Below are 50,335 nucleotides of genomic sequence, written 5' to 3'. Positions count from 1 at the left end.
CCACAACGGGCCCCACCCCCTCCGCGCTGTGCCGTGGTGGCTACTCCTCGTCGAGCGCGTCCAGGTCGTCGTCGTAGACCTCACTGACGTCGAAGCGGCAGATCAGCAGCTGCGGGTCAGCCCCGTCGAAGGGCTCCGGCAGCCACTCCCCCGGGTCGGACGGCTCGGTGGCCGCGACCCAGAGCGTCGAGTCGCCCTCCTCCAGGCCGAACTCCTCGCAGCGGGCCGCGATCTCGTCCGGCTCGTACTCGCCGAACAGCACGCCGATCGCGGCGTTCACCGCGCCACCCGCCGGGTCGCCGCCCGGGGTCAGCGAGTCGTCCACCTGCTCGGCCTGCTCGCGCAGCCGCTTCGGGTCCGTCACCAGGTAGTCGCGGCGGATCAGCACGCTGATCGCCTCGGGCTGCTCCGGGCCCGAGTACCCGCCCGTGCCCTCGTCGCCGGGCACCTCGAACGGGGTGACCTCGTCATAGACCTCGTACAGGATCTGGTCGTAGGCGATAGCCGCCGCAGCGAGCTCCTCGTAGGCGCCGGCCACGGCGGGATCGTCCGCTGTGGTGGGACCGGAGACCGCGGCCAGGTGGCGGTCGATGGCGGACTTGACCGCCTCGGCGGCGGCCCGTACGTCGATGATGGAGTGCTGCGCGGCATCAGACATGGTGCTGACGCTATCTCCCCCCGGGCACAACACGCACAGGGGTTGCCGTCTACTTCCGGGAATTCACCGCAACTTCCGCCCGGATGTCCGGTCCGGGCGGATCTGTACCGCGCCCGGACCGGCTCGTCCGCCTCCCCCAGCGGGCGCGTCGCAGCTGCCGTGGCGGGGTATCTCGTCAGTGGTACGAAAACTGATTGACTGTCAGCCGCGCCCACCTCAGGCTCGGCAGACGTGGCAGGCAGGCCCGGTGGGCCGAGCAAGCCCTGGTTGTCGCAGGCAGGTCGTACCCTTGCCTGCACGCGTCCTGCAGGAGGAGAGTCTTGACCCCACCCAAGCTGGTTCGGCAGCCGGAGTACGAGTACCAGTCGCTCAGCATCCCGCGCGGCACCAGCCGCAACGCGGCCAGGCAGCTGCTCACCGAGCACGCCGAGTACGGGCACTGGGAGCTGGACAGGCTCAAACTCTTCCCGGACGGTCGGCGGACGGTCCGGCTGCGCCGCCGCATCATCCGGCAGGTCCGCAGCACCTGGTGACCTGCGGGGGCGAGCCAGGCCCGCCCCCGCGCCATGACCGGGACTCTCAGACGCCGACCCGCGAGCGGCGGTAGAGCACGCCGCCGCCGAGCAGCAGGGCCGCACCGGCGACGGTGATCAGCTGCAACCCCTCCGAACCGGTCTGCGCCAGCTGCGCCCGGCTCACCCCGACGGGCGCAGCGGCCGGCGCCGGCGGCGGGGTCTCGGTGTACGAGGCGGGCTGGGCCACGGCCGCCGCCGGGGTGCCGATCTCCTCGGCGCCGGGCAGGCCGCCACGGCCGGCGCCGTGGCCGGCGCCGCCGGTCTCGCCGGCCGGCGGGGTGGTGCCGGGCGGCTGGGTGCTCGCGGGTGGCGGCGGGTTGTGCGTGCCGGGCGGGCAGTCCTCGTCCTGGGCGGGCGGCGGCGGGGTGGCGATGTTGCCGCAGTCGTTCCCGAAGGCGGGGTTGCCGATGCCGACCACGTTGACCGAGTCGCCACAGGCGTTGATCGGCACCGAGACGGGGGCGTGGATGTTGTTGCCGGAGGCGACGCCCGGCGAGTTGGTGGCGCTGCCGTGCGCCTCGGCGCCCCGGGTCTCGGCGCCCTTCCCATGGCCCGAGCTGTTGGCGCAGTCGTTGCCCATCGCGGGATTGAGCAGGCCGACAACGCTCACCGTGTTGCCACAGGCGTTGACCGGGATGTCCACCGGCGCCTGGATGTTGTTGCCGGACCCGACGCCGGGCGAGTTGGTGGCGGCCCCCTGCGCGTCCGAGCTCGCGTAGGCGTAGCCCGACGCCGAGGCCAGCACGCTGCCGGTGGCGACTGCGGTGAGGATGCCCCTCTTTGCGACCTGACGCATGTACTCCCCTGATGAGTTGTGATTGTCGGAATTCCTGACACGGTCTTCCCCTGTACACCGAACAACGAGCTGACGGGTTCTCCGGTTGAGCCGAACGCGCCCTTTCACTCCATCGAGTGACGCCCCCGACCCCTTCCGCCCCCGGACATGCCGACGGACCCCTGGCTGCCGCCAGGGGTCCGTCGGTGTCACACGCTCAGCGGTCGATCCGGCCGGAACGGCCGGTGACTGCTCAGAAGTTGGCGCAGTTGTTGCCGAACGCCGGGTTCAGCAGGCCGATCACGCTGACGGTGTTGCCGCACAGGTTCACCGGCACGTGCACCGGAACCTGGACGTTGTTACCGGACAGCACACCGGGCGAGTTGGTCGCGAAACCGTTCGCGGCCGCGCCACCGTGAGCGGCGGCGGCGCCCGCACCCGCGAGCACCAGACCACCGGTGGCGGCGGCGACTGCGACGATCTTCTTGACCTTCATGGGTATTCCTCCTGGTCGATTCCTGTGTCCCACAGGCCGTTGTTCCGGCCTGCATATGGGTGAACGACGCTGGGCCGAACGGGGTACGGAGTGGATCACCCATTCACTCTCAACGGTGACAACTCGTACACACAGTCGGCCAGTTGACTAACGGAGGAATCCTTTCTGCACCCGGCGTTTCACCGTTCCGCTCGTCATTAGCTCCGACAAGCGGACGGCCCACCTCCGGGAACCCCGGGGGCGGGCCGTCCTGCCGACCACGACTCAGCAGGCGTCGATGAACCGGTCCAGCACCCGGACGCCGAACTTCAGGCCGTCCACCGGCACCCGCTCGTCCACGCCGTGGAACATCCCGGCGAAGTCCAGCTCCGGCGGGAGCTGCAGCGGCGCGAAGCCGAAGCAGCGGATCCCCAGGTCCTGGAAGGACTTCGCGTCCGTGCCGCCGGACAGGCAGTACGGCACCGCCCGGGCGATCGGGTCCTCGGCCTGCAGGGCCGACTGCATCGCCTCCACCAGCGCACCGTCGAAGTCGGTCTCCAGTGCCTTGTCGTAGTGCAGGCTCTCCCGCTTCACCCGGGGCCCGAGGACACTGTCCAGCTCGGCCAGGAACTCCTCCTCGTGGCCGGGCAGGAAGCGCCCGTCCACGTGCGCGGTGGCCTGGCCGGGGATCACGTTCACCTTGTACCCGGCACCGAGCATGGTCGGCTGGGCGGTGTTGCGCAGCGTGGTGCCGATCATCTTGGCGATGCCGCCGAGCACCCGGAGCGTCTCGTCCATGTCGTTCGGGTCGAGCTTCACGCCCAGCGCGTCCGACAGTTCGTCCAGGAAGGCCTGCACCGTCTTGGTGATCCGGAGCGGGAAGGTGTGCTTCCCCAGCCGGGCCACCGCCTCGCACAGCTCGGTGATCGCGTTGTCGTCGTTCGCCATCGAGCCGTGCCCGGCCCGGCCCTCGACGGTGAGCCGCATCCAGTGCATGCCCTTCTGCGCCGTCTCCACCAGGTACAGCCGCACCTGGTCGTTGACGGTGAAGGAGAAGCCGCCGACCTCACCGATCCCCTCGGTCACGCCCTCGAACAGGTCCGGGTGCTTGTCCACCAGGTAGCGGGCGCCGTACGTGCCGCCCGCCTCCTCGTCCGCCACGAAGGCCAGCACCAGGTCGCGCGGGGGCTTGCGCCCGGTCCGCAGCCGGTCGCGGACGACGGCCAGCGTCATCGCGTCCATGTCCTTCATGTCCACCGCGCCACGGCCCCAGACGCAACCGTCCGCGATCTCGCCACCGAACGGGTCGTACGTCCAGTCCGCCGCGTTGGCCGGCACCACATCGGTGTGGCCGTGGATCAACAGCCCTGGCCGCGAACGGTCCTCGCCCTCGATCCGCACCACGGTCGAGGCCCGGCCCTTGGCCGACTCGTAGATCTTCGGCTCCAGACCGAACTCCGCCAGCTGCTCCGCAACGTACTCCGCCGCCTTGCGCTCCCCGGGACCCGAACCGTCACCGTAGTTACTGGTGTCGATCCGGATCAGGTCGCGACAGATCTCGGCGACCTCCGACTCAGCCGTCACCTTCGCCTCGCTCACGGTCACTCCTCGTCGTCTCGCCCACCCGGCGCACCTCCACGCCACCCCGGCACCCAACACCGGGGCCCTGCGGGCACGGTTCCGCCATCCTCCCCCAGGACCCGCCCCACCCCAAGGCCATTCCCCCGGATCCAAGCCGCAGGGCCCCTGCCAGGGACGGTTTTGGGTCCTGGTGCCGTTCCTTGCTACAGTTACACATGTCGACGCGGGCAACGGGCCGCGAAGACAACACCCGGTCCGGGTGGCGGAATGGCAGACGCGCTAGCTTGAGGTGCTAGTGCCCTTTATCGGGCGTGGGGGTTCAAGTCCCCCCTCGGACACCAGGCAAGACCCCACTTCACGTGGGGTTTTCTTGTTTTGCGGGCTCCGTGCAGCGGTCGCGTGACCCACCGCGTGACCCACAGGAATGATCTTGCTATAGATCAGGGCAGCACCACCCATGCGCCGCGCACTATCAGCGGGCCAGCTTCACAGCCCCAGCCTTGCTCCGATGCCCGTACTTCGTCATCGTGCAGCCGGGCGAGTGGTGCTGCACGTTCGCCGACACCTCCACCGGATTCCCCCCCCGCGTCCAGATCGCTGCTGATCCGGCTGTGCCGCCAGTCGTGAATCCGGAAGTCCCTGGTGAGCCTGCGCAGCCGGAAGGTGCTGCCCTCCTCCCCCACCCATTCCAACTCGATGGCACCCCGGTCCCAGCGGAGGACCATGGTGGCAGGGACCGCACTTGCTGCTGCCATACGGAGGCGACGAACCGTGACGTGTCGGTGTCGTCCACCCGCTCGGCCTCCGACGGCCGCATGGACGGCTCAGTCACACGTAAACGACATCCTTCACAAATAATCCGTGTACATCGCCAACACGCTGGACCTTGGATTCACTTTCTCTTGCCGTGTACGGTGGCGCTATGAAGGAGGACACTCGCCCTGCCACCGATCCGCTGATCACCGGAGCCGAGATCGCTCGACTGGCCGGCGTGACCAGGGCCGCGGTCTCCAATTGGCGGCGGCGCTACGAGGACTTCCCCGCGCCAGCCGGGGGCGGGGCAACCAGCCCACTGTTCGACCTCGCCGAGGTGCGGACCTGGCTCGCCAGACAGCACAAAGGGCAGGACGTGTCCGACGACGTCAGGCTGTGGCAATCCCTTCGGGGGACTTACGGGGACGACATAGTCAGCGGTCTCGTGGCGGTGGGTCGACTCCTCGCACACGGCGCGCCGCCAACGGGCCTCGCATCCGAAATCGTCGGTCAAGCTCTGGAGATCGTAGACCGGACCTCGAAGGCCGAGCTGATCACCGCTCTCACCGAGCGCTTTCTCGACGCCACCCGCCGCACCGGATCCGACCAGGTCTCCTCCCCTGCAGTCATCCGTGCAGTGCGGCATTTCGCGGGCTCCGTCCCCACGTCGGCGCGCATCCTGGACCCTGCCTGCGGAATTGGCGCCCTACTTCTCTCCATCGGCCCCACTGCCGGGCCAACCCGGCACGGCCAAGAGGTCGATGCGTCGATGGCGGAGTTCGCCCGGCTCCGCGCCGGTCTTACCAACCGCGTGCCCACCGACATCCGGAACGGCGACTCGCTCCGCGACGACCAGTGGAGCGACTTCAAAGCTGATCTGGTCATCTGCGACCCGCCCGTTGCCTCGCCCGACTGGGGGCGCGAGGACCTCCTCCTCGATGCGCGCTGGGAGCTCGGGACCCCATCGCGCGCGGAGGGCGAGCTGGCCTGGCTCCAGCACGCGTACTCGCATACGGCGCCCGGAGGCAGGGCCATCATGGTGATGCCAGCCTCCGTCGCCTACCGGAAGGCCGGTCGCCGCATCCGTGCGGAGCTCGTCCGGCGAGGCATCCTCGCCCAGGTCATCGCCCTTCCGGCCGGAACCGCCACCGCCCACGCGCTGCCGGTACACCTGTGGGTGCTCCAGCGTCCCGACGGTGCCGCGCCGACGGCAGTCCGTATGGTCGATCTCACCGCGAACGCTCCGGACGCGCCCCTCGACCCCGAACCCGGCCAGGTCGTCGATGTCCCGCTCATCAACCTCCTCGACGACACCGTCGACCTCACCCCCGGCACTCATGTCGGTGCCGCACGGCGCGACTACATCAGCGACTACGTGGCGCTGCGCCGACAGGTGCAGGAGCAACTTCGGGCGCTCAACGACCTGTTGCCCCTCCTACTTCCCGGCAACAGCCTCGGCACGCTCGACACCGCGTCCGTCAGCATCGCCGACCTCGCCCGGGCCGGGCTCGTCGAGTACTCCGAGAGCGGGCCCCTCTCCGTCAGCGACCAGCTCGACACCGACTATCTGAAGGGTTTTCTGGTCGGCCCCGCCAATCGGCGCCGCTCCACCAGTGCCAGCGGCACCTACCGTCTCGACGCGCGCGGTTCCCGCATTCCGCAGATGGGCATCGAGGAGCAACGTCGTTACGGGACCGCGTTCCGCGCGCTTGAGGAGTTCGAGGACTGCACCAGGCAGCTCGCCGCACTCAGCGAACAAGCCGCCACACTCGCCCGTGAAGGGCTCACCAACGGCGGCCTGTACCCGAGGAGCAACGGCGACTGACCCCTCCGGTCACCCTCGCGCGGGCAGGAATCCGCTCGGCGCTCCGCTCCAGGAGACGGCGAGTGCCTCCCGAGCCCGCGTGCAGGCCACGAACAGCAGGCACCGCTCGCGCAGCAGGTCCGTCTCGTACTGGAGCCTGTCCACCTCGACCGGAGTGATCTCGCGGGCGAAGGGCATCGCACTGGCCGTCGCCCCGAGGACTGCCACCGCCCGGAACTCCAGACCCTTCATGGCGTGCATGGTCGCAAGCCGCACGCCGTCTGTGTGGGGAGCGGGGTTGTCCCGGACCCGTACTGCCGGCACACCGGCGGCGGACAGCCTGTCGTGGACCTTGTCGAGAAGCAGATTGAAGCGCGCGCAGACCCCGATCTCGGCCGGGCGGATACCCTGGGCGATCCAGCCCTGCACCCGTTCCACAAGGGCGGCGACCTCGGCCTGCTCGGAGCCGTGACCGTCGACGTGCGGCCTACGACCGTGCAGCAGCGACCGGTAGCCGGCGAGGCTGTCGTTCCCGTCGCCGCCGAGGTCCTCGACCGGGGCCGGGCCGAGAATGCCGGTGGACCAGCCGAGGATCTCCTCCGTGCTGCGGTAGTTGATGCGCAGACGGCTGCTGCGGCCCTTGACGGTAATCCCGAGCGATCCCAGCGACACCCGGGAGTCGTAGATGCGCTGGTGCGGGTCACCGGCGATGAACAGGTCGTCCGGGCCGGACGCGGCAGCCGCCCGCAACACCCTCCACTGCGCGGGGTGGAGGTCCTGCGCCTCGTCGACCACCACGTGGTCGTGGCGCGCCCCGGCCTCGTCGAGCAGTCGGGCCGCCTCTGCGCACACCTGAAGATGTGTCACGCCGCCATGTGCGTTCAGCTCCGTGCCGAAGAGCTCCACGGCCGACCAGAGCAGCTTCCGCCGCAGTGGCATCAGCGGCGTTCCCCGCCCGCGCCGGTCGGCGGCGAGATAGTCCTCCAGGGTCCGCAGGTCGTGGGCGAGCACCACGTTCCGGTACTCCTGAGCGAGGAACTGCTCGGTCCACGGCAGGTCGAGGCGCTTCCTGACGCGCTGCCAGATTTGCCGCTCCTCCTGGTCGCCGATCGGGGCGGGCACCCGGCCACCAAGCTCGGTGGCGATCCGGTGCGCGTAGGCGTTGACCGTCGTCACGTCGACCCGGGCAAGCTGCCTGTCGTCACCATCGAGGAGCTGCGCCAGATTCTCGCGCAGGGTCGCGGCGAGCGCATTGGTGTAGGTGGTGAGCAGGACGCGGGTGTCGGGCGCGCGGGACAACAGGTGTTTGACGCGGTGCAGTGCCACGACGGTCTTACCGGTACCCGGCCCGCCGGTGACCTGGACAGGCCCGGCGTAGGAGGCTCGGTAGGCGACCCGCCGCTGCGAGGGGTGCAGGAAGACCCGCCAGGCGGCGAAGGGCTTGTCCAGGATGTCGGTCAGCTCGTCGGGCCCCGAGACGAGGGTGATCCGGCTGCTGGTATTGGCGATGGCCGCTGCCAAGTCCTCGGTCGGCTCCGGGCGGACGTCGGCGGGCCGCCGTTCGAGGACGACGTCCCGGTAGACGTCCTCCGGGCTGAAATCGTCGGCCAGGAACTGCAGGACCTCGAACTGGTCTTCAGGCAGCAGCGTCCCAAAGGCCTCCAGCTGCGGCTTGTCGACGACGGTCCGCACGGCCCGCAACACCTGGTCGTCGATGCCGAGCTCACGCAACACCGTGTCGGAGTGCTTGGCGAACAGCAACGCCGGAGCAGCCTCCGCGGCCTTCTCCAGCGCTGGTGTCAACTGCTCGATGGCGATTACGTTGCGGACTTCCAGGGCCCGCGTCGCCGTGTTGACGGTATAGAGCCGTTTGGCCGCCCAGGTGTAGGCGTCGTCGTGCGGCACCACGTTGATCAGGAGGAAGACGTCACTGCCGTCGTCTGGGGCGAGGACGACGCCGCGCCAGAAGTCGTTGATCCTGATGGTGCGCATCCGCGGATCGCGCGCCTTCTCCACCGACTCCAGGTGCAGGCCCTTGTCGGCATGCAGCTCAGGCACGGTGAGTTGCTGGAACTTCGCCATCGCCTTGCGCACGCCAGATTTCACCGGCCTCTCCAGGATGTCGTAGCTCTCCCAGAAGCTGTTCGCGAACGCGAGCTGCGGCACCTGCGGACTCCCTACCCCCTGGCGGACGTTCCGATCGTGATCATACCGTCCCGTCAGGCGCCATCTGCCGTGCCAATGAACGAACTTCGCCCAGCAGCTCGGTCGGCGGCCGGTCGAGGTCCAGCGCATGTTGGTGGATGACGATGCCCGCGTGCCGGACCCGGTGAGCCGCGTGCGGGGCGTTCCCCTTCGCGTACACGAGGTGCCCCTCCGGCAAACCGAGGGCAGTGCAGTAGGCGAGCATCTGGTAGAGGTCGCTGTCCGGGTAGCCGTCGGATTTCTGGGCCTTGTACTTGGCGTCGGCCACCGCCTGCGGACTGCCCTCCACCCCGTACAGCACGAAGTCAGGCCTCATCCGAATCCGGGCCGCTTCGTCGAGATGGTGCGGGTCCTGAAGGCGGCAGGCACGGCCCGAGCCCCGGTACGCCTCGCGCAGGGCGACCGTCACGAAGTCCTCGAAGAGCTTGTTCATATTGAACAGGAAGCCGTCGATGCGCAGTTGACCGGCGAGGTGCTCGGGTGAGGAGCCATCCAGCACGACGCGGGCTAGGCGGAGCGCATGGTGGTATCGGGAGTTGAGCCGCGTGGGGTGCCAGGCCGGGAGCAGCTGGCCGCGTACGAGCGGAGTGATGTCGGCGAGGCGGGCGCGCTGGTGCAGCAGGCGGCGGCGTACGTCGCGCGGCACGCCGGGGAGGCGGAGCAGCCGGTCGACGGCGGCCCGCAGGATGCGGTTCTCTGCGATGTCGATGGTGAACTCGTCGTAGGCGATCTCGACCGGCAGGGTCGCGCCGAACCGGCGGCGGATCTGCTCCGCCTCCCGGATGCGGCCCCGGACGACGAGTGAACTGTCCTCGACGGCGCGGTAGCCCTGTAGGAGCCCCTGACGCAGCGCCATATCGACCTGGCGCTCCACCGCGTGGGCGAGCGCCGGCAGGAGGTCGTCGTGTTCACCGACCTCTATCTGGCCGTCCCGCCAGCCATGCGGGTTGAGGCTGTAGCCGATCAGGAAGAAGAGCCGAGCGATGGGCACCTTGGGGGTAATCCGTACGGTCACATGGGCACCGCCCGACACGTCCAGGGCCACCGCGCCGACCTTGCTGCCCGCGCGGAGCATCCAGCGACCCGTGACGTACGGGTCAGGGGCGGCTTCGACGATGCGGGAGGCGGCAAGGGCCCGGCCGACGGCGTCCGAGAGCGGACGGCTGACGGCCGGGGCGTGCTCGACCAGGTCGACGACGACGGCGTCCGTCACGCGAGGGAATCCCGGAGGGTGGCAAGGCCGTACCGCTGCTCGACGTCCATGCCCTCCCCGTAGTGGTACTCCTCCAGCAGCGGGAGGATCTTCGTCCGCCAGGTGCGCTCCAAGCCGCCCTCCCGGTAGACGCCCGGCTTCATCAGGTAGGAGGGCCCGATCCGGAAGTCGTGGTCGTCGATCCGGGAGTTGAGCGCGTCCAGCAGGTCGGCCGGCTCGGCATCGTGGCCCTTGGCGGCGAGCCAGCGCCGCAGCAGGCCGCTGGTCGGCTCGATGCGCGGCGACAGTTCGACGAACGCGAACCGGCGCCGCATCGCCGCGTCGACCAGGGCGATCGAGCGGTCGGCGGTGTTCATGGTGCCGATCACGAACAGGTTCGGCGGAAGCGCGAAGTCGTCGCCCGAGTAGGTGAGCCGCACCGACTTGTTGCGGTACTCCAGCAGGAAGTACAGCTCACCGAAGACCTTCGCCAGGTTGGCCCGGTTGATCTCGTCGATGATCAGAAAGTGCGGGACGTGCCGGTTCCCTTCGCGGGAGGCGAGATCGGCCAACTCCCGCAATGGTCCGGCGGTCAGCCGGAAGGCGACCTCGCGCGTCTTCGGGTCTTCCTTGGGGCGGAAGCCCTCGAAGAAGTCCTCGTAGGCGTAGGAGGGATGGAACTGCACAAGCTTGACCCGCTCGGGCCCGCCACCGAGGAACTCCGCAAGCTTCAGGGCAAGGTGCGTCTTGCCGGTGCCCGGCGGCCCATAGAGCACCAACTGGCGGTCGTCCCAGAGGAGATCACGCACCTCCTGCAGCCAGCTCAGATCGTGGACGAGCAGGTCGTCGGCGAGCTCAGCGGTCGGCGCGGGGAGCTCCACCTCGCGGCGGGCCGCGATGGCCGGGATCTCCACGGACGGGTCGCGCTCGGTCACCTCGGCCGTCTCGGTGAGGTCCTCGTCGCTCAACCCGAGCCCGGCCAGCAAGGCCTGCACTGCCGTCAGATCGACGACATCGTGCTGCACGGACAGCTTCTGCTGCAGCTCCTCGGGCAGCTCCTCGTACGCGTACCCGGAGCTCTGCCACTCGACCGGCCGACGCAGGTTGGCTCGCCCGTCCTCAGAGACCGTCTGCTCCACGGGCCCGGTCACCTCGCCCACGTACAGCTGCCCTGCCGAGATGGTGCACACGGTGTCCCCGGGCTTCATTCGGGACAGGAAGGCGTGCAACTCCTCCAGCAGCTCTTGCTTCTGACTGTACGTCGCCGTGGACTCGTAGTCCTCATGGACGAAAGTGCGCAGCTCGTCCTTGCTCGTCCCCTGCTCGACCCCCTGCCGCAACCGGGACGCGGAGAGGGTGACCCGGTTCTCGGGAAGCCAGAGCCGCTGGACGAGATCGAGCCCGGAGACATTGGAGCCACGGACGAGCCAGGCGCGATTGGGGCCGGACCAGACTCCCGCCATGAAGTCCGACAGCGGCGCCCCGTCTTCGGTCTTCCACCACACCCAACCATTGCGGGGAGCACCCACCAGGAGCTCCGCAGCGAACGAGGGTGACCCGCACTCAACGTCCTCGGACAGCTCCAGCCACCCCGGCCAGCGATCGGAGGGGCGCAGCACACCGGTGGCCTGGAGCTCCTCCCGCCGCCGGAAAGTGCCACTGAAGTGCTTCTTGAACGAGGGCATCACATGGTTGCGAGCCGGCGAGCCGGCGCGGAGTAGGAACTTACGGCTCCCGTTCGTCCCCACCTCATCCAACAGGACGCCACGCGCCCGGTCGATGTCGTCGCCGTTCGGCAACCGCAGCTGGAACTCCTGGTGCTCATCGGACACCGGTCTCTGCTCCCGTCACTTGCGTTCAAAGACACTGTGGGCACCCGTAGCGCCCCGAACTGACGGCACCTCACCTCGGTGGGCCCCCATCCATTTGACATGGGTATAGCGGTCAGCTGTCGCTCCCAGCGGCAGGCTTGGCCTCGTGGCGGGGTCCCTGGCCCGGGGGTGGGGTGAGGGCGGAGTCGAAGTTCTCGCCATCCATGAGCGAGACGGCGAGGGTGACCCCGGCAGTGGCCATACGGTCGTAGGCGGCGAGGACCAAGTTCTTCGTTCGGTAGGTGCCGTACTTGGCGATCTCGTTGTTCTTGAGACCACCGCCCGAGTCGGATTGGAAGGTTTCCAGGATGTAATCGGCATCGTCGCGGCTAATGCCGTAGAGGTGGAAGAAGTACGCGTCCAGCTCGGCGCGGATCTGGGCGCGGCGGGTCTCGTCCCAGCGGAAGGGAGCGCCCGTGTCGCCGAGGTCGCGGGCGAGGGGGGTCATGTCGTGAGCGGTGTAGACGAGTTCGAGGACGCGCGAAGTGATGAACGGCGCGTGTGGGGTGAGGGCTTCGGGTGTGGGGACGGGGAGCTGCTTCCAGATGAAGAGCTTCATATGGGCATCGCTGATCTTCTGCCGGCTCACGAAGTCGAAGACCAGCGAGCTCTGGGCCGCGACGAGAGCCACGGCGAGAGCCGGAGAGACGCGGGGGAGCATGAGGGGATAGGTATGCCCAACTGCTGCGCGTGGGAGGAGCGCCGGGATGGCCGTGCGCTCATCCGTGGTGCGACACACATCCCGCCAGCCGCAGAGCCATCCCCTGTCCCAACCCACGTCCCTCAGGCGTAGCGTGATGCCAGGGACCTTGACCGCTTTGCCATTCCTCACTGTCGGAATCCATCCGTCCTCCGCGATCCAGTAACGGGGGTCGGCAGCTGCCTCAGCGTCCTGCTTCTCAGCAAGACCTAGCCGGCGGCGCTCCTCATTGCCTGTGCCGTGATAGGAATTCCAACGATGGTCGAAGTGATGGGCCATCTTGCCCTCGTACAGTGGAAGCATCCGCTCCTCATCCCGAGCGAAGACGTTACCGTAGAGCTCCCAGCCCTCAGCCTCCAACTCCTCCCGCGTACGGAAGAGGTCGGAGTCGTCGGTCATGTCGAAGAGGCGCTTGAAGCTTGCGCCCCAGGGGTTACCGTTTTTCTCACTCTCGTTCCACAGGACCGGGATATGGCGATAGATCGCCGCCGTGAGGTCGGCGTCGCGGCGGGTTCGGAAGATCGGCAGCGTACCGCTATTTGGGTTGATGAAGACAATCTCGTCAGGGCTCAGCGAAAAAACGCGATCGGTATCGTCAAGGTCGATAGTGTCTTCGAGGAAGAAGGCAAACTTCGCTACGGGTTCATGCAGACTCCGACCGGTCAAGGAGAAGAGGCAGAACTTATAGCTAGAGTGCACCCCAACGAAGAGCGGCTTGCGATTCTCAAAGTCGTACAGGGAGGTGATAACACCGCGCCTGGTGAAGTCGCTGAAGAGATGTTGCGCACCCGCGCCGGTCGCAATGGCGGTGGGGACGATGCATCCGAGCCGGCCCTCAGACGCCGCAATGGAGGCGAAACGCTCGACAAAGAGCTGGTCGGTCTGGAGCGAATTGACGCCCTTGACCGTGAGGCCTTTACCACACAGCGGAAATGCGCCGGACCCGCCCGCGAAGAGGAAAGTGGACTTCACCTTTCTCCGCTCGGCGCGGTAGTGCTCACCAGCCTCGGGGTCCTCCGTCTCCCACTCGGAGATGCGATTGCGTCGCGCCGTGCCGGCGATCGCGGCGATCGACGGCTCCACAACGCTGAAGTACTTTTTGTCCTCGAAGTCGACCTTGTCCCATGGGGGGTTGCCGACTACACAGGAGAAGCCGCCTGCCCAGCCAGTCACCCGGTCCACGTCATCTCCAGTACCGTTGCCATCTTCCGGAACGCTGAAGACCTCGGGGAACTCCAGGTGCCAGTGGAAGAAGCGGTACTCAGCACTAAGCCGCACGATCTCGTCGTGAGTCGCCGTTGAGGCAGCGGTCGCCTGCGGGTCCTCAAGAGCGCGGAACAGGTCGTGAGTGATGGCAGGCGGCGCATCCTTTGTCTTGTGCCACATGAACGCGGCGCACCAGGCGTCCGCCACGTGCAGCGCCTGCACGTACGCCGACGAGGTCTCCCAATCGCGATACGCAGACGCCTGACGATGGACATCCGATAGCGTGTCAGCCCGGGCATCCGTAATCCGGCGCAGGTCGGACGCGAAAACCGTGTTTGCCACCTTCGTCTCGACCGCCAGGTCGAAGAGCCCGCCCTGCCCCTTGCGCTCCTCGGTGTTCTGCTTCTCTAGGAACGTGGCGTACTTGGGGTCGTCCCCCTCCACCGCCTTGAACGCCTTGCTCGGAATGCCATCCCGCATCAGAGCGGGCGTCGCCCCGATCAGCCCGTTGCCGAGCTTGACGTGCGCGTCGAGGAAGCCCAGCGGCTTGCCCGGCTCCAGGGCCTCCAACCACAGTGAGACCTTTGCAAGTTCGACAGCCATGGGGTTGAGGTCCACACCGTAGATGCACCGCGCGATGACCTCGTGCAGAGCGTGCCGGACCGCGACCGGCGTCGGCTCTGGATTGCTCTCCCGCACAGCCGCGACCCGCTTGGCGATCCGGCGGGCGGCTGAGACGAGGAAGTGGCCGGAGCCGCAGGCCGGGTCACAGACCGTCAGGGACAGCAACTCGCCGACGATCACCTCGGAGGCATCCGACTGTCCGGCCGCTGCGGCCCGTTGCTCGCCGCGCTTCTGTGCGTCGTCGATGACCGGGTCGAGTGTTGAGTCGAGCAGGGTCTCGATGAGCGAGCGGGGGGTGTAGTACGAGCCGGTCTTCTTGCGGTCGTTGCCCAGCCGGTTGACCAGCTCGAAGGTGCTCTCGGTGGCGCTGTGCTTGGGGACGAGCTCCAGCAGCGACTCGTAGATGGAACCGAGCTCCTCGGAGCCCATGTTGCGGTAGTCGACCGGGCGCCAGCGGGCGGAGTTCGTGTCCCGTACGCGCGAGAGGTGACGCACTGCCTCCAGCAGGTACGTGTTGGAGAGCGACAGGCCCCGGAGCGGGCTGTCCGCGTCAGTGTCGTCAAACAGGCCACCCAAGCCCGGCAAGCCGAGCTCCGGACGCCCGTTCTCGTCACCGAGGGCATCGAGCACAAGTTTCAGGGACTGGTAGAGGTCGGCGTGCGCCGTACCGCGGCGGCGGCCGGCCTGACGTCGCAACCGGCCGGAGGAGAAGTAGGTGGCATAGCGTCGCCGGGCTTCCTCAGCGGCCGTGGGCGGGTGCAGAGCATCCCTGTCCTCGGCCACGAACAGGAAAATCAACCGGTAGGCGAGGCGCAGCAGCGCAGCGTGGAGAGCCTTGACATCGAGATCCTTGCGCAGGGCCGCGTTGTCCCGATGCTTGAGGAAGCCGGTTCCAAGGGTCGTGATGGCCCGCTGGACACCGTCACGGTGGTGGTCCAGAGCTCGCGTCCCCGACACGATGGCCTCGGTGCGCCACTTCTCCAGCCAGCACCCGGACGGCGCCGCACCCTCCCCCACTTCGAAGCGGGAGACGTGCAGCAGCCGGTACAGCAGCACGAACTCGCTGAACAGCTCGCCGTCGAAGATGGCCTCAAGGTCGAATTCCACGTACGAGGCCGTGGCCAGCGCACTGGAGTCCCGGAGCAACCGGAGCTGCCGACCATTCGTCAGAACCGCCCACAGGTGGGCCTCGGCACGGTTCAGGCACTCCTGGACCATCGACTGCGGCGGCACGGTGCCGGCACCGCCCGGGCGCTTGTCGAGGTCGGCGTTCCAGGCCGTCAGATGGACGAGCGCGTTCTGCCAGCGGTGGCTGATCGGGAAGAGCTTCCCGGGGTCGCTGTCGGCCGGGAGGCCGGCCGCGCCGACGGCAGTGAGGCGGCCGAACCCCAGCTCGGCGAAGAGCGGCTCCAGCCACTGGGCACCGGCGAGGCCGGTCGGGTCGGCGGCCGGGGCGCCCGTCTCCTCGTTCTCGGGGAGACGGACGCGCAGCTCACGCCAGATGGCCTTGAGGTAGTCCCAGTGGCGTTCGGCGTCGTCGCGCACCGAGCGGGAACCGATGACGCCGTAGTCGGCGGGCTTGGAGCCGGAGACGTCCTTGCCCTCGGAGATCCGCAGCAGTATGTCGACCGGTAGCAGGGCACCGACGGTGTGGACGGCGGAGAAGACCTGGTTGCGGGTGGTGGCGGACATCAGGCGGCTTCTCCGGTCGGCGTGGTCGCGGGCAGATAGACGTAGGCGCCGAGGACGTCGGCCGGCTTCTGTGCACTCACGCGCAGGCCTCGGACGATCTCGCCGGAAGCAGAGCGGACCCGCCGGTGGGATTCGTCGAGATCAACCGCAAGCTGATCACCGAACTCCTCCAAGTGACCTACCACATCGCTGAGTTGACCGAGGATGCGGGTCATCGTGCGCTCGCCGAAGTGCGAATCGGTGTTGCTGGAGGCCTCGGCGTCGAGCAGACCGATCGCCTCCTCCTGGGGCAGCCAGACGGCGTTCTTCGGGGCCCCCTGGAAGGCCAGCAGTCGGGCGTCCTCGGCGACGAGCTGCTTGTCCCCGGTACGGGAGGGGAGCGTCAGATGGAAGCGGTAGCGCACCAGCAGCAGCGTCGTCCGGACCTGGACGGCGTCGGTGGTGATGACACCACAACGGCGGGCCGGGCGGTTGCCGTCCGCCTGAAGGTCGAGCGCCGCGTCGAGGACGTGTCCGGCCAGCGCACCGACGACCGGGTCGGTGCGGACCAGGGCGGCTTCGCCGCGTGCCACCGCCGGGTCGGTGCGGAACGAGATCGGCTTGCCGATCTCGACGGCGTCACCGCCGACGACCGGTGCGAGAGCGTCGCGCAGGCCGGCTGGGGTGCCGCTCACCTCTGCGGTGAAGTCACCGTCCGAGGAGTCGCGCAGCACCCCGCCGAGCGCGTTCAGTGAGTCCCGTACGAAAGTGCGGATCTCGCCGGCGCTGCCCAAGGCGTCCCGGATGGCGCCGACTTCGCGTGCCACCTCCTGCGGATGGACGGATCGCTGGGCGAACCGGGAGCGGGACTCCTTCTCGCGTTCAGCTGCGGAGTTCCAGTCGTTCTCCAGCTGGGCGGCCTTGGCGTCGACGATGTCGTCGACCGCGAACAGGCCCTCCTGCTGGCTTTCCCTCCCCCGCATCAGGAGCCACTCGACGATTGCGTCCGTCACACCTGCTGACATCTCGTCAGGGATCGAGACCGAGACCCCGAGGTCCTTGCGAATCTGACGGTGCTTCTTGATCAGGACTTCGAGGACCTTGCCGTCGATGCCGTTGTCCGCGCCGTACAGGGTGATGACCCGGACTTCGTCCTTCTTCTGACCGTAGCGGTCGACCCGGCCCTCGCGCTGGTCATGGCGGGTCGGGTTCCAAGCGAGGTCGTAGTGGACGACGGCATCGAAATGGTGCTGGAGGTTGACGCCCTCCGACAGGCAATCGGTGGCGATCAGGACCCGGCGAGCGGCCTGGTCGACCCCGGCCTCCTCTGCGAGCCTCTCGATTCGCTCGATCCGCTGCTGCGGGGAGATGGTGCCGGTGACGGCGGCGATCTTCGTCTTGGCACCGAGCTTGCCCTCCAGCTGCTCGGCGATGTACTCCGCGGTCGGGATGTAGCGGCAGAAGACGATCGGACTGTATCCGTCGGCGAGGAGTCCCTTGAGGTGCTTGGTGAGGTCCTTTAGCTTGAGGTCACCTGCCGGTCCCTCAAGCGCTGTGGCACGCTCGGCGAGTGCGGCCAGCCGAGCACCCGCGCCGTCCGTCTCCGCTCCGGGGACCACGTCCATGCCCTCCAGGGTGTCGCTGTCGGCCGCGTCGCTGTTGAGCGGCGCGCCGAGCCGGTCGGCCTCCTCCGCGCTCGCGGCGACCGCAGCGGCCGAACGGGTCGTCAGCGTCTGGGCGGCGGCCCGCGGTGAGGAGACCAAGGAGCGCAGCAGGGCGATCGCGGACCACCAGGCGATCCTGGCCTCGCGCTTGCCCTGGGTGCCCGCGGCCTCGACGCGGTCGCTCGCGTAGGCGATGGCGTCGTCGAGCAGCGCGCGGTAGGCCGGGGAGAGCTTGTAGGTCTCGTCCTTGAAGTAGCGGTCCGAGGGGAACGCGGTCTTCTCCGTGAGGCTGTCGTCGCTGAGACCGTCCTCCTTGGTGAGGTACTGCCGCACGTCGGCCCGCTTGCGCTGTACGAAATGCTGGGCGAGCAGCTTCCGGCCGCTCTCCGCGTCGAGGTTGACGGTGGCCAGCTCGGGCTTGACCAGGCCGAGGAGGTTGCGGAAGGCGGACTCCTTGCCGCTGTGCGGGGTCGCGGTCACCAGCAGCAGGTGCCGGTCCGCGTCCTTGGCAACGCGGCGCAGCAGCTCGTACCGCAGCTGGCTCTGCGAGGACGTACTGGTGTCGTCGGCCGCGACACAGGTGTGCGCCTCGTCGACGATGACCAGGTCGGGGCAGTGACGGACGAAGTCGTCACGGTGGCGCGGGGACTTGATGAAGTCGGTGGAGACGATGACGTTCGGGTACTTGTCGAAGATCGACTGGCCGAGGTCGAGGCCGCGCTCCAGACGCGAGACGGTGGAGGAGAGGACGAGTTCGGCGTCGAGGCCGAACTTGGTGCGCAACTCCTCCTGCCACTGCTCGGCGAGCGCGGGCGAGCAGAGCACCGCAAGGCCGGTCGCCTCGCCCTGGGCGAGGAGTTCGCTCGCAATCAGGCCGGCCTCGATGGTCTTGCCGATGCCGACGTCGTCGGAGATCAGCAGCCGGACGATCTTCTGGCGCAGCGCCATCATCAACGGCACGAACTGGTAGGCGCGCGGCTCGACCGCGATTCCGGCCAGGGAGCGGAACGGACCGGCACCGGAACGGAACCCGATCCGCAGGGCCGAGCGGAGCAGACCCGCGGCGCGCTGGTCGCCCAGATCGGTCGGCGAGGGAGGCGCGAACTCGGCGCCCTTGACCTCCTCGAAGGCGGGGAAGACTGCAGCGATGTCGTCATCGGAACCGCCGAGGGGACGCAGCACAAGCATGTCCGCGGCGCTCTCGGGCAGTACGACCCATTCACGGCCGCGAGCGGTGACCAGGGAACCGGCGGAGTAGGTGAGTGTCATCAGGTGGGTCCTCGTCGAGTGGTTCGTCGGTTCCGTCGGTCAGCTGGTCGGGTGAGCGGTGCCGAAGTACCGGGAGTGGCCGGCCACGACTGCATCCCAGTCGCCACCGTACGGGAAGCGGATCACGTCCCAGGTGGCATCGAGCAAGCGCTCCTCGGCGTCCTCGTCCCGCAGGGCGGAAACCTCGTTGTCGGCGTCGTCGACGAAGACGGCAAGCTTCACGCCGGGCATGCGGTACACGAAGTCGGGCATGGCGTTCGCCTCGGTGACCAAGGTCCGCGTCTCGTCGGGGAGCCGGAGGCCACGGTCCTTGAGCCAGGTCAGCAGGTCATGCTCCCGCGAGGGCTCCTCCTGATCAGCCGACCTGGCCGGTCCGGCCTGCGTGGGCTCCGGCGGCTGCCCGGCGAGCAGCCGCCGGAACTGCTCGGTGCGGGACTCGCCGCGCGCATCCCGCACCGCCTCCGCCGACGTGAGCCGGAGCAGCAGGGCGCGGATGGTGCGACGGTCGATCAGCGCGTGGTTGAGCTGGTTGCCGTACGTCAGCAGGCACTCGTAGCAGCCCCGCTCGCACTGGCGGTCCGGGTGCGGCCCGCCCAGGTCGACGCCGTGCTCGTCGAAATGACAGATCGCCAGTGCCTGGCGGGCGGCCTTGGCGAGCGCGTCCGGCTCGGACTGGAGGCGGCGGAGCACACCCGCCCCGCCTTCGGCCGCCTCCGTGAAGAGGATGCGGTTGCGCGGGCCGTCGTTCGGCGGGAGGAGCTCGCTGCTGAGCTCGGAGTCCTCCAGTTCGAACGCGGCCTCGACACCGCGTTCCAGGGCGTACATCAGTGAGAGGGCGATCGGTTCGGGCAGCGGCTCATCGAGGGTGACGACGAGGATGTTGCGACTGTCCTGCACGTAGGGGATGACGCGCTTCTTGCGACGCTTCTCGTTACCGTCGGAGTCGACCACGGGCAGCTCGCCGGAGTCGCCGGAGGCATCGGAGGCATCGCGGTCGTTCATCCAGCGGCCGTCGGCGACGTCGAGCCAGTAGCCGGCCGGGTCGTCCTTCTTCGCCCGCAGTCGGCCGACGTTGGTGATCCGGACAGTCGCCGAGTCACCGTACGCCAGCAGTGCGAGCGGACCGGAGTCGTCGGAGAGCCTGGCATCCTGGCGGCCCTTGCGAGTGCCGTGGTCCTGGAAGGCGTACGAGGTCTCCAGCTTGAAGCCGGCCCTGCGCCGCTCCTCCTCGTCGGAGGAGATCCGCTCTCGGCGCTGGGTGTAGACGGTGTGCAGCTGGAGCAGGCCGTAGGTGGCCGAACCGAGCCGTTCGCCGCACATCTCACAGCGGTCGGCCCGCTCACGCGGGTCGTGGTGGTACCCGCAGTGATCGCAGCGGCGGGCCTCACTGGTCGTCACATCACCGGCGGTGTCCGGCGGCAGCTGGATGCGTGTGACCTGATAGCGGGCGCCCTCGTGGTAGATCAGCGCGCCCGGGCCGAACTCGCGGATAGCGAGGAAGCGAGGGCGCTGCAGGTAGTCGCCCTCGCCCTGGCGACGGCCGGTCGTCGGGATGTAGGCGGCGAGCGGCAGCCGGGGGAAGGAGTAGCCGGGCAGGAAGCCCTCGGAGGCGAGGTAGCGGTACGGGTTGAAGTCGGAGAGGACGGACCTGTTCTCCACACTCTCGTTCTTGAGCAGATTGAGCTGGGTCTCGGCCTCCCGGCGGCGGCCCACCGCACGCTTGTGGTCGCCGTCGGTGAGGCTGTGGTCCAGGACGCGCTTGTTCTGGACGTACTGGTCGTCGAGAGCCGCGCGGAAGAGGTCGCGCCAGCGGTCGAAGGCTTCGTTGAACCGCACGGGGGCGGTCCGCACCCGGTCCTCGATCCACCGCTCGTCCCACCAGGTGGTGCCGGCGAAGTCGGACAGCAGCGGACCGAGGACCTGGTAGGCGGCTGCGATCGTCCGGGTCTGCGCATCGGCGTCCCACGAGGCGGCATGGATGCCGGGGTGCAGCTCCAGGGCCGGCTTGGGGCGGTCGCCGGTCGCCGGATACGAGACGTCGAGGACCTCGGTGACCGCCCGGCCGAGCTTGAGCCCGGCCTCGGCCAGCCAGATGCCCTGGAGGTGGGAGAGGACCAGGTCCTCGTTGGCGAGGTCGAGACGGGGCGGGGCGACCGCTCCTGCGACCATCCGCTCGGAGCGGCGGAAGTAGTACTGGTCATGACTGTTGCCGGTGGCGCAGTACGTGGTGACGAGAGCGGGCTGGCCGCTGCGGCCCGCTCGGCCGGAGCGCTGCGCGTAGTTGGCGGGCGTCGGCGGGACGTTGCGCATCATGACGGCGTTGAGCGAGGAGATGTCGACGCCGAGCTCCATCGTCGGCGAGCAGTACAGCAGCTTCAACTCGGCCTTGCGGAAGGCCTCTTCACGCTTCTCCCGCTCCTTCGGATCCACCTGGGCGGTGTGCTCGCGGGCGAACAACCCAGCGAGCGCTCCGGCCGCGTTCTGATAGAGGTCACGGAAGAAGGTGTTCACACGGGGACCGTCGCCGCTGGCGTAGGTGCGGGTGAGCGGGTCGTGGGCACCGCGCTCGCCCTTGCCCGCACGCCAGATCAGGGACTGGGCAGCCACCCGGTAGCCGGTGACGGCCGGCCCGGAGGGACCGCGGAAGCGGCCGGAGCGCTGCGGCGCCGCCGAGACCTCCTTGACCAGGCCCGCCTTGCTGAGCACCTTCAGGAGCTCCTCGATGACCAGCTGCAGATCTGTCTTGTCCAGCTCCTGGAACACCCGGTCGGTACGCCGCAGGTACTTGCCGAACTTGCCCGCAGCGGACAGGAACAGGCCGGACCGGTCAAGACCGGGGCGCGACGGCTGAGGGTATGCGGTGCCGACCTTGGGGCTGTCGGTCTTCGTCAGCACCCACGGGTCGATGAGGCGTTCCTCACTGGCCCGTTGCAACGAGTCGAAGTCGTCGCGGAAGTACTGGACATCGATGGCAAGAGAGCGGCGCATCTCGTCGAGGAGCGCCTTCATGATCTCGGCGCGCAGCGCCGGGTCGGCGTCGCGCAGCGCCTGGTGGGTGCGGTCCCAACGCTCCTGACGCTCCGCCACCCAGACGAGGTCCGCGTAGTCGATCTCCAGCAGGCCCGTCTGCTCCAGGTTGGGCATCGTGATGCGCCAGCCCCGCTCCAGGTCGAGATAGAGCCGGAAGGCAATCACGTCGCGCAGTGTCTTGGCCGCGTTCCGGGCCAGCGCCGGCGGCAGGTCCACCGCATCGCCGGCGTACTCGGTCGGATCCAACGCGAGCGCGTTCGCGACCGCGGAGGCCAGCTGCTCGTGGTTGACACCGTCCTCGCCAGCTTCGGAGGCCGCCCTGAAGAGGGCTCCGCGCAGCTGGGTGATCTGCACGAAGTCATTGAAGTGACCGGCCTGGAGAGAGGCGTCCTGACGGTTGTCGACAAACGTGAGGAGCTTGCGCGCCTCCTTCTCCAAGACCTCCTCGGGCACCGACTTCAGCGAACGGACCACCGAAGCCGAGATCAGCGAGGTCGCCGATGACCGGCCCTCCTGATCAAGGGTCGCCAGCTTGGCGAAGTCCTTGCCGCGCGTCTGCTCGTAGGCGACGCCACAGTGCAGGCAGAACAGGAACGGGGACGGGATGAAGGCCGCCTGCAACTCGCCATAGCCCTCGGTCCCGTACGGGTCGACCGTGACGGCACGCGGCACCCGGTCACGGTGCGACTTCCTGACGACCTCTTGCCCCTTGTCGTCGATCTCCAGCCAGGACTCCGGAAGTCGACGGTCCGCGATCGCCACCTCGGGGCTGAACGGCCAGGGACGGTCATGATCCACGTAGAGGTAGCCATCGCCCTGGCGACCGCCGGTGGCCGCGGTGTCACGGCGCGCCTCGTAGCGGACCTCGCCGTCCTTCTCCGTCCGCCATACCGTCAGATACTCCTGCCCGCACTCACGGCAGAACGCGAGCGGCATCAGCAACTTGCCACCGGATCCGGGCTGTTCGAGCTGGTAGGCCCGAGTACGGTGCCGGGAGGCCTTGTCCTCCAGGGTGACGTACACGGTGTCGCCCTTGGAGAGGAACTGATGCAGCCGAAACGCGAACAACGGCCGCTCGGTGACGGGATGAAGAGCCCGCGAGCCGGCCTCCAAGGTGGCCCGGATCGCGGCTGCACATTGCTCGGCGGGGACTCCGCTCTGCTCGGCCAGGTCGGCGGCGGCTTCCTCGATCTTGGCGGGCCGCTGACGGACCAGCCGACCGGTGGCCTCGTCGGTGGCCAGACCGAAGCGGGTCTCGACCCAACGTGCGAGCGGGTCGCCGGTGAGCTCGGTGTACGCGCGCGGAGCCGCCGGGGCCGTCAGCCGCTCGGGGGCGACCGTCTCCGGAGCCTCACCGGTGGCCCGGACCAGGGTCTCGCCGATGACGTGCGCCGGATCGACCCTGATACCGAAGAGGGTGGAAGCGACATGCGCGACGACCTTCTTCTGATCCTCCGACGTGCCTTCGGTAGACATGGTCGCGGAGGTGCCCACACACTGCAGCCGGTCGGCCTGGCAGGCCTCGCGGACGCGGCGGATGAGCAGCGCGACATCAGCACCCTGACGCCCGCGGTAGGTGTGCAGCTCATCGAAGACCAGAAACTCCAGGCCCTTGGCCATCGCGACCAGGCTCTTGCGGTCGTCGGGCCGCGTGAGCATCAGCTCCAGCATCACGTAGTTGGTCAGCAGGATGTCCGGCGGATTGTCCCGAATCTCCTTGCGGCGGGCATCGTCCTCCTGCCCGGTGTAGCGAGCGAAGGTGACAGGCTCGCGGCCCTCGCCGTAGCCGTCCCGCAGATACTTCTCCAGTTCCTTGAGCTGACTGTTGGCGAGGGCGTTCATCGGATAGACGATGATCGCCCGCACCCGCTTGGCGACGCCCCGCCCCTCGACCTGACGGTCCTTCAGGACCTTGTCGACGATCGGCACGATGTACCCGAGCGACTTGCCGGAGCCGGTGCCGGTGGTCAGCACGTACGAGGCCCCGGCCTGGGCCGCATCCACTGCTTCACGCTGGTGCTGATGCAGCGTCAACGGGCGGCCATCGCAGACCGTACCGCCCTCGGTCTTCCGTGCCTGGAAGATCCGCGCGCATTCCTCGTGCAGCACTCCCTGGCCGGCGAGCTCCAGGACGGTGCCTCCACCGGCGAAGAACGGGTTCAGCGAGAGCCACGGGTCAGGCCACTGCGACTTGGCGTTCAGGTCCTCCTCGACGAACTCGGCGATCCGATCGTCGCGAATGACCGTCCCCCCTTCGGTGAAGGAGCGATAATCCTCGATGAGCTTGCGGTGGACACCGAACACGTCCATTCCGCCGGTGACGGCAGGCCTGCTGCCTTCGTCGCGGGCGGGCGACCCGACGGGACCGACAGGTCCGGCGGACTGGGCGGTGCGCAGCACGCGGACGGGGTCGAACGCACTCCAGGAGAGCAGCTGCGAGATTTCGCCTTCCGAACCGACCAGCGGCAGGAGAGCGTCACGGACATCGATAGCATCGGCAGGACGGTCGACCGGCTGCTTGGCGAGCAGGCGCTCGACAAGTCGCGCCAGCTCGGTGGGGACGTCCTGCCGGATCAGCCGTACCGGGGTCGGCGCATCCTCGATGTGCTTGCGCATCAGCTCGTACGCAGCCTCGCCGACGAACGGCGCGACACCGGTGAGCATCTCGAAGAGCAGGCAGCCCAGGGCGTAGAGGTCGGCGGCCTGGGTGACCTGCTCGGCCTTGAACTGCTCGGGGGCCATGTAGCGGGCGGTGCCGACGGCGACGCCCGTGCTGGTCAGCCGGGCGTCCTCGGGGTCGTCGACGATACGGCCCATGCCGAAGTCCAGGACCTTGACGACACCGCCCCTGGTCAGCATGACGTTGGCGGGCTTCAGATCCCGGTGGACGACGCCGGCCGCGTGGGCGGCGGACAGCCCGTCGGCGATCTGGGCACCGATCGCGGCCACCCAGGCGACCGGCAGCCGGCGCTCCTCCTCGATGAGGTCCCGGAGGACCTCACCGTCCAGGAGCTCCATCGCAAGATAGGGCAGGCCACCGTGGGAGTCGTCCACACCGCCATCGATCAGGCGGGACAGGTGCGGGTGGTCCAGGCGGCGCATGATGCGCACTTCCCGGGCGAAACGCTCGACAGCCTTCAGGTCGCCACGCGTGTCGACGGCGACACCGGAACGGCGGCGAAGGATCGTCTTGACGGCGACCACACGTTCCGGGGCTCCCTCGGTGAACCGAAGGTCCTCGGCTCTGTGCACTTCCCCCATGTTGCCGGAGCCGATCACCCCTACCAGGCGAAACCGGCCGCCGATCAACTCCACGTCCACTGCCGCTCCTCCGTACGTATGCCCACCGGATCCACGCCGCACCGCTCGCCGCACACCCGCGGCGGCCGGAGAGCACTCACGGCGGGACGGCGACACGACGAACCGTACACGAGCATGGGGTGCGCACACCAGGAGTTCAATCCGTTGACGCCGTCAACGGATAATGAGTAGGGTTCCCGTGTACTCCTTGAGGACAATGTCCCTGGATGCACTTGACCTACCGGGCCGCCGGCCTGGGCCGCCGCCGTGCGAGAGGCAGAAGAATGGATCGCCAGGTCCCGAGCCTGAAGGCTGCCCTCGGCCGGCTGTACGTCGATCTTCAGGCGAAGCAGGTGGGCGGGGCCGTGCCGTACCAGGTCTTCCGCGACGAGACCGAGAAGCTCGGCCTGAGCCAGGAAGAGCGCGCCCGTCTGGCTACCGCGCTCACCGGAATGAACCTCCGGATCAGTGAGCCGCCCAGGCCCGTCAGTCCTCCCGCACCCGCCCGGGAGCAGGCTTCGTCGTCCCGCCTCGACACCGCGCGCCGCCTGCTCGGCCGCTATGCCGACGGCCAAGGGCAGGCGTCCGCCCGGGCAGTTGAAGGCGTCGCCAGGTTGGCTGGGCTCTCCGCACAGGAGGCCGCCGAGCTGCAAGCCGGAGGGCCTGCCACCCGGCCGTCCGGGGGGCCTGCCTTGTCTCGGCCCACGCGTGAGATGCCGGCAGTGGCGCCGGCCGCGACCGTACCGCTCGCACCCGGTAACCTCCGGGCCGCCGTGGACGCCGCTCGGGCCGTGCTCACGGACGACCAGTTCACCCGTCGCCCGGCGAAGCGCATCCTCACCGCAGCGGAGGAGATCGGGCTGAGCGTGCTGCTGCGTGGCGGAACGAAGCAGGCCGACCGGGAACCGACGGACGCGGAGTTGGCCGAGCTCCGGCCGACGGACGAGCGCCGACGGGCACGCGACTGCCTGATCACGCACAACCAGGGCCTCGTCCATTCGATGGCACGACAGTTCCCTGACCAGGGCCTCGACTACGAGGACGTCGTCCAGCACGGGATGCTCGGTCTGCTACGCGCAGCACGGAAATTCGACCCACTCATGGGCTACAAGTTCTCCACCTATGCCACCCAGTGGGTCCGCCAGATGATCAGCCGAGGTGTCGCCGACGAGGGCAGCATCATCCGCATCCCCGTACATATGCACGAGTTGATGCAGAAGGTAGCTCGCACGGAGCGTACTCGTCTCTCCAGTGGGCTCTCGGTACGAGCCGCCGACGTGGCGGTGGCCTGCGATCTCAGCATCGCGAAGGTGGAGCAGATCCGGCGGCTCAGCCGCCGCACGGACTCACTGGACCGGATCGTCGGCGACGGCGTGCACCTCGGTGATCTCATCGAGGCCCGTACCGCGATTCCGAGCGTTGAACACACGGTCATCGACGCGCTGAGCAACGGAGAGATGCGCGAGGCCGTCGCCGCACTGCCCGAGCGCTACGCCCACATCATGACCAGGCGCTACGGCCTGGACGGCCAGGACCCCGCCACGTTGGACGAGATCGGGAAGGACTTCGAGGTCACCCGGGAGCGGGTCCGCCAACTGGAGCTGCGGCTCAAGCCCTTACTGCAGATCGCATTCGCGGACCCGACCGGCGATCCGTACCGAACGCTCCGGACGATGCTGACAGACCGGCGGCTCGATGCCGCCGGTTCCAACCCGGTGCACGCCATCTCGAAGGACCTCGCAGCCAAGGACTGGAGCGCCGGCCTGGGTGCGCTGCAGGCATTCCGCCGACGCGAGGGCGCATGCCTCCCGCCACCCGATCACGTGGAAGCAACGGTCCGGCTCGGTGAGTGGATCGAGCAGCAGCGCCGGGTCGGTGGCATCGACGGTGCCGAGCTGCTCACCCATCGCCGGGTCCTCCTCGAGTCGCTGGGTCTGTGCTGGGAGCACGGGCCGCAGGCCGCGCGGCCCTCCCCCCGTCGGCGCTCGCTGCGCCGAGTCATCCATCCGCAGCCCGTGACGCCACCTTCGCTGCCAACCGTGATCCCCTCACCCAGACCTCCGGGCCCGGCACCTGCGGTGGGCGCCGTGGTCACGGCGCGAGCGGTGGTCGACACCCAGCTCAGCCTCTGGTAGCAGCGCACCTGACCAAAACCCTCCGGCAATCGAGAACGGACAGCAGCGTGGAACCCAGAGACGAACTCGTCGACTACCTCCGGCGCCAGCTCGTCGGCCCTGCCCACGGGCCGGACGAGGTCCTCGACGCACCGCCCGACCGCCAGTACCTCATGGGCACGCTCTACGCTCAGGATGCCGATCTCCACCGGCAGTTGACCGTCTCCGCCGAGGAGACGGACGGCCCCGGCGCGGAGTCCGCCGGCACGGACACGAACCCGGCCACCGATCCGGTACCCGAGTCGAACGCCTGGCTGCCCTCCTCGCTCGGCCTGAGCTTCTACACCGACGCCTCGGTCATCGAGGTCAGCTGCGTCGGCGCCCGCTACGTGACCCAGCAGGGCGAACGGGGCCGGCGCTGGCAGCGGGTGGCGCTGCCGGACGAGTCGCACCTGCTCGGGCCGGACCGCGACCAGATCACCGTCCTCGACGGCCGGGCCGAGATCCGGCTGCGCCGGCGCGCCTTCGGTTCCGGGCAGTTGGTGACCGTCGCCCTGCTGAACACGGCCCGCACCGAGCAGGCGCTCGGCCGCGCGGCGCAGTGGGACCGGATGCTCTTCCAGGTCGGGCTGCACGCCAAGCCGCTGGACGGCTCGGTACTGCAGTACCCGAGTGTGCGCCTCGCCAGTCGGGACCTGGAGGAGCAGGAGCTCCGCCTCCAGTACCGCCACGTGCGCACCTACGCGGTCGGTCACGGCTGTGCGGTCGACGAGGAGTCGGACGGGAGCGGGCTGATCACCGGACTGCGGGCTGCGGTGATGCCGGAGGCAGACGTACCGGCCACCCGGGCGGCCGGTCTGACGGAGACACCGGTCCTGAACGTCCTGCATCTCGCGGACCCCCAGCTGCCCGCAGAGCACCTGCGGACCGAACTCACCGCGTTCACCGCGGACTACCGCTCGTGGTACGAGCAACAGTGCCGCACCAGTCTCCCCGGCTGGGGGCGCGAGGCAGCGGACCGCATCCTGAACCGCATCGGTGCGGCAGTCTCCCGGATGGAAGCCGGGGTGCGAACCCTCTGCGATCCGTCCCGCCCCGAGCTGCTCCACGCGTTCCGGACCGCCAACCGCGCGATGGCCCTCCAGATGCGCCACTCCGCCAGGGACCTGGCCGGGGAGCGCCGCAGCCGCCGCGACTCCGTGCCTCTCGATCCGGAGCCGGCGAAGGAGACCTCCTGGCGCCCCTTCCAGCTGGCGTTCTTCCTGCTGTCGCTGGACGGCGTCGCCGACCCCCGGCACCCCGACCGGCGGATCACCGACCTGATCTGGTTTCCCACCGGTGGTGGAAAGACGGAGGCCTACCTCCTCCTCGCCGCGTTCACGATGGTGCTGCGCCGCCGCGAACCCGACGGGGGCGGCACCGCGGTGCTGAGCCGGTACACGCTGAGCCTCCTGACGACCCAACAGTTCCAACGCGCGGCCACCACCGTGTGCGCCCTGGAGTCGCTGCGCCGAACCGCCCCGGACGTCTACGGTCGGGAGCCGTTCTCCGTCGGGCTGTGGGTCGGTGAGGCCACCTCGCCGAACTCGTACGAGGCCGCGTGCAGCGCCTTCGACGACGTGCGCGGCTCCGCCCGCCCGGAGGACGTGTTCATCCTGGACCGCTGCCCCTGGTGCGGCACGCGCATCCTGCCGTCCCACCGGTCGCCGGACAACGGCGACTACGGTGTGCGGGCCGCCCCCGACTCCTTCGCCTTCTACTGCCCCCGAGACGAGTGCACCTTCCACGACGAGCTGCCGATCGCCGTGGTGGACCAGCAACTGTACGACCACCCTCCGACGTTCGTACTCGGCACCGTCGACAAGTTCGCGCGCCTTGCCTGGGAGTCCCGCGCCGGCCGGCTCTTCGGCGCGGGCAGCCGGTGTCAGCCGCCCTCGCTGGTCATCCAGGACGAGCTGCACCTGCTCACCGGGCCGCTCGGCACGACGGTGGGACTGTACGAGTCGGCCGTGCTCGGCCTGTGCACCGACGCCGACGGCATCGGTCCCAAGGTGGTCGCATCCACCGCGACCATCCGCCGCTCGGGCGAACAGGTCCGCGCCCTGTACGGGGGCGAGGTCCAACTCTTCCCCCCGGCCGGACTCGATGCCCGCCACTCCTACTTCGCCGAGCCCGACACCTCCCGCCCCGGCCGCCGGTACGTCGGCGTGATGGCCCAGGGGCACACCGCCGGCCGGGCAGCCGTGACCACCGCCGCCGCCATGCTCCAAGGCGCGTGGGAGCTTCCTGACGAGCACCGGGACGAGTACTGGACGCTCGTCGCCTACCACCACAGCCTTCGCGAGCTGGGTCGTACGGTCACCGCGGCGGCCGACGACATCCCTGCTCAGCTCGCCGGACTCGATGCCGGCTTCGGCACCCGAAAGCTGACTGATCATCAGGTACAGGAGCTGACCAGCAACCTGCCACGCGCCGAGCAACCCGTCCTGCTCGACCGGCTGGAGAAGCCCTGGGACGACCCGCAGGCGGTTTCCTTCCTACCGTGCACCAACATGCTGTCGGTCGGCGTGGACGTGAAGCGACTCTCGCTGATGCTCATGCAGGGGCAGCCCAAGACGACAGCCGAGTACATCCAGGCCACCAGTCGCGTCGGGCGACACGCAGTGCCCGGTCTGGTCGTCGCCTTCTTCAACGCGACCCGGCCCCGCGACCGGTCGCACTACGAGACCTTCGACGTCTACCACCGTTCCCTGTACCGGCACGTCGAGCCGACCAGCGTCACACCGTGGTCCGTCCCTTCACGGCGACGTGCCCTGCACGCCGCGCTGGTGATTCTCGTACGCCATCAGCTCGGTCTCTCCGCCGAGAACCAGGCCGGACGCATCCTGGACGTGTTGCCGGCGACAGAGACGCTCACCGAGGCGCTGGTGGCACGGGCCGCCGCGTGCGATCCGCGCGCAGCGGACGGCATCCGCGAAGAGCTCGCCCGCCTGCTCGCCGAATGGGAACAGGCGGCGCACACGGCACGGGCGGACGGCAGAGAGCTGTACTACAGCAGTCAGGGCAAGGGCCAGACGAATCTGCTGAAGAGCTTCGAACAGTACGGCGGTCTGTGGGAGACCCCGAACTCCATGCGCAGTGTCGACCGGGAGTGCCAGGTGACAGTGAAGGGAACCGACCAGTGAGCAGGCGTCTGAGGGTCCGTCAGTCACAGACAGTGCTGCCGTTCGGGGTCGGCGCGGTCCTGGACGTCCAGGGCGAGTCGTTCGTCGCCGCCGGGATCGGCGACTGGCCCAGACAGCGCCAGAACGTCGAGTCGCCCCGGCTCGCCGCCCGGCTCGGCGTGACCGGCTTCTACGCGGCCCCACCCACGCTGAACGACCGCTACGACCGACCGGACGCACCCGGGGCGCCGTACATCCGCTTCCCCACCTGGCTGTTCTGCGGCTCGTGCCGGCGCATGGTGCGCTGGCGCATCGCCAACGAGAAAGCCGGCACCCCACCGCGCTGTCCCGCGTGCTCACCGGTACGTCAGCTGGTTCCCATGCGCTTCGTGCAGATCTGCGCGGGAGGGCACCTCGGGGATGTGGACTGGTGGTTCTGGGCGCACTCGCGCCGCACCCCGACCGAGCGTCAGACCTGCACCTCCCGCGAGCAGTTGCGGTTCCGGGTGTCCGAGCGGGCGGCCGGACTGGAGGCACTGTCCGTCGAGTGCACGGCGAAGGGATGTGACGGCGCCTCGCAGGACCTGCTGGACATCCTGGGGACCCATGGGATGCGCTGCTCAGGACGCAACCCGTGGCAGCGGGTCGGCGAGGCGGTGCCGTGCGTCCAACCGGTGCAGATCGTGCAGCGCACGGCGGGCAACCTCTACTACCCGGTGGTGCATTCCGCCCTCGACATCCCGGAGACCGACACCTCCGCCACCACGGACCAGAGCCTCGCCACCCGCGTACGCGACAACGACCTGTGGATCCCCCTGTGCCGTGCATCGCAGGGCCCCCGGTCCGGCACCTACCGCGACATCATCAAGGAGGAGACGGGAGCCGACGACGCGCTCCTGGACGCGCTCCTCGCCGAGGAGACGGGAAGTGTGCCGACGCCCGCCGACCAGGTCGCGGCCCCGGCCACCCGCCCCGATCTCAGCCGCGAGGAGTGGGAGGCATTCACCTCCCCCGCCCCACCGGTCACCCGGGACTTCGCGATCCGGGACACCACGCTCGGTCTGGCCCACGAGAACGCCGAGCCCTGGTCCGGGCTGCACCGCCGGATCGGCCGGATCGTGCTCGCCGACCGGCTGCGTGAGGTCCGGGCGCTCTCTGGCTTCAGCCGTGTGTCGCCGGACGCTGCCTTCGTACCGGCCGACACCGCGCGGCGACTCAAGTGGCTGCCTGCCGTGGAGGTGTTCGGGGAAGGCCTCTTCCTCACCCTGGACAAGGTCCAGCTCAACGGCTGGGAAGGCAACGACCACGTGCGTCGACGGGTCGCCGGGATGCGCGACGACCTGCACGGGTCGTTCCAGCAGGACCGGTTGGCGAGCCTGACCGGCAACGAACTCTCGCCCCGGTTCATCCTGCTCCACACCCTGGCCCATCTCCTCATCCGCCAGCTCGCGTTTGAGTCGGGATACACGACCGCCAGCCTGCGCGAGCGAGTCTACGCACGACCCGAGCACGACCAGTACGGGATCCTCGTCTACACCGCTGCAGGCGACGCCGAGGGCACTCTCGGCGGACTCGTCCAGCAAGGGGAGCCTCCCCGTCTGGCCGAGACCCTCCTGCGGACGATCGAGGCCGCCGCCTGGTGCTCCGCCGACCCGCTCTGCGCCGAACACACCGGTCAGGGCTTCGGCAACCTCAACCGAGCCGCCTGCCATGCCTGTGCCCTCCTGCCGGAGACCAGCTGCGAGACCGGCAACACTCTCCTGGACCGGGTACTCGTCGTCGGCGGCGAGCACGTACCCGGCTACTTCGAATCCGTCATCTCCGCCGCCCGCGTCGCGGCGGCCGCCACCTTGGAGTGACCGCCGTCATGACCATCACGTACCTCGACCTCACCAGCACCCAGCGCGCTTCACTGGACTCCCTTCCCTTCCACGGCAACCACCTGCTCAGCGGCCCGCCCGGCAGCGGCAAGAGCCTGCTGGCAGTCCAACGCGCGGTCATGCTCGCCCTCAACGGCGCGAAGCCCGTCCTCCTCACCCGCTCCAACCTGCTGCGCCAGTCCCTCGCGCCGACCGTCTCCGCGCTGGGCCCGAAGGATGAGGGAGTGGAGGTCTCAACTACGCACTCGTGGTTGGCCCAGTGGTACGGCTCAGACGCACCGCGCGCGGAGAACGGCTGGTACGACTGGCCGGCCTTCTACGAACGGGCCGCGCTCACTCCACCGGATGAAGCTCTCGCCTTCGTCGTGGACGAGGGTCAGGACATGCCTCCCGGCTTCTACCGACTGTGCCGCGTCCTGGGCATCCCCACGACGGTCTACGCCGACGAATGCCAGCGGCTCACCACGACTCACTCCACGCTCGCCGAAATCGGCAGCGGACTCGGAGACTGCACACGCCACGAGCTCGGCGGCAACCACCGCAACACCCGCCAGATCGCGGAGCTCGCCTCGGTCTTCCATACCGGCGCCCACCCGCCCCCACTCCCCGACCGCGAAGGGCCCCTCCCGCGCTTGCACCACCTCACCCGTCCCGGCAGCCTCACGGATCTGCTCGTCACCCTCGCCGAACGCCACCCCCGGCACAGCATCGGTGTCATCCTCGACTCCACTCAGGCCCAGTTCGACCTGCTGACCCGACTGGAGCGCCGGGCTCCCAGCCTGAAGCCCCAGCTCTACACTTCCCGGGCCACCGGCGGCCGCTACCGCACCCTCGACCTCACCCGACCCGGCATCGTCATCATCAACCGCGCCAGCGCAAAGGGCCTCGGCTTCGACACCGTCGTCATCCCCGACATCCACACCGACGCCGCCGTCGACACCACCTCCGCAGCGCTCAGGATGACCTACTACGTTCTGGCCACGCGAGCTCGGGAGGAGCTGCACTTCGGCTATGAGGGTGCCGCCGAAACGCCGTTGTTCGCGGGCGTGTCCCCGGGCAAGCTGCTCCGCCCATAGGACCTCAGGCGTACTGGGTCAGGTCGATCGCGTGGATGCTCAGCCGGTGACCGGTGACCGGGTCGGTGGTCTCGTGGTCGAGCTCCATGCCGAGCTTGCGCATCACGTTCTCGGAGGCGTCGTTGCCGACCCGGGCGATGCTGATCACCCGGTCCAGGCCGCGGTCCTCGAGGGCGAACTCCAGTGCGGCGTGGGCTGCTTCGGAGGCGTAGCCCTGGCCCCAGAACTGCCGGCCGAACCGCCAGCCGATCTCCACGGCGGGGAGCACCTCGGGCAGGAAGTACGGCACCGAGAGGCCGGCGAAGCCCGCCAGCTCGCCCGAGCTGAGCAGCTCGACGGCGAACAGGCCGAAGCCCTCGTCGTCCCAGCCGTCCTCCCAGCGCTCGATCGCCTCCGCCGTCTGCTCCAGGTCCAGCACGGAGCCGTCACCGATCCACTCCATGACCACCGGGTCCGCGTTGATCTCGGCCATCGGCGCGAGGTCGTACTCGGTCCAGCGGCGGAGCAGGAGTCGGGGGGTGCGAATCTCGGTCATACCCCCATCCTGTCGAACCCGGAGCCGATGCGGTAATCGGTGGTGGTTCAGCCGGCCGCCACGGGCTGGACCCGGCAGACCGAGCAGCGCTCCCGGCCGTCCCAGGCGGCCCAGCCGAAGACCGCCGGGGTGAGCGCCCTGCCCTCCAACTCCGCCCGGACCGCGACCCGGTACGCCCAGACCGCCTCGATGTACGGGTGGTAGGCGTCGTGGAAGGCCGCCGAGGACTGCGGCGCACCAGTGGCCACCACCCGGCGCAGCGCACGCAGTTGCTCGAACATCCGCTGGCCCGCACCGGCCACGGGTTCACTGGCGTCGATGTACAGCCGCTCGCGGACGTCGTAGATCCCGGAGTCCACCAGTACGGCCCGGCTGGCCGTCTCGGCCCGGCCGGCCGGCGCGGGGTCGGCCGAGTCCTGGGCGAGCTGGACCAGCTGCGCGTGTGCGGTGCCCGCGGCGGCGATGAAGGCGGTGTACACCTCCCGGCGGCGGGCGCCGAGACCACGGTCGTCCTCGTGCCGATTGCGCAGCCGGTCGGCCAGCACCGTGCCGGATATCGCGATCACGGCGCCGCCCAGCGTCGCGACCACGTACTCCCCCTGCCTGCCGACGGAGCTGGCACCGTAGCACCCGGGCACTGACGGATCGTCACCACGCCTTGGTCCGGCCGATGCGCAGTTGATACCTGCAGATACCCGCCGGACTCTTTCGTAGTCAGTGTGATGTGTGCCATTTTACATGTCACACATCAAGCGGTCGCGCCCCCCAAGCACGCGGCCACTACCCGGCCCGGAGGCCCCCACCGTGCGACCCTCCCGGATACCGATGGCCCACCTGGGCCGTCTGCTCACCCTCGCGTTCGCGTTCCTGCTCACGCTCGGCTTCTTCGCCCCGCAGAGCCGTGCGGCGAGCAACGCCCCGGCCGCCCCCGCCGGCCAGCCCTCGTCCCGGGCCATCCCGGTGCCCAAGTCCGCCGAGGTACCGAAGGACGGGCGCCCGACCCCGGGCGCCGCGACCGACGCCGCCGACGCCCCGAAGGCCGCCGCCACCCTGCCCGCCGTCGCGGCGAAGCAGTCCAAGCAGCTGCGCTCCGCGCCGGCCGCCGACGCGGTCGCCGCCGCCTGCAACTTCACCACCAGCACCGGCAGCGCACTGGTCCAGCAGGTCAAGGCCGCGAGCCTGGACTGTGTGAACTCGCTGTTCAACCTCACCGGCACCGACGCCCAGAGCACCTTCCGCGAGTCGCAGATGGTGACCGTGGCCAACGCCCTGCGGGACAGCGCCGCTTCGTACAACGGCACCAACTCCGGCTCGGCCGGCCAGCTGGTGCTCTTCCTGCGTGCGGGCTACTACGTGCAGTGGAAGTACCCGGACGCCGTCGGCACCTACAACTCCCCGCTGCAGACCGCGATCCGCGGCGGTCTGGACGCGTTCTTCGCCGCCCCGCGCTCCAAGGACGTCACCCAGGCCAACGGTGAGACGCTGGCCGAGGCCGTCACCCTGATCGACAGCGCCCAGGAGAACGCCCGCTACACCGGCGTGGTCAAGGGCCTGCTGAACAGCTACAACGGCAGCTACACCGGCGCCATGTACGACGCGGTGGCCAACACCAAGACGGTGATCGAGCGCGGCACCGAGCTGCCCGCCTTCGTCGCCGCCCTGCAGGCCGACGCCGGCTTCGCCGGTGCGATGTCCGGCTTCGTCACCCGCAACAGCTCGATGATCAACGGCGGCGACCTGGCCACCGACATCGGCATCCAGCTCGGCGGCCTGCTCGCCGTCCCGGAGCTCAAGGCGCAGGCCAGGCCGCTGGTCAAGGATCTGGTCAACCGCTACCCGCTGGTCGGCGCGACCGGGCCGCTCACCATGAACCTGGCCTGGTTCGCCGAGAAGCGCGACACCGGCAACTGCTCCTACTACGGCCTCTGTGACCTGCCCACCCGGCTGGTCCCGCTGGTCCTGACGATCAACCACACCTGCAGCCCGAGCCTGCGGATCCGCGCGCAGCAGATGACCGCCACCGAGCTGGTCGACACCTGCACCAGCCTGGCCAACCAGGACGCGTTCTTCCACCAGCTGGTCAAGGACAACGGCCCGGTCGCGGGCGACGTGAACACCGCCCTGGAGGTGGTGGTCTTCGACGCCTACTACGACTACAGCCTCTACGCCTGGTCGATCTACGACATCGAGGTCGACAACGGCGGCATGTACCTGGAGGGCGACCCGTCGAAGGTCGGCAACCAGGCCCGCTTCATCGCCCACGAGGCCAGCTGGCTGCGTCCGGCCTTCTCGATCTGGAACCTCAACCACGAGTACACCCACTACCTCGACGGCCGCTACAACATGCTCGGCGACTTCGACGCAGGTGTCGCCACCCCGACCATCATGTGGGTCGAGGGTGTCGCCGAGTACGTCTCCTACAGCTACCGCAACGTCCGCTACGACGACGCGATCGCCCAGGCCGCCCAGGGCACGTACAAGCTGAGCCAGCTGTTCGACACCACCTACGACAACGCGGACTCCACCCGGATCTACAACTGGGGCTACCTGGCAGTCCGTTACATGCTCCAGTCGCACCCGCAGGACGTCACCACGCTGCTCGGCCACTACCGCACCGGCAACTGGGCGGCCGCCCGCACCCTGCTCCTACCGCACCGGCAACTGGGCGGCCGCCCGCACCCTGCTCACCTCCACCATCGGCACCCGCTACGACGCCGACTTCACCACCTGGCTGACCGCCTGCGGCGCCGGCAACTGCGGCACCCTGCCGCCGGTCCAGGCCCCGCTGTGTACCAACGCCGACGCCCGCCAGTTCGACAAGAACTGCCGCCGCGACAACGCGACCGCCGCCACCGGGAACTACAGCTACAGCTTCCTGTACCTGCCCGCCGGGGTGCAGAGCCTGACCATCACCACCGCCGGTGGCACCGGCAACGCCGACCTCTACTACAACGGCGGCAGCTGGGCCACCACCGGCTCGTACCTGCAGAGGTCCACCAACAGCGGCAACGGCGAGACGCTGACCATCAGCAACCCGCCGGCCGGCTGGGTCTACTTCAGCCTGTACGCCCAGCAGGGCTTCTCCGGCACCACGGTCACCACGCGGTACTAGACCGGTAGTTCACGCTTCACGCAGACAGCAGAGCCCCGCAGGCCGGTCACCGGCCTGCGGGGCTCCCCGCTTGCTACTCCCCGGCGCGGGCCGTCGCCGGGCTGCCCAGGGTGCCGGTGGGGTTCAGGTCGACGCCCAACTCGCTGATCAGGAAGCCCGCGTGCAGCCTGCTGCGGGCGCCGAGCTTGTCCATGATGTCGGAGACGTGGCGCTGGCAGGTGCGCAGCGACATCCCCATCCGGCGGGCGATCGCCCGGTCCTCCAGACCCTGGACCAGCATCCGGACGATGGACAGCTTCATGTCCTCGGAGATCGCCAGCACCCGCTCCTGGCTGTAGTTCTCCGGGAAGGGCGTGGCGCTGGTCCAGGCGCGCTCGAAGGCGCCGATGGCGAAGTCGACCAGGCTCGGGTCGCGGAGCAGCAGGCAGCCCGCGTCGCTGTCGCGCAGCGCGATCACGGCGGCCGACTGGTCGAAGGCCAGCATCCGCATGAACCCGTCGCCGAGGGTGCGGATCTCGGCACCGATCCGGGACACGTGGTCGACGTACTCCACCGTCACCGTGCTGAACTGGGCGGTGTGTTGGTACAGCGTGCGCATCCGGACGCCTCGCCGCAGCACCCGCTCGGTCTTCTCCAGCGACTCCTTGAGCACGTCGTCCTTGCGGGCGCCGCCCGGCTGCGAGGTGAGGATCTCGTGCTCGGCCCGGGCGGCCAGCTCGGTGATGGTGGCCCGGACGACATCCAGGTCGGTCAGCCGCTGTACGCCGCCGGAGTCACCCGGGGTGAACCTGGCCTGCTCGTAGACGGCCTGAAAGACCGTCAGCCGCTCCCTGGTCGCCTCGACCTCGCGGCGGCGCTCCTCGATCTCCTGCAGGGCCGGGGCCAACAGCTCGCTCGCCGCCGCCTCCGGCAGCCCGGCCACCACCATGCCGGGCCGGGTGGCCGAGCGTTTGAGCAGCCTGAGCTCCAGCAGCCGGTCGACCCGCGCCGGGCCGGCCGGACCGGCCCGCAGCTCGTCGCCGTCCACCTGCTGCCGCTCGACCACGTACTGGAACAACTCCAGTTCCTCCTGGCCGAGTTGGCCAACTAACGAGGAGATACCAGGTGCTACGGAGGCCAAGATCACAGTCCCATCCCGGTCGAATGTGCATGCGAGGAAAGCGTCCGCAATCGTAACGTGCGCCGGGTGCACGAGCACCCGATGAACCCTCGATTCCTTCACTGCGCAAGCACATCGGGACCACTCTGTCCGACTATGTCAGGTATGGACCCCTCGTGTCTGCGTCATGGCGTACTCACGACCCCTTGAGGGGCCTTACCGGCCATTCCCCCGGGCGGCAGACTCCAGGTGTCGGGATAACCCGGAGAGCACCCGGATTCTGGAGGGGAAACCATGGACCGCAAGATTCTCACCACGGCCGCCGTATTCGTCGCCGCGACTGTCGCCGCCCTTGCCGCCACCTTGACGGTGGGCTCGGCCGCCGCCGACTCGGTCGCCGGCGGCGACACCCAGACCCCGGTCGTCACCGTGCTGCCTTCGCCCAGCCCGACCGCCGCTGACCTGGGCTGGGGCTGACCCGTCCGCCGGAGTCGGACCACACCGGACGGCCACCCGACCCGGGCGGCCCCGGCGGCGGAGGACGGCTCGGGACACCCCACCCGAGCGGCGGCAGGGGTCCACCCCTAGTACCCCACTATTACCGCCGGACCCGCAGGACACAATCATTCCGGACAGAGAGACGTGGTGAACGGAAACCGTGGACGAAACGATGATTTCCGTCCGATTCTCCGGGCTGCTCCGGGAATTCCGCAGGAACTCCGGACTGACCCAGCAGGAACTGGCCGACCTCTCCGCGCTGAGCGTGCGCGCGGTACGGGACCTGGAGTCCGGCCGGGTGCACCGGCCGCGCCGGGAGACCGTCCGGCTGCTGGTCACCACCCTGCGCCTGGAGGGCGCCCGCCGGGCCGCCTTCGAGGAGGCCGCGGCGGCCGAGCCCGCCGAACCCGCCCCTCTCAACAGCCCGTTCACCATGCTCGGCCGGGCCGACGAGGTCCGCACGCTGCTGGAACTGCTGCGCTCCGGCGGGCAGCGGCTGATCTCGCTCACCGGACTCCCCGGCGTCGGCAAGACCCGGCTCGCCACCGAGGTGGCCGAGCGACTGCGGGCGAGCGGCTGGCAGATCTGCTGGAGCCCGGGCAGCCGGCCCCCCGTCGGCGATGCCCTGCTGGTGCTCGACGGTGCACCGCCGAGCGACCCCGGAATCGGTGAACTCCTGCGCAGGCACCCGGGTTTGCGCGTACTGGCGACCGCCACCGGGCCGCTCAGGCTGCCGGGGGAACGCGTGATGCCGCTGGCCCCGCTGGCCGCTCCCCGGCCGGCGCCCGGTGCGGACCCGGCGACGCTGCTCCGGCAGGACGCCGTTCAGCTCTTCCTCTCGCACGTCCGCCGGGTCCGGCCCGGCTACCGGTTCGCCGCCGGTGAGGTGGCTGTGGTGGCCGAGCTCTGCAGGCGGCTCGACGGGCTGCCGGCCGCGATCGAGCACGCCGCCGACTGGTGCCTGATCCACTCGCCGCACCGGCTGCTCACCTGGGCCAGGGAGGACCCGCTCGCGGTGGCCTGCTCTCCGGTCGCCGACGGCACCGGGCCCGACCTGCGTACCGCCGTCCGCGCGGCGGCCGAGGAACTCGGCTCAGGACCCGGTCAGTTGCTCCGTCTGCTGGCCGTCAGCGGTCGTCCCCGTACCTTCGAGGAGATCGTCGGGTACGTCGGCCGGCCGGCCGCCGAGGTGGCCAAGGGCGTACACGCGCTGCTGCTGCGCGGGCTGGTCCGCAGCACCCCCGGGGGCGGCGCCGAGTGCTTCACCGTGCCGCGCCTGGTCCGTCGCGCGCTCGCCGAACTCCCGCTGCCGGGTGTCCGGTTGCTCGCCGCGGTCTGAGCCCCGCCGCGCTCTGAGTCTCGGCCCGAGCTGCTGCCCGAGCTGCTGGCCGACCTCCTGCCCGAGCGGCAGAGTCCGAACCGCCGCTCTGCTGCCGGTCCCAACTGCCTGGCCCGCCCCGCTCCGCTGCCTAGCGTCTGCTACCGGCGCCACCACCGGAGCGCCTCCGCCGACCAGGCCGGTGCCCTGCGCCCCGCATCCTGCACCCCGCCGCTCGGCGAGCCCACCATCACCCCTGTGAGAGTCGATCATGGAGCTGGACAATCACCCCTGCCCACCCGCCCTCGGGCCGGGCGCCCAAGGCCTGGACGTCGTGGTCACCAGCGTGGCCTCCGACGCGCACACCTGGAACCTGATCTACCTTCAGCTGCTGCTGGAGGAGCTCGGCCACCGGGTGACCAACCTCGGCTCCTGCGTGCCGGACCAGCTGATGGTCGACGAGTGCCGGACCCGCCGCCCCGACCTGATCGTCCTCTCCACCGTCAACGGCCACGGCCTGAACGACGGGCGCCGGGTGATCGGGCAGCTCAGGGACTGCGCCGAGCTGCGCACCACCCCGATCGTGATCGGCGGCAAGCTCGGCATCTCCGGCGCCGAACAGGGGTCGCACGTCGGTGAGTTGGTGAACGCCGGCTTCGACGCGGTGTTCGAGGACAGCGCGGGCATCGTCGGCTTCCACGAATTCGTCCGGGCACTGCCGGCCGCCCGCCGGGCCCTGCCCGCCGGGGGTCTCCGATGACCCCGCCCGTGCTGCCCGCAGGATCGTTCGGCGGCTTCGTGCAGGCCGCCCGCCGCTCCGGCCACCTGGTGGTGCAGCCCCGGATGGGGATGAGCGACCCGTACCTGATGCGCGAGGGCCTGCTGGCCACCCGGCGGGCCGACGCCAGCACCGTCGGCACCATCACGCTGGACAGCTACACCCGGGTCGGCGACCACGAGGCGGCCCGCCGAGCGCTGGCCGAGGGCGTACCCCTGAACGGCTACCCGATCGTGGCGTACAGCACCGCCACCACCCGGGCCGTCACCGACGGGATCGCCGGTACCGGCTTCCCGGTCCAGGTCCGGCACGGCTCGGCCGCGCCGCAGGACATCCTGGAGGCGGTGGTGGCCGCCGGTCTGACGGCCAGTGAGGGCGGGCCGATCTCCTACTGCCTGCCCTACAGCCGGACCCCGATCGAGCAGTCGGTGGCCAACTGGGAGGCCAGCTGCGCCATCCTGGCCCGGCTGCGCGAGCACGGCGCCGAGCCGCACCTGGAGACCTTCGGCGGCTGCATGATGGGCCAACTCGCCCCGCCCGGGCTGCTGGTGGCGATCAGCGTGCTGGAAGCGCTGTTCTTCCGTCAGCACGGGCTGCGCAGCGTCTCGCTCAGCTACGCCCAGCAGACCCACCCGGAGCAGGACGAGGAGGCGGTCACCGCCCTCGGCCGGATCGCCGCCGCCCTGCTCGGCGACCTGGACTGGCACCTCGTCATCTACGCCTACATGGGCGTCTACCCGCGCACCCCGGGCGGCGCCCGGCTGCTGCTCCAGGAGGCGGCCAGGCTCGCGGTGCGCACCGGCGCGGCCCGGCTGATCGTGAAGACCTCCGCCGAGGCGCACCGGATTCCCACCATCGCCGAGAACGTCACCGCCCTGGAGGCCGCCGCCCGCGCCTCCGAGCAGGTCCGGCCCACCGCGAGCGTCCAGGACACCGGCATCCACCAGGAGGCCCTGGGCCTGGTGCAGGCCGTGCTCGACCTGGACCAGGATCTCGGCCGGGCGCTCACCAAGGCGTTCGCGCTCGGGGTGCTGGACGTCCCGTACTGCCTGCACCCCGACAACGCCGGCCAGGCCCGCAGCTATCTCGACTCGGCCGGGCGGCTGCACTGGTCCGACACCGGCGCGATGCCGGTGCGCGGCACCGGGCGCGGCGTCGGCCGGATGACCTCGGCCGGCCTGCTCGGCTCGCTCTCCTACGTCCAGCAGCGGTTCGACCGGCTCGCGGTCGAGACCGCGGGCCTTCGCCAACTCACCTCCCCCGCCCCGCAGAAGGAGTACGCCCGATGACCACCACCGCCGACGCCCCGACCACCCGGGGGCTGCTGCTCCCGCCGGCCGACCCCCGGCAGCACCTCACCTCGCCGACCACCCGCACCGTGCTCCGGCTCCAGCAGCACATGCTGGCGGCGGCCCGCGAGTACCTGACCGGCGCCGGGTTCGCCGAGATGCTGCCGCCGATCATCGGCCCGGTCACCGACCCGGGCGGGCGCGGCTCCAAGCAGGTGGACGTCGACTTCTACGGCCACAAGTACAAGCTGATGACCAGTGCGATCCTCTACAAGCAGGCTTCGCTGCTGGCCTTCCCGAAGATCTTCTGCATCGCCCCGAACGTCCGCCTGGAGCCGCTGGAGACCGCCAACACCAGCCGCCACCTGGCCGAGTTCCACCAGATCGACGTGGAGATGGCCGGGGCCTCCCGGGACCAGATCACCGCTGTGCTGGAGGAGTTGGTCCGGCACATCGTCTCCCGGGTGGTCACCGACCTGCCCGAGGAGTTCGCGGCGCTGGGCCGGGACACCTCGGTCTTCACCGCCCTGCTGAACCAGGCCTTCGGCCGCCGTACCCATGCCGAGGCGGTGGCCGAGCTGATCGGCCTCGGCCACCCGCAGAACCCGGACGCCGAGATCGACTGGGAGGGCGAGGCGCTGCTCTCCGGCCGGGCCGCCCAGCCGTTCTTCGTCACCGACTACCCGAAGGGCTCGCGCGGCTTCTACGACCGGGAGAGCGCCCAGGACCCGGGCGTGCTGCGGAACTTCGACCTGCTGGCGCCCGAGGGCTACGGCGAGCTGTGCAGCGGCAGCGAGCGCGAGTACGACTACGCCCGGATCGTCACCCGGATGCGGGAGACCGGCGAGAACCCGGCCAAGTACGGCTGGTACCTCAAGCTGGTCCGCGAGGGCATCCCGGCCAGCGCGGGCTTCGGCATCGGGGTCGAGCGGTTCACCCGCTACCTGGCCGGTCTGGACTCTGCCTGGCAGGCCAATGCCTTCCCCAAGCTGCCCGGGGTGGTGTCGCCGTGACCGGCCTGAGCAGCAGAGGCTTCCCGGAGCGGGCGGTCCGCGAGCGGGCCAGGCTCGGGGCGGCCGCCGCCTTCCCGGCCGATGCCCACTACGGCCACACCCTGTTCGGCGCCGATCCCACCCACTCGGACGACCCGTTGGACCAACTGCGGATCACCCCACCGGTGTTCATGCCGCAGCGGTTGGAGAAGCTGATCGAGCTGGGCCGCGAGCCGCTGCACACCGACGTCGCGCTGGAGACCGTGATCGGTGGCCTGCGGTCCACCCTGCCGCTCTACCTCTCCGCCTTCGGCTCCACCCGAGCGGCCGGCACCGGCCAGGTGCTGGCCGCCAGTCGGCAGGCCGGGCGGCTGGGCATCCCGATGGTGATCGGCGAGAACATCGTGCCGATGAGCGGCTACGGCCGGGGCGGCGAGCAGACCCGGCGTACCGCGCTCGGCCGGATCGCCGCCTACCTGGACGAACTCCCGGACGGGCTGGGCGGGGTGGCGGTGCAGCAGAGCACCGAGGACGCCGACGCCGAGGTGTGGAACCTGGTCTACAGCGACCCGGCCGCCCAGCCGCTGCTGGACAGCGGACGGCTGGCCTTCGAGCTGAAGGTGGGTCAGGGCGCCAAGCCGGGCCTGGGCGGGATGACCGTACTGGACCGGACCGCCGCCGCCCGAGTGGACGAACAGTTCGCGCTGGACGAGGTGTTCGGCCCGGACGCCGACCGGGTGCTGCGGTGCAGCAGCCCTGGCACCTTCACCGAGGAGATCCTGCGTCAGCAGATCCGGCTGATGCGCAACAACTACCCCCGGGTGAAGGTCTGGGTGAAGCTGCACCCCGGCCGCGACGTGGCGCTCGCCGCCGACATCGCCTGGACCGCCGGCGCCGACTCGGTCACCGTGGACGGCGCCGAGGGCGGCACCGGCTGGGCGCCGGTCGCCACCATCGCGCACTCCGGGCTGCCGCTCGGCGAGTGCCTGGCCCGGATCGGCCCCCGGGCCGACTGCCTGCTGACCTCGGGACGGTTCTGGGAGGGCAGCCGGGTGGTGAAGAGCCTGGCCCTGGGCGCCACCGCCGCCGGTCTCGGCCGGGCCGCCCTGCTGGCCACCGACGAGGACCCGGAGGCAGGCCTGACCAGGCTGGTGGAGTGCCTGGCCCTCGAACTGCGGCTGCTGATCAGCTCGCTCGGCAAGTACGCCCCCGCCGCCCTCGGTCCCGAGGACGTCTGGCCGACCCCCGCGCCGTTGGCCGCGGCCCCGGCCCACCGAATCCCGGAGGTACTCCGCCATGGCTGACACCCTGCCCCGCACCGAGAACGAACCGGTGCCCAAGCGCGCCGACGGGCCGCTCGGCCTGAACTACCTGTCCTTCACCGGGGCGATGAGCCTGTCCCAACTCGGCGACTCCGCCTGGTACGTGGCACTGACCTGGACCCTGATCCGGGACGTCAGCCCGGCGATGACCGGCACCGTGCTGATGCTGGCCAGCCTGCCCCGGCTGATCGGACTGCTCGGCGGCGGCGTGATCGCCGACCGCAGCGGACCGCGCCGGGTGATGGTGATCACCGACCTGCTGCGCGGCGTGGTGATGCTGGGCGCCGCGCTGGCGGTCGGCCTGAGCACGCCGTCGGTACCGATCCTGCTCGGCGCCGCGCTGCTGCTCGCCTTCATCAGCGCCTTCTTCATCCCCGCCTCGGGCTCGGTGAAGCCGCTCATCCTGGCCGACAAGGACCTGGTCCGCGGCAACGCGCTGTTCGTCTTCGGCATCCGCGGCGGACAGGCGGCCGGCGGCCCGATCGGCGCCTGGCTGATCGCCCTCGGCGGCGTCCCGCTGGTGGCCGTCGCCAACGCGGCCAGCTTCCTGCTCTCCGCCTTCGCCTCCTCCCGGGTGCGGTACACCCGGGAGCCGGTCGCCCCCGTCGCCCCCACCGGGGAGAAGCCGCCGTTCAAGGAGATGCTCCTGGACGGGCTGCGCTACCTGGGCAAGGAGCGCCGGATCCGGCTGGTGATCCTGGTGATCGCGCTGACCGAGCTGGCCTGCGCCCCGCCGGTCAACATCGGCCTGGTGCTGCTCTCCAACCGCCTCGAGGCGGGCGCCACCGGAGCGGGCCTGCTGCTCACCGGCTACACGGTCGGCGCGGTGGCCAGCTCGGTGGTCACCATGGCCTGGCCGCCCGGCCGGCGCGGCGGGCTGGTGCTGACCCTCGGGGTCTCCGCCTCGGCGGTCTGCCTGACCGCGATGGCCTTCATCGACTCGCTCCCGCTCGGCATGCTGCTGTACGGCGTACTCGGCCTGGTGACCGGTCAGTTCGGCCTGGTGCTGGTGTCGATGGCACAGCGCTGGACCGAGCCCGCGATGCGCGGCCGGGTGATGTCGGTGCTCTCGCTGGCCATCTTCGCCTGCGCCCCGCTGGCCAACGTGGCGGTCGGCACCATGGTGACGCTGCTCGGCTTCACCACCGCGATGACGGTCTTCGCCGCCTTCGCGGTCGCCGCCGCCCTGATCGTGGTCGGCACCCCGAGCCTGCGGGGTGTCTGCCTTGACTGACACCGAACACCTGGATCGCAGCACCTCGGCCTTCCCCGAACTACCGGAACTACACCAGCAGTTGCGTGATGGACGGCTCACCAGCGTGTCACTCACCCGGCGCTGCCTGGACCGGATCGAGCTGGTCGACCCGCTGGTGCGGGCGGTCCTAGCGGTGGACGACAGCGCCCTGGAGCAGGCGGCCCAGGCCGACCGCAGATACGCCGCCGGGGCCGAACGCGGCCCGCTGGACGGCATCCCGGTCCTGGTCAAGGACAACATCGACACGGCCGGCCTGGCGGGCACGGGCTCCCGGCTGCTGGCCGGGAACCCGCCCCGCCGGGACGCCGGAATCGTCAACCGGCTGCGGGCGGCGGGCGCGGTGGTGCTCGGCAAGACCAACCTCTCCGAGTGGTCCAACTTCCGCTCCACCCAGGCCACCGAGGGCTGGTCCGGAGCGGGCGGCCAGACCCGCAACCCGTACCGGCTGGACCGCAGCCCCGGCGGTTCCTCGGCCGGCTCGGCGGTGGCGGTCGCCACCGGAATGGCGCCGCTGGCGCTCGGCACCGAGACCGACGGGTCGATCGTCGGCCCGGCCGGACTGTGCGGGGTGGTCGGGGTGAAACCCGAGACCGGGCTGCTGCCGCTGGACGGCATCGTGCCGATCTCGCCGGTCCAGGACACCGTCGGGGTACTGGCCGCCCGGCTCGGCGACGCCGTCCTCGCGCTGGCGGCGCTGACCGGGCGGCCCCCCGCCGAGCCCGACCGGGCGATGCTCCGGGTCGGTCTCTGGCGGGTGCCCCGGATGCCCGGCGCGGTGGATGCCGTACTCGACTCCGCGGTACAGGCGCTGCGTTCGGCCGGGGTCGCGGTGGTGCCGATCGACCTGGCGCTGGAACGGCAGACCGTCGAGGACGGGCTGCTGGCGATGTACGCGGAGTTCCGGCCCGGCCTGGAGGCGTACCTGCGCGGCCGTCCCGGCTGTCCGCAGACCCTGGCCGAGCTGATCGAGGGCAACCAGGCCGACCCGGTGGAACTCTCGCTCTTCGACCAGGACCTGTTCGAGCAGGCCCAGTTGATCGGCGAGGCGGAACGGGCCAAGGCCGGGCAGGCCCGGCAGAGCTCGCGCGAACAGGCCAGGAAGCTGCTCGACCGCACCATGCGCCGGTACGGCGTCCAGGCCGTGCTGGCGGCCACCAACGAACCGGCACCCGTCATCGACTACGAGCTCGGCGACCCCGGCACCCCCGGCAGCTCCACCCCCGCCGCGTTGGCCGGCTATCCGAACATCTCGCTTCCGGTCGGCCACTTCCGTGAACTCCCGGTCGGCCTCTCGGTGTTCGGCCCGCCCACGCTGGACCGGCTGCTGCCCGTGGCACTCCGGCTGGCCGAGGCCTGCGCCGTCCGGCGCACCCCCGCGCTGCGCTGAGACGGCCGGCGGAACTGCCGGTCAACTGCCCTGCACTACTTCCCCGAACGGCCCGGAAACGCTCATAGCGTTTTCCCCGTCAGCGAATTCGACAAGTCCCAGGAGGACGAGATGAGCAACCCCTTCGAGAACGAGGACGGACAGTTCCTGGTCCTGGTCAACCACGAGAACCAGCACTCCCTGTGGCCCGCCGGCATCGAGGTCCCGGCTGGCTGGAACACCGTGCAGGACGCCTCTCCCCGGGCCACCTGCCTGGCCTACATCGAGGAGAACTGGACCGACCTGCGGCCCGCGAGCCTGATCGCCGGCAGCCCGTACGCCAAGAGTTCCTGACCGTCATTCATCCGCACGAGGGCGGGACCGCGTGAGGTCGAATGCCCTGGCTCCGGGAGGCCCGATGATTCCGCTGTCCTTTGCCCAGGCTCGCCTCTGGTTCCTCAACCAGGTCGAGGGGCCCAGCCCGACCTACAACGTCCCACTCACCGTCCGACTGCGCGGCCCGCTCGACCGGGAGGCCCTGCGGGCCGCGGTCACCGATCTGACCGACCGGCACGAGGCGCTGCGCACCGTGTACGTGGAGCGGGACGGCAGCCCCTGGCAGCAGGTGCTGGACCAGCCCACGCCGGTCTGGTCGGTCGCCGCCCACACGCCGGAGGCGGTCCGCACCGCCGCCGCGCACGGCTTCGACCTGGCGACCGAACTACCGCTCCGGGCCCACCTGTTCCAGGCCGGGCCGACCGATCACACGCTGCTGCTGGTGCTGCACCACATCGCGGCCGACGGCTGGTCGCTGGGCCCGCTGGTACGGGACCTGGCGACCGCCTACCGGGCCCGCAGCGCCGGCGGGGCGGCACCGGAGTGGGAGCCGCTGCCGGTGCAGTACTCCGACTACACGCTCTGGCAGCAGGAGCTGCTCGGCTCGGCCGACGACCCGGAGAGCCTGCTCTTCCAGCAACTCACGTACTGGCGCTCGGCGCTGGCCGAGCTGCCGGAGGAGCTGACCGTCCCGACCGACCGGGCCAGGCCCGCCTCACCCTCGTACCACGGTGACGTGCTGGCCACCCGGATCGGCCCCGAACTGCACGGCAGGATCGCCGAGTTCGCCCGGGGCAGCGAGGCCACCCTGTTCATGGTGGTGCAGGCCGCGCTGGCCGCGCTGCTGTCCCGGCTGACCGGGAGCACCGACGTGCCGCTCGGCACGCCGGTGGCGGGGCGGACGGACCGTGAACTGGAGGACCTGGTCGGGTTCTTCGTCAACACCCTGGTGCTGCGCACCGACCTGTCGGGAGCGCCCAGCTTCCGGGAGCTGGTGGCCCGGGTCCGGGAATCCGACCTGGAGGCGTTCGCCCACCAGGACCTGCCGTTCGAGCGACTGGTGGAGGAGCTCAACCCGGCCCGCAGCCTGGCCAGGCACCCGCTGTTCCAGGTGATGCTGGTGCTCCAGAACAGCCCGGAGGCGGCGGCCGACTTCCCCGGTCTGACGGTCGAGACCGAGGTCATCGACCTGGACGTGGCCAAGTTCGACCTGATCGTGGAGCTGGCCGAGGGCTCGGCGGGCGAGGGCATCAGCCTGCTGATGAAGTACGCCACCGACCTGCTCGACCGGGAGTCGGTGGTCGCGCTGACGGACCGGCTGCTCCGGCTGATCGAAGCGGCCCTGACCGAACCGGATCTGCCGGTGGGTCAGTTGGACCTGCTGTCGGCGGCGGAGCGGCGGACGCTGGCGCTGGACTGGGCCGGTGCGCCCTCGCGGGTGTCGGCGGAGCGGACGGTGCACGAGCTGTTCGCCGAGCAGGCTTCCCGTGCTCCGGACGCGACGGCGCTGGTCTTCGGTGACGAGCGGGTGAGCTACCGCGAGTTGAACGAACGCTCTACCCAGCTCGCCCACCACCTGATCGCCTCAGGGCTCCAGCGTGGCGACGTCGCCGGGATCTACCTGGAACGCTCCATCCAGCTCGTCACCGCCGTACTCGCCGTCCTCAAGGCCGGCGGCACCTACACCATGCTCGACCCCGAGTTCCCCGTCGAACGCATCAACNAACGCTCCATCCAGCTCGTCACCGCCGTACTCGCCGTCCTCAAGGCCGGCGGCACCTACACCATGCTCGACCCCGAGTTCCCCGTCGAACGCATCAACTCCCTGCTGGCGAGCACCCAGGTGGTGGTCACCCGCGCAGCGCTGGCCGGCCGCCTGGCCGCCGACGAGATCCTGATCGAGCCCGCCGGCCTGTTCCCAGCCACCTCGCTGCCCCCGATCGCCGGGCCGCTGGACGCCGCCTGTCTGATGTTCACCTCCGGCTCCACCGGCACCCCGAAAGGAGTCCTCTCCCCGCACCGGGCCATCGTCGGCACCCTGCTCGGCCAGGACTTCGCCGCCCTCGACCCCCAGCAGACTTGGCTCCAGTGCTCCCCCGTCTCCTGGGACGCCTTCGCCCTCGAACTCTTCAGCCCGCTCCTCTCCGGCGGGGTCTGCGTCCTCCAGCCCGGCCAACGCCCCGAACCGACCGTGATCGCCGCCCTGGTCCGCGAACACGCCGTCACCACCCTGCACGTCTCCGCCAGCCTGCTGAACTTCCTCCTCGACGAGTACCCGCAGACCTTCACCGGCCTCCAGCAGGTGATGACCGNCAGCCTCCATCCCGCACGTCATGCGCCTGGTGCACAGCTTCCCGAAGATCCGCCTGGTGAACGGCTACTCCCCCGCCGAGTCCATGATCTTCACAGTCTCGCACCACGTCACGACCGACGACGCGACCCGCACCAGCATCCCGGTCGGCCGCGCCCTCAACGGCAAGCAACTCTGGGTGCTGGACCAGCGTCTGGCCCTGCTCCCGCCCGGCGTCACCGGCGAGCTCTACATGTCCGGCCTCGGCCTCGCCCACGGCTACACCGCCCAAACCGCCCTCACCGCCGAACGCTTCGTCGCCTGCCCNCCCGGCGTCACCGGCGAGCTCTACATGTCCGGCCTCGGCCTCGCCCACGGCTACACCGCCCAAACCGCCCTCACCGCCGAACGCTTCGTCGCCTGCCCCCACGGCAACCCCGGCGAACGCATGTACCGCACCGGCGACCTCGTCCGCTGGCTCCCCGACGGCACCCTCGAATTCCTCGGCCGCGCCGACGACCAGGTCAAAATCCGCGGCTTCCGCGTCGAACCCGGCGA

The 50,335-nt window shown here is 69.8% G+C and carries 30 protein-coding genes, 1 tRNA gene and 4 pseudogenes; 22 read left to right on the top strand and 13 right to left on the bottom strand.

What is annotated here, in order from left to right; genetic code table 11:
• Positions 1-40: 40 nt before the first annotated feature.
• A complete protein-coding gene (locus tag ASC99_RS21575; protein ID WP_057234564.1) occupies positions 41-658 on the bottom strand; it encodes a hypothetical protein in 618 nt (205 codons plus the stop codon).
• Positions 659-993: 335 nt separating this feature from the next.
• Here ASC99_RS21575 and ASC99_RS21570 point away from each other — a divergent pair, with 335 nt between their 5' ends.
• A complete protein-coding gene (locus ASC99_RS21570) occupies positions 994-1,191 on the top strand; it encodes a DUF5703 family protein (RefSeq protein ID WP_057234600.1) in 198 nt (65 codons plus the stop codon).
• Between the two features lie 46 nt (positions 1,192-1,237).
• Here ASC99_RS21570 and ASC99_RS21565 read toward each other — a convergent pair whose 3' ends face one another.
• From ASC99_RS21565 to ASC99_RS21555, 3 genes are all read right to left on the bottom strand, one after another.
• Complete coding sequence (locus ASC99_RS21565) at positions 1,238-2,029, bottom strand: chaplin (RefSeq protein ID WP_057234562.1); 792 nt, start codon at positions 2,027-2,029, stop codon at positions 1,238-1,240.
• A 232-nt stretch (positions 2,030-2,261) separates the two neighbouring features.
• The gene (locus tag ASC99_RS21560; protein ID WP_057234560.1) at positions 2,262-2,504 is read right to left on the bottom strand and encodes a chaplin; all 243 of its coding nucleotides are present in this window, start codon (positions 2,502-2,504) and stop codon (positions 2,262-2,264) included.
• 264 nt (positions 2,505-2,768) lie between these two features.
• Positions 2,769-4,088: a M20/M25/M40 family metallo-hydrolase gene (locus tag ASC99_RS21555; protein WP_369824392.1), complete on the bottom strand. Its 1,320-nt coding sequence runs from the start codon at positions 4,086-4,088 to the stop codon at positions 2,769-2,771.
• Between the two features lie 229 nt (positions 4,089-4,317).
• Here ASC99_RS21555 and ASC99_RS21550 point away from each other — a divergent pair.
• Both ASC99_RS21550 and ASC99_RS21545 read left to right on the top strand, forming a co-directional pair.
• A tRNA-Leu gene (locus ASC99_RS21550) sits at positions 4,318-4,405 on the top strand.
• 581 nt (positions 4,406-4,986) lie between these two features.
• Positions 4,987-6,642, top strand: coding sequence for an N-6 DNA methylase (locus ASC99_RS21545; protein WP_057234558.1), 1,656 nt, complete (start codon positions 4,987-4,989; stop codon positions 6,640-6,642).
• A 9-nt stretch (positions 6,643-6,651) separates the two neighbouring features.
• Here the strand turns inward: ASC99_RS21545 and ASC99_RS21540 are convergent, their stop codons facing one another.
• The 6 genes from ASC99_RS21540 to ASC99_RS21515 form a co-directional block, all read right to left on the bottom strand.
• The gene (locus tag ASC99_RS21540; RefSeq protein WP_057234556.1) at positions 6,652-8,787 is read right to left on the bottom strand and encodes a UvrD-helicase domain-containing protein; all 2,136 of its coding nucleotides are present in this window, start codon (positions 8,785-8,787) and stop codon (positions 6,652-6,654) included.
• A gap of 40 nt (positions 8,788-8,827) precedes the next feature.
• On the bottom strand, positions 8,828-10,039 hold the full coding sequence (locus tag ASC99_RS21535; protein ID WP_057234555.1) for an McrC family protein: 1,212 nt from the start codon (positions 10,037-10,039) through the stop codon (positions 8,828-8,830).
• A complete protein-coding gene (locus ASC99_RS21530; protein ID WP_057234553.1) occupies positions 10,036-11,850 on the bottom strand; it encodes a DUF4357 domain-containing protein in 1,815 nt (604 codons plus the stop codon). The genes ASC99_RS21535 and ASC99_RS21530 overlap by 4 nt, the downstream gene beginning before the upstream one ends.
• A 112-nt stretch (positions 11,851-11,962) precedes the next feature.
• On the bottom strand, positions 11,963-16,111 hold the full coding sequence (locus ASC99_RS21525) for a DNA methyltransferase (RefSeq protein ID WP_057234551.1): 4,149 nt from the start codon (positions 16,109-16,111) through the stop codon (positions 11,963-11,965).
• Positions 16,111-19,023: a DEAD/DEAH box helicase gene (locus tag ASC99_RS21520; protein WP_057234549.1), complete on the bottom strand. Its 2,913-nt coding sequence runs from the start codon at positions 19,021-19,023 to the stop codon at positions 16,111-16,113. Before ASC99_RS21520 ends, ASC99_RS21525 begins: the two co-directional genes overlap by 1 nt.
• A 39-nt stretch (positions 19,024-19,062) precedes the next feature.
• Positions 19,063-25,314: a protein kinase gene (locus ASC99_RS21515; protein ID WP_369825141.1), complete on the bottom strand. Its 6,252-nt coding sequence runs from the start codon at positions 25,312-25,314 to the stop codon at positions 19,063-19,065.
• Between the two features lie 272 nt (positions 25,315-25,586).
• On the opposite strand from ASC99_RS21515, the gene ASC99_RS21510 reads away from it, so the two are divergent.
• The 4 genes from ASC99_RS21510 to ASC99_RS21495 are packed head-to-tail and all read left to right on the top strand — an operon-like array spanning position 25,587 to position 33,587.
• Entirely contained in the window at positions 25,587-27,488 is a 1,902-nt protein-coding gene (locus ASC99_RS21510; RefSeq protein ID WP_162257906.1) for a sigma-70 family RNA polymerase sigma factor, read from the top strand.
• A 47-nt stretch (positions 27,489-27,535) separates the two neighbouring features.
• Positions 27,536-30,652, top strand: coding sequence for a helicase-related protein (locus tag ASC99_RS21505; RefSeq protein WP_057234543.1), 3,117 nt, complete (start codon positions 27,536-27,538; stop codon positions 30,650-30,652).
• Positions 30,649-32,490 carry a DUF1998 domain-containing protein gene (gene drmB, locus ASC99_RS21500; protein WP_057234541.1) on the top strand — a complete coding sequence of 614 codons (1,842 nt, stop codon included), beginning with the start codon at positions 30,649-30,651 and terminating at the stop codon, positions 32,488-32,490. The genes ASC99_RS21505 and drmB overlap by 4 nt, the downstream gene beginning before the upstream one ends.
• A gap of 8 nt (positions 32,491-32,498) precedes the next feature.
• Positions 32,499-33,587, top strand: coding sequence for a hypothetical protein (locus tag ASC99_RS21495; protein WP_057234540.1), 1,089 nt, complete (start codon positions 32,499-32,501; stop codon positions 33,585-33,587).
• 4 nt (positions 33,588-33,591) lie between these two features.
• On the opposite strand, the gene ASC99_RS21490 is transcribed toward ASC99_RS21495, so the two are convergent.
• Together ASC99_RS21490 and ASC99_RS21485 are read right to left on the bottom strand one after the other, a co-directional pair.
• The gene (locus ASC99_RS21490; RefSeq protein WP_057234538.1) at positions 33,592-34,122 is read right to left on the bottom strand and encodes a GNAT family N-acetyltransferase; all 531 of its coding nucleotides are present in this window, start codon (positions 34,120-34,122) and stop codon (positions 33,592-33,594) included.
• Between the two features lie 47 nt (positions 34,123-34,169).
• Complete coding sequence (locus ASC99_RS21485; protein ID WP_057234596.1) at positions 34,170-34,712, bottom strand: hypothetical protein; 543 nt, start codon at positions 34,710-34,712, stop codon at positions 34,170-34,172.
• A 148-nt stretch (positions 34,713-34,860) separates the two neighbouring features.
• On the opposite strand from ASC99_RS21485, the pseudogene ASC99_RS21480 reads away from it, so the two are divergent.
• Positions 34,861-36,708 (top strand): annotated as a pseudogene (locus ASC99_RS21480) (collagenase); the annotation flags it as partial.
• Positions 36,709-37,015: 307 nt separating this feature from the next.
• Positions 37,016-37,234: a PPC domain-containing protein gene (locus ASC99_RS40825; protein WP_235502962.1), complete on the top strand. Its 219-nt coding sequence runs from the start codon at positions 37,016-37,018 to the stop codon at positions 37,232-37,234.
• 73 nt (positions 37,235-37,307) lie between these two features.
• Here ASC99_RS40825 and ASC99_RS21475 read toward each other — a convergent pair whose 3' ends face one another.
• Positions 37,308-38,291, bottom strand: a complete 984-nt coding sequence (locus ASC99_RS21475) for a LuxR C-terminal-related transcriptional regulator (protein ID WP_235502929.1) — start codon at positions 38,289-38,291, stop codon at positions 37,308-37,310.
• A gap of 336 nt (positions 38,292-38,627) precedes the next feature.
• On the opposite strand from ASC99_RS21475, the gene ASC99_RS21470 reads away from it, so the two are divergent.
• From ASC99_RS21470 to ASC99_RS40805, 13 genes and pseudogenes are all read left to right on the top strand, one after another.
• The gene (locus tag ASC99_RS21470; RefSeq protein ID WP_057234532.1) at positions 38,628-38,810 is read left to right on the top strand and encodes a hypothetical protein; all 183 of its coding nucleotides are present in this window, start codon (positions 38,628-38,630) and stop codon (positions 38,808-38,810) included.
• Positions 38,811-39,003: 193 nt separating this feature from the next.
• Positions 39,004-40,170 carry an AAA family ATPase gene (locus ASC99_RS21465; protein WP_057234530.1) on the top strand — a complete coding sequence of 389 codons (1,167 nt, stop codon included), beginning with the start codon at positions 39,004-39,006 and terminating at the stop codon, positions 40,168-40,170.
• A 250-nt stretch (positions 40,171-40,420) separates the two neighbouring features.
• Complete coding sequence (locus ASC99_RS21460) at positions 40,421-40,909, top strand: cobalamin B12-binding domain-containing protein (RefSeq protein ID WP_057234528.1); 489 nt, start codon at positions 40,421-40,423, stop codon at positions 40,907-40,909.
• The gene (locus ASC99_RS21455; protein WP_057234525.1) at positions 40,906-42,216 is read left to right on the top strand and encodes a methylaspartate mutase; all 1,311 of its coding nucleotides are present in this window, start codon (positions 40,906-40,908) and stop codon (positions 42,214-42,216) included. The genes ASC99_RS21460 and ASC99_RS21455 overlap by 4 nt, the downstream gene beginning before the upstream one ends.
• Complete coding sequence (locus tag ASC99_RS21450; RefSeq protein ID WP_057234523.1) at positions 42,213-43,229, top strand: asparagine synthetase A; 1,017 nt, start codon at positions 42,213-42,215, stop codon at positions 43,227-43,229. The genes ASC99_RS21455 and ASC99_RS21450 overlap by 4 nt, the downstream gene beginning before the upstream one ends.
• Positions 43,226-44,512 (top strand): glutamate synthase-related protein, encoded by a 1,287-nt coding sequence (locus ASC99_RS21445; RefSeq protein WP_057234521.1) that lies wholly within the window; start codon positions 43,226-43,228, stop codon positions 44,510-44,512. Before ASC99_RS21450 ends, ASC99_RS21445 begins: the two co-directional genes overlap by 4 nt.
• Positions 44,505-45,764, top strand: a complete 1,260-nt coding sequence (locus tag ASC99_RS21440) for an MFS transporter (RefSeq protein ID WP_057234519.1) — start codon at positions 44,505-44,507, stop codon at positions 45,762-45,764. The genes ASC99_RS21445 and ASC99_RS21440 overlap by 8 nt, the downstream gene beginning before the upstream one ends.
• Positions 45,757-47,172: an amidase family protein gene (locus ASC99_RS21435; RefSeq protein WP_057234517.1), complete on the top strand. Its 1,416-nt coding sequence runs from the start codon at positions 45,757-45,759 to the stop codon at positions 47,170-47,172. Before ASC99_RS21440 ends, ASC99_RS21435 begins: the two co-directional genes overlap by 8 nt.
• A 111-nt stretch (positions 47,173-47,283) precedes the next feature.
• Positions 47,284-47,505, top strand: coding sequence for an MbtH family protein (locus ASC99_RS21430; RefSeq protein WP_057234515.1), 222 nt, complete (start codon positions 47,284-47,286; stop codon positions 47,503-47,505).
• A gap of 64 nt (positions 47,506-47,569) precedes the next feature.
• A pseudogene (locus ASC99_RS40820) lies at positions 47,570-49,210 on the top strand (condensation domain-containing protein); the annotation flags it as partial.
• A gap of 63 nt (positions 49,211-49,273) precedes the next feature.
• Positions 49,274-49,799 (top strand): annotated as a pseudogene (locus tag ASC99_RS40815) (AMP-binding protein); the annotation flags it as partial.
• Positions 49,800-49,820: 21 nt separating this feature from the next.
• Positions 49,821-50,104 (top strand): annotated as a pseudogene (locus tag ASC99_RS40810) (AMP-binding protein); the annotation flags it as partial.
• Between the two features lies 1 nt (position 50,105).
• Positions 50,106-50,335: AMP-binding protein (locus ASC99_RS40805; protein WP_235583089.1), on the top strand; the 230-nt coding region annotated here is incomplete at both ends.

Source organism: Kitasatospora sp. Root107 (assembly GCF_001424875.1).
GTDB lineage: Bacteria > Actinomycetota > Actinomycetes > Streptomycetales > Streptomycetaceae > Kitasatospora.
This window is presented reverse-complemented; position numbering and strand designations above follow the sequence as displayed.

Excerpts from the sequence above, each read along its gene's own strand:
- ASC99_RS21575 (WP_057234564.1), bottom strand. The coding sequence starts at position 658 with ATGTCTGATGCCGCGCAGCACTCCATCATCGACGTACGGGCCGCCGCC.
- ASC99_RS21565 (WP_057234562.1), bottom strand. The coding sequence starts at position 2,029 with ATGCGTCAGGTCGCAAAGAGGGGCATCCTCACCGCAGTCGCCACCGGC.
- ASC99_RS21560 (WP_057234560.1), bottom strand. The coding sequence starts at position 2,504 with ATGAAGGTCAAGAAGATCGTCGCAGTCGCCGCCGCCACCGGTGGTCTG.
- ASC99_RS21545 (WP_057234558.1), top strand. The coding sequence starts at position 4,987 with ATGAAGGAGGACACTCGCCCTGCCACCGATCCGCTGATCACCGGAGCC.
- ASC99_RS21525 (WP_057234551.1), bottom strand. The coding sequence starts at position 16,111 with ATGTCCGCCACCACCCGCAACCAGGTCTTCTCCGCCGTCCACACCGTC.
- ASC99_RS21520 (WP_057234549.1), bottom strand. The coding sequence starts at position 19,023 with ATGACACTCACCTACTCCGCCGGTTCCCTGGTCACCGCTCGCGGCCGT.
- ASC99_RS21515 (WP_369825141.1), bottom strand. The coding sequence starts at position 25,314 with ATGGGGGAAGTGCACAGAGCCGAGGACCTTCGGTTCACCGAGGGAGCC.
- ASC99_RS21495 (WP_057234540.1), top strand. The coding sequence starts at position 32,499 with ATGACCATCACGTACCTCGACCTCACCAGCACCCAGCGCGCTTCACTG.
- ASC99_RS21490 (WP_057234538.1), bottom strand. The coding sequence starts at position 34,122 with ATGACCGAGATTCGCACCCCCCGACTCCTGCTCCGCCGCTGGACCGAG.
- ASC99_RS21470 (WP_057234532.1), top strand. The coding sequence starts at position 38,628 with ATGGACCGCAAGATTCTCACCACGGCCGCCGTATTCGTCGCCGCGACT.
- ASC99_RS21465 (WP_057234530.1), top strand. The coding sequence starts at position 39,004 with ATGATTTCCGTCCGATTCTCCGGGCTGCTCCGGGAATTCCGCAGGAAC.
- ASC99_RS21460 (WP_057234528.1), top strand. The coding sequence starts at position 40,421 with ATGGAGCTGGACAATCACCCCTGCCCACCCGCCCTCGGGCCGGGCGCC.
- ASC99_RS21455 (WP_057234525.1), top strand. The coding sequence starts at position 40,906 with ATGACCCCGCCCGTGCTGCCCGCAGGATCGTTCGGCGGCTTCGTGCAG.
- ASC99_RS21450 (WP_057234523.1), top strand. The coding sequence starts at position 42,213 with ATGACCACCACCGCCGACGCCCCGACCACCCGGGGGCTGCTGCTCCCG.
- ASC99_RS21440 (WP_057234519.1), top strand. The coding sequence starts at position 44,505 with ATGGCTGACACCCTGCCCCGCACCGAGAACGAACCGGTGCCCAAGCGC.
- ASC99_RS21430 (WP_057234515.1), top strand. The coding sequence starts at position 47,284 with ATGAGCAACCCCTTCGAGAACGAGGACGGACAGTTCCTGGTCCTGGTC.